This window comes from Runella salmonicolor (assembly GCF_024158025.1).
In the GTDB taxonomy this organism is placed as follows: domain Bacteria; phylum Bacteroidota; class Bacteroidia; order Cytophagales; family Spirosomataceae; genus Runella; species Runella salmonicolor.
Genome location: NZ_JAMZEL010000026.1, coordinates 1 through 41,113, shown reverse-complemented (window position 1 = coordinate 41,113; position 41,113 = coordinate 1). Strand labels below are relative to the sequence as shown.

At 43.3% G+C, this 41,113-nt stretch carries 32 protein-coding genes; 7 read left to right on the top strand and 25 right to left on the bottom strand.

Translation table 11 applies throughout. From position 1 onward, the window contains the following. From NCI00_RS28980 to NCI00_RS28970, 3 genes are all read right to left on the bottom strand, one after another. The coding region (locus NCI00_RS28980; protein WP_253533413.1) for a multicopper oxidase family protein at positions 1–1,251 on the bottom strand (1,251 nt) is incomplete at its 3' end. Positions 1,252–1,286: 35 nt separating this feature from the next. Then, positions 1,287–1,850, bottom strand: a complete 564-nt coding sequence (locus NCI00_RS28975; protein ID WP_253533411.1) for a helix-turn-helix domain-containing protein — start codon at positions 1,848–1,850, stop codon at positions 1,287–1,289. 120 nt (positions 1,851–1,970) lie between these two features. Continuing rightward, on the bottom strand, positions 1,971–2,411 hold the full coding sequence (locus tag NCI00_RS28970) for an HYC_CC_PP family protein (RefSeq protein WP_253533409.1): 441 nt from the start codon (positions 2,409–2,411) through the stop codon (positions 1,971–1,973). A 958-nt stretch (positions 2,412–3,369) separates the two neighbouring features. Here NCI00_RS28970 and NCI00_RS28965 point away from each other — a divergent pair. Both NCI00_RS28965 and NCI00_RS28960 read left to right on the top strand, forming a co-directional pair. Beyond that, positions 3,370–4,311 (top strand): hypothetical protein, encoded by a 942-nt coding sequence (locus tag NCI00_RS28965; RefSeq protein ID WP_253533407.1) that lies wholly within the window; start codon positions 3,370–3,372, stop codon positions 4,309–4,311. Between the two features lie 92 nt (positions 4,312–4,403). Then, positions 4,404–7,172, top strand: coding sequence for a CHAT domain-containing protein (locus NCI00_RS28960; protein WP_253533405.1), 2,769 nt, complete (start codon positions 4,404–4,406; stop codon positions 7,170–7,172). Positions 7,173–7,175: 3 nt separating this feature from the next. Here the strand turns inward: NCI00_RS28960 and NCI00_RS28955 are convergent, their stop codons facing one another. The 12 genes from NCI00_RS28955 to NCI00_RS28900 form a co-directional block, all read right to left on the bottom strand. After that, positions 7,176–8,105 carry an HTTM domain-containing protein gene (locus NCI00_RS28955; protein ID WP_253533403.1) on the bottom strand — a complete coding sequence of 310 codons (930 nt, stop codon included), beginning with the start codon at positions 8,103–8,105 and terminating at the stop codon, positions 7,176–7,178. 21 nt (positions 8,106–8,126) lie between these two features. Then, positions 8,127–8,588: a hypothetical protein gene (locus NCI00_RS28950; RefSeq protein WP_253533401.1), complete on the bottom strand. Its 462-nt coding sequence runs from the start codon at positions 8,586–8,588 to the stop codon at positions 8,127–8,129. Positions 8,589–8,621: 33 nt separating this feature from the next. Beyond that, positions 8,622–10,055 (bottom strand): phytoene desaturase family protein, encoded by a 1,434-nt coding sequence (locus tag NCI00_RS28945; RefSeq protein WP_253533399.1) that lies wholly within the window; start codon positions 10,053–10,055, stop codon positions 8,622–8,624. Continuing rightward, on the bottom strand, positions 10,036–11,712 hold the full coding sequence (locus NCI00_RS28940) for an ABC transporter transmembrane domain-containing protein (RefSeq protein ID WP_253533397.1): 1,677 nt from the start codon (positions 11,710–11,712) through the stop codon (positions 10,036–10,038). The genes NCI00_RS28945 and NCI00_RS28940 overlap by 20 nt, the downstream gene beginning before the upstream one ends. A gap of 1 nt (position 11,713) precedes the next feature. Beyond that, a complete protein-coding gene (locus NCI00_RS28935; protein WP_253533395.1) occupies positions 11,714–12,805 on the bottom strand; it encodes a hypothetical protein in 1,092 nt (363 codons plus the stop codon). 210 nt (positions 12,806–13,015) lie between these two features. After that, complete coding sequence (locus NCI00_RS28930; RefSeq protein ID WP_253533393.1) at positions 13,016–13,789, bottom strand: tetratricopeptide repeat protein; 774 nt, start codon at positions 13,787–13,789, stop codon at positions 13,016–13,018. A 1-nt stretch (position 13,790) separates the two neighbouring features. Further along, entirely contained in the window at positions 13,791–14,402 is a 612-nt protein-coding gene (locus NCI00_RS28925) for an RNA polymerase sigma factor (RefSeq protein ID WP_253533391.1), read from the bottom strand. 81 nt (positions 14,403–14,483) lie between these two features. Beyond that, the gene (locus NCI00_RS28920) at positions 14,484–16,556 is read right to left on the bottom strand and encodes a DUF5916 domain-containing protein (RefSeq protein ID WP_253533389.1); all 2,073 of its coding nucleotides are present in this window, start codon (positions 16,554–16,556) and stop codon (positions 14,484–14,486) included. A gap of 487 nt (positions 16,557–17,043) precedes the next feature. Next, positions 17,044–19,482, bottom strand: coding sequence for a bifunctional YncE family protein/alkaline phosphatase family protein (locus NCI00_RS28915; protein WP_253533387.1), 2,439 nt, complete (start codon positions 19,480–19,482; stop codon positions 17,044–17,046). 25 nt (positions 19,483–19,507) lie between these two features. Continuing rightward, on the bottom strand, positions 19,508–20,992 hold the full coding sequence (locus tag NCI00_RS28910; protein WP_253533385.1) for a SusD/RagB family nutrient-binding outer membrane lipoprotein: 1,485 nt from the start codon (positions 20,990–20,992) through the stop codon (positions 19,508–19,510). A gap of 91 nt (positions 20,993–21,083) precedes the next feature. Then, positions 21,084–24,239, bottom strand: a complete 3,156-nt coding sequence (locus NCI00_RS28905; protein WP_253533383.1) for a SusC/RagA family TonB-linked outer membrane protein — start codon at positions 24,237–24,239, stop codon at positions 21,084–21,086. 309 nt (positions 24,240–24,548) lie between these two features. Next, positions 24,549–25,481 carry an ATP-grasp domain-containing protein gene (locus NCI00_RS28900; protein WP_253533381.1) on the bottom strand — a complete coding sequence of 311 codons (933 nt, stop codon included), beginning with the start codon at positions 25,479–25,481 and terminating at the stop codon, positions 24,549–24,551. A 342-nt stretch (positions 25,482–25,823) separates the two neighbouring features. Between NCI00_RS28900 and NCI00_RS28895 the strand changes: the two genes are divergently transcribed. After that, positions 25,824–26,114, top strand: a complete 291-nt coding sequence (locus NCI00_RS28895) for a hypothetical protein (RefSeq protein WP_253533379.1) — start codon at positions 25,824–25,826, stop codon at positions 26,112–26,114. Between the two features lie 95 nt (positions 26,115–26,209). Here NCI00_RS28895 and NCI00_RS28890 read toward each other — a convergent pair whose 3' ends face one another. The 6 genes from NCI00_RS28890 to NCI00_RS28865 all read right to left on the bottom strand — a co-directional run bounded on the left by NCI00_RS28890 (position 26,210) and on the right by NCI00_RS28865 (position 35,429). Further along, positions 26,210–27,742, bottom strand: a complete 1,533-nt coding sequence (locus NCI00_RS28890; protein ID WP_253533377.1) for a RagB/SusD family nutrient uptake outer membrane protein — start codon at positions 27,740–27,742, stop codon at positions 26,210–26,212. 28 nt (positions 27,743–27,770) lie between these two features. After that, entirely contained in the window at positions 27,771–31,079 is a 3,309-nt protein-coding gene (locus NCI00_RS28885) for a SusC/RagA family TonB-linked outer membrane protein (protein WP_253533375.1), read from the bottom strand. Between the two features lie 61 nt (positions 31,080–31,140). After that, on the bottom strand, positions 31,141–32,004 hold the full coding sequence (locus NCI00_RS28880) for a hypothetical protein (protein ID WP_253533373.1): 864 nt from the start codon (positions 32,002–32,004) through the stop codon (positions 31,141–31,143). Positions 32,005–32,499: 495 nt separating this feature from the next. Continuing rightward, the gene (locus tag NCI00_RS28875; protein ID WP_253533371.1) at positions 32,500–33,864 is read right to left on the bottom strand and encodes a replication initiation protein; all 1,365 of its coding nucleotides are present in this window, start codon (positions 33,862–33,864) and stop codon (positions 32,500–32,502) included. A gap of 629 nt (positions 33,865–34,493) precedes the next feature. After that, a complete protein-coding gene (locus NCI00_RS28870) occupies positions 34,494–34,775 on the bottom strand; it encodes a hypothetical protein (RefSeq protein ID WP_253533369.1) in 282 nt (93 codons plus the stop codon). A 54-nt stretch (positions 34,776–34,829) separates the two neighbouring features. Continuing rightward, positions 34,830–35,429 carry an AAA family ATPase gene (locus NCI00_RS28865; RefSeq protein ID WP_253533367.1) on the bottom strand — a complete coding sequence of 200 codons (600 nt, stop codon included), beginning with the start codon at positions 35,427–35,429 and terminating at the stop codon, positions 34,830–34,832. Positions 35,430–36,044: 615 nt separating this feature from the next. Between NCI00_RS28865 and NCI00_RS28860 the strand changes: the two genes are divergently transcribed. The 4 genes from NCI00_RS28860 (at position 36,045) to NCI00_RS29620 (ending at position 37,887) form a co-directional block, all read left to right on the top strand. After that, positions 36,045–37,226: an ATP-binding protein gene (locus NCI00_RS28860; RefSeq protein WP_253533365.1), complete on the top strand. Its 1,182-nt coding sequence runs from the start codon at positions 36,045–36,047 to the stop codon at positions 37,224–37,226. A 34-nt stretch (positions 37,227–37,260) separates the two neighbouring features. Next, positions 37,261–37,392, top strand: a complete 132-nt coding sequence (locus NCI00_RS28855; RefSeq protein WP_253533363.1) for an N-6 DNA methylase — start codon at positions 37,261–37,263, stop codon at positions 37,390–37,392. 113 nt (positions 37,393–37,505) lie between these two features. Continuing rightward, positions 37,506–37,670, top strand: coding sequence for a hypothetical protein (locus NCI00_RS28850; protein ID WP_253533361.1), 165 nt, complete (start codon positions 37,506–37,508; stop codon positions 37,668–37,670). A gap of 28 nt (positions 37,671–37,698) precedes the next feature. Beyond that, positions 37,699–37,887 (top strand): hypothetical protein, encoded by a 189-nt coding sequence (locus NCI00_RS29620; protein ID WP_374758880.1) that lies wholly within the window; start codon positions 37,699–37,701, stop codon positions 37,885–37,887. A gap of 318 nt (positions 37,888–38,205) precedes the next feature. Here the strand turns inward: NCI00_RS29620 and NCI00_RS28845 are convergent, their stop codons facing one another. The 4 genes from NCI00_RS28845 to NCI00_RS28830 form a co-directional block, all read right to left on the bottom strand. Further along, a complete protein-coding gene (locus tag NCI00_RS28845) occupies positions 38,206–39,426 on the bottom strand; it encodes a glycosyltransferase family 61 protein (RefSeq protein ID WP_253533359.1) in 1,221 nt (406 codons plus the stop codon). A 109-nt stretch (positions 39,427–39,535) separates the two neighbouring features. Continuing rightward, positions 39,536–40,303, bottom strand: coding sequence for a hypothetical protein (locus tag NCI00_RS28840; protein WP_253533357.1), 768 nt, complete (start codon positions 40,301–40,303; stop codon positions 39,536–39,538). Further along, positions 40,303–40,776 (bottom strand): DUF3347 domain-containing protein, encoded by a 474-nt coding sequence (locus NCI00_RS28835; protein WP_253533355.1) that lies wholly within the window; start codon positions 40,774–40,776, stop codon positions 40,303–40,305. The genes NCI00_RS28840 and NCI00_RS28835 overlap by 1 nt, the downstream gene beginning before the upstream one ends. A gap of 84 nt (positions 40,777–40,860) precedes the next feature. Beyond that, positions 40,861–41,113, bottom strand: a 253-nt coding sequence (locus NCI00_RS28830) for a permuted SH3 domain-containing protein (protein ID WP_510186812.1), incomplete at its 5' end; no start/stop codon positions are given.

Below are 41,113 nucleotides of genomic sequence, written 5' to 3'. Positions count from 1 at the left end.
AGCGCTGTTGTTAAATTCCCAAATTTCGGTGCTATTGAGGGGTACAGATTCATCAATTCGCTCACCGCTGTATACTTTTCCGTTGATGGTGTGCATTCCTTTCATCGCCATTGAACCACCATGACCGCCCGACGTGCCCATACCTACCCCAATATCAAAGGTTCGGATTTTGGTGGTTGCAGATGAAGAAATCGGAGCAATCGCCGGGAGCGAAGTCGGTAGTTTGAAACTATCCGTTTCTGCTTTATTGACGACAAATTTTACAATTTTGAAGGCTTGACGACCCTGAGAATTTACCCCCGAAAAAACGTTGCTTAGTAAATATACCTCGCTGTTGAGGGTTGATTTGCTGAAATCGACCAATAAATCAACCCGCTCGCCAGGCGCTAACAAAAGGTCTGTGACGGTTTCAGGGGCAGGGAGTAACCCGCCATCGGAGCCTATGACCGTAAAGGCATTTCCGTTGCTCAAGGCTAAATTGTAAATACGTCCATTAGAACCGTTCAGAACGCGCAAACGGTACGTACGAGTGGCCACATTGTGAAAAGGCGACTGAACTCCGTTGACGATAATCGTTTCGCCCATGTAGCCAATCATTACCTCATCCATGGTAGGACTATAATCAATTTCCCCGCTCGTATTCAAGCGTTTATCCTGAATCACCAGCGGCAGTTCGTAAGCTCCTGTGGGTAGATTAAGGGCTTTTTCCTCGGCAGATTCAATAATAAATAAACCCGCCAAACCCATAAAAACCTGCTTTCCCGTTTTTTCGTGCGGGTGCGGGTGGTACCACGATAGGCCCGCCCGTTGGTCAATTTTAAAGGAATAATTAAACGTTTTTCCCGGCATTACCATTTGGTCGGGGTGACCATCCATGGCCGCTGGGACCAACAGGCCGTGCCAGTGAATATTGGTTTCTTCGGTCAATCCATTGGTAAACGGAATCGAAACAGTGCTTCCACTTTGGATACGGAAAGTAGGCCCTAGAATGCCGTTTTTATATCCCCATGCCTGTGTATTTTTTCCCGTAATAGTAGTGATGTTTTGGCTGCCAGCATTCAGGGCAGTACCCGTCAGAGAAGTTTCAGGAAACGGTAAAGAAGTCGTAAAATTCCCTTCCAACACATCGGGAGCTACGGCAGGGGTCATGGTTGCCATGTCGTGGTTCATGCAACTGGATAAAATAGCTCCCCCAGCTAGCGCGCTGACCGTTCCGAAACCAAGTGTTTTCAAAAATGTGTCTCTTTTCATCTTAATTTTGATTTATCCGTGTGAGGAATGCTACACTATAAATTATCCAGCGACTTTCGCTGTTTATCCCGCAACTGTTTAAATTGACTCGGCGTCATGCCAGTCACGGACTTAAATTGGGTTGACAAATAGGCCAAACTGCTGTAATTGAGCAAGTCCGCAATTTGGGAAAGCGATAGCTCATCGTACACCAGCAACTCCTTCACGCGTTCGGTTTTTTGGTTGATAATAAACTGTTCAATCGTTATGCCCTCAACTTCTGTGAAAAGCGTGCTGAGGTAGCGGTAATCCCGGTTGACTTTTTCGGCGAGGTAGTCGGAGTGTTTTTGTCGACGCAGCCCATCGTTTTGCTGATGCACCAATTCGACAATGGCCGTTTTGACCAGTTCGATAAGTTGCTGTTTTTTATTGCTCAGCAACTCAAAATCGTGCGTAAGCAAACGTTCGGAGATGCTTTCGAGTTGCGCCTCCGTGGCTGGTTTTTTGAGGGTCACTTCCCCCAATTCAACCGTGAGGACTTCGTGCCCGAGGGCTTCAAGTTCTTGGCGGACCACTGTTTTACAGCGACTGCACACCATGTTTTTAATGTACAGTTTCATCCCAACTAAGTGATAAGAATAGTGATAACATTGTGAATCAGGTAAAATTGGTGGAAAGAAGAAAACACCAACAGGCAACGCAGGTGGTTGCCATTAGCCCGCAACGGGGCTGTTACCTAATCAAATCAGAAAAGATTGAATAAAAACGAGCATACTACGCCCGTGAAGCGGAGGCGCCGCACTGTAATAATGCGGAAGACGAAACGAAACCGATGGACTGAACCAGGATGTGGATGAAAAAAAAGCGGGTAATGAAGCCAAAATAGCCCCTACATATTGACCCACCAAATCCACTGAATGGCCATGGGCCGAAGGGGTTTGTATCTTTTGAAGTGACACCTTTTCGGCACAACATTTACTGCGTTGGATGGAATCAGTGCATTCTTTTGAATGAGGCTTTAAGATTTCATTATGCCGAATGGAGCAGGTTTCTTTATGAACGAGAGAGACCGTTTTGGAGCCTCTCATCAGGCACCAATGTTCATACATCGCAAATCCAGTACTGGCCAGCAGTACCTGAAATGCCATGTAAAAACATAAAATACGCTTGAAGAGAGTCATTTGCGGTTTCGTATTATATACTGCAAATATACAACACTGCAAGCTTTGTCTTCATTACATGTTTGCCTGAATCATTTACAGAATTTTCAGATTATGACTATAACTGATAAAAATCAGGCCTACTTTATAAGAATGACGGTTGAGGCTGAGTTTGTGAGACATTTTTGGCGGTCAAGTTCTTTGTGGCATTTTACGAATGGTTGTTTTTGAACGGCCACAGATACTCCGAGTACTATGATTTTTTTTAGGTAACCTATCGGCAGGTAACCTACATTAACATACCTTTTTTCTAACCTCTGCCAACTGTTTTTAAGGAGTCGACATTACGTTACCCTACTTACGTATCCTTGCGGTATCATTACGTTTCCTTACAGTATCATTACATTGGGAATTACCTGCTGAAACAGGAATGCTTTCGGCCCTTTCCAGATTTTTTAGGACAACTCACTTTGCGAAGTTGAGAAATCATCTTTTCCAATTCAGGACGGCTGGCTTTGTTACCAGAAGCTTTTTCCTAAAAAATCATTTCGCAGCCTGCTTTGGTGAGGGCACCCCATTGCAATTCCAAATTTTAGTCTTTTATGGTCGGTCGTTGACACTCTGGGGTAGCCAACCAACATTTGTATAGGTTTATTCATCGATTTTTAAAAATAATTATACGTAGATTGCTATACAAGTTTATCTTACAAAATGATCTTAAAAACGCTTGATTATGGGTACTTGAATGTTTGCTAGAATCCTTGCTCAGTTTGTACAATTAGACCCGCGTTTGTTTGTACAGGACAAGTCAAGTAGGATTATGCGGTTTTTTGATTGTCCGTCCGAACACAACCATTCCAGTTTGCTTTGAGCTGAATGAGGGCAGTGTTTATCAATAACAAAACTGTTTTGTATTTTTTTGGTTACATTTTTTATGGTTGCTTCGACATTGATAGGCAAAACCAAAAATCTAATTATAATGAACAAATTGATTCGTTATTTTACCCTAGCCGCTCTTGTCATTGTGGTATGTGTCAGTTGCAAAGAAGCTGGGAACGAAGCTGTTCATCCGTACAAAGACAAATCATTACGGACGAGCAATGACTTTTGCGAAGATTTCCGATATGCCGACACCCTCTTTTTTTATAAAGAGCAGACATCTCCCTACCTAGAATCACCAGCAACGGCGCAGTCAGGCACTTATGGTGCTTATCCCGAAGGACTTTCAATCAATGCCAGCACGGGAGAAATTGACGTGAATGCCAGTGAGTCGGGTTTGAAATACAGGGTATTTTTTAAGCCAACCGAGTCGGCTGATACTTGCTTTCGGTATGTCATTATTTCGGGGGTAAACTATGCCAGTAAATTGCATTATATCAATCAGAATGATACGCTGGCGACGCCGTTTTACAATGCCCAACGCCAGCTAGCAGCTCCTTGTAGTGACGACGATGATGACGACGATGATGATGACGACGATGATGACGACGACGATGATGACTGCGAGTTTGATGACGGCAATGATGATGATGATGGGGATGGAACTGACGATGAACCTGCTTCAAACCAAGAGATTATACCACAAGGCTACAGCATTGATAAAAAAACAGGGGTATTTGATTTGAAAAAAATTGTAGCCAATGGCGTATTTGGTACAACGCCCGTAAGTGGTACAACCAAAACTGTAAAACTTTATTACCGCCTCAACGATGCCAGCAACAAAGCCCTTAACTACATTGAACTTACGTTTAGGTATTACCAAAAGTTAAGTCAAGTACCACAGTCGTTAAAAGATGAAATTGCTGATAAAAATAAAGCCACACTTCGGGTAGCAGCCTCAGGCCACAACAACGCCCGTGTGGCCTATTACGGACGTCCGCGTCCACCTGAAATTATTATTGTAGGTCGCTCTGACGAATAGGAGTTCCGATAAAACGACAAAGGCCAACGAAGCAAAACTCGTTGGCCTTTTTTACGGCAAAAATTCTATTTTTGGAATGAAAAAAACAAATCATGCAAAAACGTTCTTTTCTTGGGGTAGTATTTTTGTTGATTTTGAGTGTTTTAATTTTTGCGCAAGATACGCAATACGATGCCGCCGCACGGCTACTTTACAAAGAAGCTCTTCGCCTCTTCAATTTACCAAATGCAACGGATCAAACCGATAGCTTGGCCACCATTTATTTTGAACAGGCAGCGCATTTGTGGCGCAATAGCCCTCAATACCACGAACGCATCGACTCCCACGAGAAGGCAGGGACGCTTTATCAGACCGTTGGTAAACAAAACGCCGCGCTTCAGCAATACCAAATGGCCCTCTCGACGGGAAAGCAATACCAAGTATCAGATTCATTGCTTTACAAATCATACCTGTACAGCGGGTCTGCTCATTATTATTTGGGGACTTTGGACTCGGCTACGTATTATTTAGAGGAAGCCGAACGGATTTTTAACCGTTTTCCTCAACTTGATGAAGCCAATCGGCTCTTTAATACGTTTGGGGTACTTTATTATGAAGCTGGGAATTATCGCCAGAGCATCAATTATTTTCAGCGAGCATTGCAAGTCGAACGGGTAGACAATGACATGACCTACGCCTACAAAAGTAACATTGCTTCGGCCTTGCGCAATTTGGGCGAATATGACTCGGCCATTGTTGTCTATCAGTCAATAAGAAAGCTGAAAGCCAACCCTTACGAAGTCAATATCAATTTAGGGGCCACTTTTATCGAAAAAAATATACCTGAAGCGGCGTTACAGTATCTTTGGAAAGCAGGTGAGCAACGAGGCTACTACGGTATTGTACAGCAAAATGCATTCGGGAAGGCCAATTTGCTCCAAAAACGGTGGCTTGAAGCCGACTATCATTTTCGAGAAGCCCTCAAGATTAGCGAGCGGGATTTTGGTAAAGATAGTCGAAATATCAACCTAGCTAATACCTATAAACTCATGGGCGATTTAGCGCTTCAACGCAGTCAACTAGACATGACGCTTGCCCATTATCAACAGTCTATGAAGTTGTTGGTCAACGGGTTTGATCCAAAAACCCTTTGGCAAAACCCTTCAAATTTTTCCAAAAGCTACAATAGTTATCAACTTTTTGAAACCCTCTGCGGGAAAGCCAACGCGCTGCGGCTACTCTACGAAAAAAATCCTACTGCACAGTACCAAAACGCCGCTATTGACGCCTACAATACCGTTTTTCAGCTGGCAAGCTATGTGCAAAAAACCTTTGACAATGAAGAAGCCCGTCTCTACGTAGTAAAAAAAGGGTATCCTTTTTATGAACAAGCCGTACAATTGATGATGAAAATTTACGGACGCACCAAACAACCCGCACATCTTCAAAAAGCATTTGCGTGGGCTGAGCAAAGCAAAGCCACTGTGTTGCAGATTAGTTTGAAAGAAAACCAAATCAAAACTCAATCCGATATTCCAGACTCATTATTGAGGCAAGAACGCAATTTACAATATCGACGTTCGGGATTACTTCTTCGGCTACGTAACGCCTCTGATAGTACCCAACTAGCCTCATTTTCTAAGCAACTCCTTGACAATGAACTAGAATTATCTCGACTCATTGATCACTTACATGACTTTCCAACGTACTACCAACAAAAATTTCGCTCCGATAGCATCGACTTGACGACGATTCAGCAGCGTATTTTAGATAAAAAGACCGCCTTATTAAGTTATTTCCAAACCGCCGATACAGTTCTCTGTTTTGCCATTACCCAGCAACAGATTACGCATTTCTCAGTACCCCGAACAGCCCTGTTTGATAAATCGGTACAAAATTTATTGCAAAACTTACAACAAGTAGAGGCAGGAAGGCCGTACAATGGAAGAGTCTATGCGCAGTATTTATACAACTGCTTGGTGCAACCCGCCGAGCAACAATGGGTTAAAATAGAATCTGTAGTGGTGCTCCCTCATGCAAATTTATCGCTCCTGCCCTTTGAAGCACTAGAAGACCAAAAAAGTCGATACTTGCTAGAAAAATATACCTTTTCCTACCAATACGCCGCTGCGTTTTTAAAAACTTCGCCCCCTACGAAAATAGAGTTTTCTGAAATGTTGTCAGTGGCGCCTTTCAACGAAAAAACAGCAAAAACTTATGCTTCCCTCACGGCCTCGCTTGACGAAATCAAGCCGCTCAAGGGTGTAAAGCTCATTGGAAAACAAGCTACTAAACAATATTTTCTAAAATATGCCTCCGAGAGTTCAGCCATTCATTTAGCCACTCATGCTGTAGTCAACAACACAAATCCATTGGAATCTTTTGTGGTTTTTTCTCCTACCAACGCCGACCATCGTCTCTACGCCCACGAACTGAGCAGCATCAATTTAGGCAAAGCGCAGCTTATTTTTTTGAGTGCCTGTGAAACCGCCAGCGGAAAAATTGAGCAAGGGGAAGGAGTATTGAGTTTGGCAAGGGCATTTGCGGCGGCGGGTTGTCATCATCTTATTACCTCGCTTTGGAAAGCCGAAGACCACGCCACGGCTTTTGTGACCCAACAATTTTACACCTATCTTCACGAAGGCTACGACTTTGCCGAAGCACTTCGTAAAGCTAAGTTGGATTTACTTAAAGATAGTCGCTATGCCCAATTTCATTCGCCCCAGTATTGGTCACACTTGATTTATATCAGCACTCCTCCACGCCAAACCCAATGGCCAGTGTGGCTGTATATTGTGCCTATAATTTTGATAATAAGTTTGATAGGCGGCTGGATGGCCAAAAAAAAACGCAACCCTCAACCCACACCACACCCACGATAATTGTCAAGACACAAGTTGTTTACCTCTTCGTTTAAACAGGTTTGAGAGAAAACCTATTGGGTATTCGAGTGGAAAAAAACAGGCAAACATCGCACCCGTAAGCTGATAACGGAAGGTGATATTCATCACCAGCAAGATGCCGATGTGCATCAGAATAGCCATTACGGCCCAAGTCATGGCTATTTTAGGTTTTATCAAAGCAAAAGGAGCACCTAACTCTACAATCATTGTCATCAGGGCAAATCCAGAAAATAACCAAGGCAGATTGTAAAGCCCAAAAATCATGTCCGACGAACTTGTTCCGAGTACAATTTTGCGGAGCGTATCGGTTGCCACTTGGTCACGCATGATTTCGCCCGTCATCCAATCCAATCCTGCGGGGCCAGCCAATTTGGCAATCCCCGACAATAAATAAGGCGTAGTCGCAATCGCCATAAGCAGTTTGAGCGTCCACCCATATTGCCATCTTGCACTGCTTCCGAGCAGTAAGCTACCTACGCGCCCTCGGCGATGGGCATCAAGCGAATACGCATCAGCAGCAGGCGTAAAACCCACCACCAAAGCGTGCCAGACGAGTACGTTGTCGTTATGAAAAATCATGGACCATGAATTGCGATAGCAGAGCAAAGCCAACAAAAAAACACCAAACGCAGGACCTGTTTGTCGAAAATGCCACCCTAGCAGAAAAGCAATATTAGCGGCCAATGTCAAAAATAAAAGTGCATCAAACATCCCCGCATTCATGGGAGTAGAAAAGCCTCCAAAAACACCCACAGGCTCAAACAAATCAGCCCCTTGACGAGCAATTTGACGATACATCCCGATACGAGGAAGTATATATCCCAACGAAAACAATCCCAAACCAATCCGAAACGCTGCCAGACGTTCGGCGGGAGCGGTATCAAACCAAAAATTGAGCAATCGCTTTTTCATGAAAATGAGGCTTAAAGTTGTTTATTCTGATGGATGATTCACATTACACGTACAGAGTACTTCGTTTTTTTGGGGGATAGTATCACCGTTGAAAAAAGTGTCAAAAATAAAACTACTTTTTAGGATTTTTACTTTTTCAACACCACGATACTCAGACTTACGAGCCACCTGTGCCGCCACTTGCTGGCAGAGTTTTTCAGGGTTTTTATCCGCCCGTTTTCTGATGAGCTTTCGCACTTGATTCATCCCACCTGTACCTGCCAATTGATACGACAAATACACGCGCCGTTGGTCTTGTTGTACCCCCACCAAGTACGTCATGGTCACTTTTCCCTCGCGCATTTGCGAAAACATCGGGTAATGAGTGAGGGGAAAATTATCTTTGGGAGATTTTTGCCAGTTGAGCCGCACAGGCCACAAGATGACGAGCAATAGCCCTACGGTACAGGCAACCGCTATCAATTTCGCGCCAACCTTATTCATAGTAGATTGATTTTAAATGGATTGTAAACAATTTTAGAGAAAAATATCTTGGAGTACTTGCCGTGCGGCATGATAGCCACAGTAGCCATGTACACCTCCTCCAGGGGGAGTCGAAGCCGAACAAAGATACAATCCACGTGCGGAGGTGCGGTAGGGAGACTGCCTCAAAGCAGGTCGCGTAAACAACTGTGTGATGTCTTGTCTGCCTCCGTTGATCTCACCCCCTAAGTAGTTGAGATTATACCGAGCAAACGCCTCGGTGTTCATTACGTGTTTTTCGATGATGGTATCTTTAAATCCAGGCGCAAATCGCTCTATTTGGTTTTCTATGGGAGTGGTCATATCGACAGTAGAGCCATTGGGTACGTGGCAATAAGCCCAAGCCGTATGCTTCCCCGCAGGGGCGCGTGTGTTGTCAAACCTACTCTGCTGCGCCAGCAATACAAAAGGCTTTTCGGGGTGCTTGTTTTGGGCTACTTGTTGTTCAGCGGCGGCAATCTCGGCCATGGTTCCACCCAAGTGTACCGTTCCTGCTTCTGCACAGCCAGGTGCCACAAAAGGAACCGCCTGATGCAATGCATAATCAATTTTATAAACTCCCCAGCCCGACACAAATCGCTCCAATTGCCACCGATACACCGCTGACAGTCGGTGGCCAGCAATCTGCAAAAGTTGATGGGGAGCTACATCAAATAAAATGGCTTTGGCCGAAGGCAATTCATTGAGCGCAGTTACGGGAAAGTTCGTCTGAATCTCACCTCCTAACGACTCAAAATAACCCGCCAACGCATTGGCGATGCGCTGCGAACCACCCATTGGCATAGGCCAGCCATTAAGATGGCCTAATACACTCAAAACCAACCCAATAGCAGATGAAGTTAACCCCGAGAAAGGGAGCATTGAATGTGCCGACATACCCGCAAACAGCCCTTTCGCTGCTTGATTTTGGAAATAAATTTTGGCAAACAAGCTGGCGGGCAACGCCGCATTAAAGCCGAATCGGGACAATTGAAGCATCTGAGGACGATAGCGTAGCGGACCCAGAAACGAAGCTTCAATGGCAGGCCAAAGTGGCACAAATGCCTCCATCAATTTTTGGTAAGCGGCGGCATCTTTTCCCAACGTTGCGGCAGTTTCAACAATTGATTTTTTTAGCAGCGCAGCACTTCCATCATCAAACGGGTGGGCCGCTGCCACGGGCGGCGTAATAAACGACAACCCAAAACGCTCTAAGGGCATCGCCTTAAACACCGACGACTGTACTCCTAAAGGGTGAATGGCCGAACATACATCGTGATAAAAATGAGGAAGCGTCAACTCTGCGGTACGCATTCCTCCTCCCACGGTCGTACTTGCTTCCAAAAGCAGTACCGAAAGCCCTGCCTGCTGCAACGTAATAGCTGCCGACAGGCCATTGGGACCCGCTCCTACCACAATGGCGTCGTACTCAGTACGGATGTTCTTCATTTGAATAATTTGTTTTGAGCGTGGCAATAGACTGATGGGTTGCTAAAATAACTGTTTTATGAAATGCTTGTTTTTCAAGCCATTGACAAAGTTGTTCAACTCCTTTGCTACTTAATCCCTCAAAAGGCTCATCAAACAATAAAATAGGCTTATGGGTGAGCAATGCCCGTACCCAACAAAGTACAGTTCGTTGACCTTTAGAAAGTAACTGGCCGTTTTCGCCGATACGGTCGTCGAGGCACAAGGGATAATCGAGTTGGGCAAGCGTTTGAATCTGGGTTAGCAACAGAGCCGCTTTGGGGCGTTTTTCTGATTTACGGCTGTAAGACACCGCCTCAAAGACCGTACGCCCCAACAAGGGAAGTTCGGTCGAAACCAAAGCAACGCGCTTTCTAACAACTTTACCAGAAAGAGAAGTAATTGACTGATTATCAATCAGTATTTCACCATCTTGTGGATTGTATTGTTTGGTAATCAATCGAAAAACAGTTGTTTTGGCTTTGCCTTCAATCCAACAAATTTGTCCTAATTCACACCTAAGATTCATTTGCTCTATTACGGGGCGCTGCGGGTCGTAGCCAAAGGTTACATTCCGAAATTCTACTGTACCCTTGATTATCTTTAAACGCCCCTGTTGAGTGTTTGCCATCGGAATTTCGTTGGTGTTTTTTTCGGTTGAGTGGGCAAAAAACGCGTCCAATTTATCCAACGACATACGTCCTGCTTTCCAAACGGTATCTACCCGCAGCAACCTGCGCAACGTAGGACGCACACTTAATACGGCTAAAATATAAGTAATGACATTGCCACCGCTGACTGCTGACTGTTTGTGTTGCCACTGCATCCCAACCAATGCGATTGCGACCAATCCATACAGGGCTACGGGGAGCAACCCTTCGAGTAAGCTACGCCACTTGAGCAACAAAAAATTGGCGCATGTTTGTTCGTTTGAGCGACTAGCAAATCGTTCATTTTCAACAACCTCACGATTAAACAACTGAATGGTTTCAAATCCTGATAAAGCCATTTGTACATAAGACAAATTAGCCGAACGTTGGTCGCGGCGCTGTTGGGTGGCGCGTTTCAACCGCTGATTGATTTGAACAAAAATCAGTAAGAAAGGCAATAACCCTACGAGCAAAAGACCCGTAATAGGGGCATTGAGCAGTAGGAGAAGGGCTAGGGCCAAACCTACAAAAATAACGTCGCGTAAAAAACCGATGATACCTATACGTAAGTAGCGACGTACACTCTGGAAATCGCTGGCGTAGCGCAGCAAGTATTTGCCAACATTTTTTTGTCGGTGAGTTGATATGCTCACCGACAACTGTTGCTCAAAAACCCGTTCGCGTAGGTATTGGGCCAATTGTTCGCTTAAATTGCCCGTCAATCGAAATTCAAAGTACGTGAATAGGCCACGGCAAAGAATTAAGCCCACGAATAACGTCCAAAACCACGGCCAACTTACACTATTTCCCAATCCGAGTATTTCGAGTACGCGAGCGCGGTTGGAGGTTTTTCCGAGTAGTAATTCATAATACTGACCCATGGTAAGGGGCAGTAAAAGAGTCACTACACTATTGAGAATTCCTATACCTACCGTTGCGTAAATCAGCAAACGCTGTTGGCGTAGATACGGTACAAGGCTGAGAGCCATTTTAGGCAACATGGCCGTATTTGTTGGGGGTGTTGAAAATCCAAATGGTATTATCCCAGGTCAAATCGGCCGCTTTTTGGACTAAATACTCGGTGGCTTCTGTATAAAGTGTGTTGAGTGAATAAACGGGGACTTGGCAATTGTCCTTTACTTCCTTGATTAGCAGTGGACTGGTCGTGAACATACCACAGAGACCAAAAGGTACAATGTCCCATTTTTTGAGGGTTTCTACTCCACACACTGCCGATAGGCTATCGCAAGCTGAAAAAATAACATCATGAATGGTCGCCATAAATCGCTGATTGCGTAGCAGCATTTGGGTTTCGCGTTGGTAAAGCCCGTCGGCAATTTCCATGATGACGTAGTCTGGGTCAGCATCGAGGGCATGAGCCACCAGCGACTCGTACAAATTTAGCAACTCTTCTTCTTCACATAAATAGGTAGAAGGAAAGCCATACTCACTGAAATCCAACACATTAATGGCCCCCAAGTCGTACGACAAATCGCGGTCTTTGGTATAAACTGTACCTGTCAGTTTAACAAAAACTACCTTTTTACCCTGACGTGCTAAACCGTGTACCAAGTGGGCGGCAGTGGTGGTTTTTCCACTGTCCATGCTCGAACCAATCGATAAAATGACCTTAGTTGCCGCCGCCGCTCGCCCCGTAAAAGCCAACATTCGCTCCGCTTCGAGGGCTTTGGTGTTGATTATTTCATTTCTACAATTGGTCACATAGCCTACAATTTGCAACTTGGTAGGACCACCACTAAACTTTGCGTGGACACTTTCGACAATTCCTACCGTACCTCCTGCGCCCAAAATGTGAAAATCACGACGACACTCCTTGGGTACATATCCTTCAAACTGCTCGGTTGCATAACGGTGTCCAAAAGCAGCCATGATATAATCGCCGGGCATAATTTTAGTCAATTTTTCTCTCGCATCCTGAATCGTCTGATGTTTCCCAATACTCATTACTTCAAAAACAGCCACATCTCCAACTTGAGGCAGGTGATTTTCAGTCAATGTAGTATCAATGAGATAATCTTCCACGTTACGGCAAATGAAGGTTTTTTTGATGCGTGCTTCCATGATTTTTGAAATGTTTTTGGAGTTAAAAAATGGATTGTTATTTCCTTATTTCTGCATCAATGTCGAAGCCAAAAGGGTATATGTAACCAAGAATTTTAGAAAAAAAAATAAATTTAAGTATCTGACAATCAATAAAATAAAAAAATCCCCTGTCATAAATTCAACAGAGGATTACTAACTTTACTTTACCCTTTTCTTGATTGCCATTTGTCACCAGCTCAACATTCTCAATTGCCACAAGTCCCACTGCGAAACATTGGCGTGAAAAAGGTGGGTGGGGTCATCATAAATCTTTTCAAAAATGTCCAATGCTTCTTCGTAGCGTTTCTCTCCTACCAGCGCAAGGGCTTCGTAGTAATCAGCTTCGGCTTCAAAGTATTTTACACCGCGTTGTGCGTTGGCTGTCTTAAGGGCTTCAAACTGTACCAGCGCTTGGGTGAATTGCTTTTGGTTGAGATGTGCCATTGCCAGCAAAAATAAATCTTGCGGTTGCTTGATTTTTTTTGATTGTATTTGGGTAATTACTGCCGCAAAGTTTCCGGTAGCGTACAGGGAGTCTAAAGCGCTCTCCTTCACGTTTTGGCTTCGCATGGTTGGTAGTTTGTAAGGCAAAAACTTGTCTTGATACAGCGTTTCGCCGTTGAGAGAAGCGTATTGATAGCCCCCCACAAACACCAGTATTGCCACGACGGCCGCGGCCACGCTAATTCCCCTGTACATCCTGCCCCTTTGTGGATAGAGCGGCCTAATTTTCGCTTCTTGTTCCAATACTTTTTCAGGTTCGTAGTCTTTTATAAACGCTTCGTGTACCTGTTTTACTTGCGCCCGTAATGCGGTTGTTTGTACAGCTTTTTTAATCATACGCACCGTGTCTAGTTCACGCTGCAAAACAGCGTTCTGGTTTAATTCAAGTTCAAAGTTTTCTCTTTCTGTCGCCGACATTTCTTGGTTGAGATATCGATCAATATTTTGTGTCGTTTCCATGTTATTTAAGGCGTTCTAATGCGGATTTTACATGTTCAAAAGTTGTGGAGTTTCGATGAACCAAGTCAGTCATTTCTTTCAGGCATTTATATTTTCTATTTCGCAATACCTGTTCATTTTCGTAATGGGTCTGTACCAAAATCTCCTTCATGCTCAAGTCTTCGTAGTAGAAGAGTGTCAGTATTTTACGGCATTTTTCACCTAGTTTTTCAAACAATGCCGTGATGGTTTTTTGGGCTTCTTTGTAGGAGATAAAAGCGTTGATATCGTCGTCCCATTGTTCACGGTTGGTTTCGTAAATTTCGTTTCGTTTGGCCTCCGCACCGCGTTTGCGAAGCTCCGTTATCCAAAGGTTGCGTGTAAGAGTATACAAAAAGGACTTTACGCTTGCTTCGCCTCGGTATTTTCCCTCTCGCACCATTTCAACAAACGATACCATCACTTCCTGAATCAAGTCCTGTGCGTCGGTACTGTTTCCGCTGTTGTTTAAAATGTAACGTTCAAGAAGTCGGTAGTGGCTTTTGTATAAATAAGTCACCGCCTGATTAACACCGCGTGGATGTTGTACGTCGGCTAGGAGTTGCTGGTCTGTATAATCACTGTTAACGGTCATGTTGTTGTTTGTTAGTAAGTCGAATCTACAAGCCAAAAAGTAACCCAATTGTTGTTGAAAGTTGTTCAAAAATTAAATTCTTTATATCCAATAGCTTAACTTAAAAATAAGCCCCCGACTTTTGATGTTGAGTCGTTCGGTGTAATTATCGGTATAGACCACATAAAAATCTGACACTGGCCGAAAGCGCCATTGAAAACGAATGTTGGTATTGAGGTTATTGATTTGCGTGTTGTATTGCACAACTGTTTTCAAAAAGATGCTTTGGTTGAAAGCCCAGTCAAAACTTGGCCCTACCAGCAATAAAGTACGGCTCGCGTATGGTTCAGGAAGACGTATAAAACTTACCCCATAGTCTAATCCTACAAATCCGTGCGGCTGCATACGATATTTTACCTCTCCCGACACTGCGGTAATGCGCCCGTTGAAGTATTGTCCTATTTTTAAATAAGCCTGTGTGCTCCACGTATTTCTTGGATTCGATTCGTACTTTATTTTGTATTGATTGTAATTATATTGACCCACTGGCAATTTTTTTGATTTGGTATTGGTAGGGTCAAAAGGTTCAAAAAGATAGATAGAATTAAAAGCATAGTAAAACCGCAGATAAGCTGTACTCTGAAATTTCAGGTACAAAGCCAAGTCAGTTTCACGGTCAAATACGCGACGTTCGCCGTTGTCATACACAATATTAGTAGCGGCCTTGATGCCAACACGATTGATGAGAGCGTTGTTTTTGGGGAAGAAATTGTATAACGCTTCGGGAGATATGCGTGTATACCCCTGCCGTTGTACAAACCCCAAATCGGGCTGGTAGTTTTCTCCTACCATTTCGTGGTGCCAGTTTGCTTCCAGTCTTTTGGTATTGTAAGCCAAAGCACCTCCGTGCGCCCATTGGCCATTGGTGCGGGTAGGGGTAAAAAGACGGTGTAAAAATAGTTTGCCTTTCCAGCGGTCTTTGTCGGTAAAAAGATTAAAATCTACCCCTAATACCCGTGCAAAACGCGCCAATGTAGTTCGGGTTGGGAGTTCGGTGATGTTATCTTGACCAAACTGTTGTCGATTGGCCATGATGAATGCCACATTTGAGCGTTTGAGTACGCGGTGCTGTACTGCCGCTACGGTGTAGTTTTGAGAGGCAAGTCCGATGGTTTTGTCTTGAGCGGTCTGAACGCTCATCAAACCAATGCGTAAATCATTGTTGTATTTACCACTTAACCGTGCTCCTGCCCAGATTGGATTTTGGCGAAACTGTTGCGTGTTAGGGTCTTGCCCCACGCCAATGCGCCGCGTAAAAAACGGATTGACCGACCCAAAGCCAAAGCTGCCAAACAAATCGCTGTTTTCAATAAAAAATTGACGTCGTTCGGGAAATTGTAGTTCAAAACGGCTTAGGTTAGTCACCTGCCTATCTACTTCTACTTGAGAAAAATCAGGATTTACGGTCAAATCCAAATTCATGGACGAAGCGACGGCGAGCTTGGCATCTATCCCAGCATTTAAAATTTTTTGAGCATCGGGTTGGCGGGCATAGTCACGTGTTACTCCACCCGTCACGTAAGGAATAATATTATAGGTTGTTCCTTTGACTCCGAGGTAGTTGTCCCAAATCAGCGGTTGAGTAAACGCTAAATTGTGGATTTTTTGGTTGCGAGACATGGGAACCCACGACGAGGTTTCATTGCGTTTATAGTCGTATCGTCCAAAATTAATCCGCCATTTGTCAGACCAGTTTTGAAACCGAAGGGAGGACAAAGGAATTGCCATTTCGACCACCCAACGTTTTTCTTTTTTTTCGATACGTACTGCCGAGTGCCAAGGTGCATCCCACGAAAGATCTTTATGGGTACCTTCCGAAATGCTTCCTTCACGTTCTACCCCCAACGGTGTTACCCCAAAGTTATAACCCGTAGTGCCCTCTCCGTAAGGGTCAATATATATTTCAAAAAGGTCAGAATTTCCGCCAAAATCGCGTTTAAGTGATGACGCCACAAAATCACCTCGTTTGGTATCGTGGCAGATAGCAGCTACGTATATATAATCTTGGTCGTAGCAAATGCGTACTTCGGTAGGGCTTTGAGCGGGCTTTGTATCTTCAGGAAAAACTTGCGTGAAGTGTGAAACGGGTTTGCTACGTTGCCAGATAGGTTCCAATAATCGCCCGTCGAGTTTGACTTTTTCGTTTTTGAGAGCTTTAACGGCTATTATTTGCGAAAAACACAGAACATACTTACCAAGTAACACTATTAAAATCAAAGGGAAACGCATAGTAAGTCAAAAATTGAGTTACTACAAAGTCGAAGTCACCTCCCTGTTTGTAATCTTTGATGGTGGTCTTTTTCAAAGGCTATCCCAATTTGAGAATTAGCGGTGGGAAATTTCAATAGCAGTATTTCTATCATTATGCACTATTAACATTGAAATCTGTAAATTACAATTTTCAATGTTAATAGTTTTTTAGTGATTATTCCGATGAAATTGAATCAGAACCTACTTAAATCGCGTACTCTTTCTTCATTTCATTCGGCATCGTTACCATTGCTGAGTGGGCTTGAGGCTTCTGAAGCCAAGCCCATAGTTAACTTCACAAGTTTTGTGTCTGTCAAATAAGACTCACTCAAATCACTATTTTCAATGCGCTTTAATCATCATCATCCTTTTTTACAACCTTAACAAACGCACTGCGACGGGGAGCGGGTAAAGTAAAATTATCACCTTTTAGCCCTTTCCAAAGCACTTCATTAAACAGATTATCGTCGTTTTTATCAACTTCTGTAAAATCAAACCCTTCCGAAATAGTAGACCAACGCGAAGCAACTTTATTGGTTTCGTCCAGATTTACGCCCGAAGGAAGGGCTTGGTAAGAGGTAAAATCTGGAACTGAGGTAAAACTACGAAACATCGGTGTGGCAGCGGCATCGTACTGACTCATGGGCGGGAGGCCAAGAATCAGTTCTATGGTTCGTAACATACCTGATGTAGAATACATGGTGTGGTCCACAAACTTGCGTTTGGCATAAGGGCTCACAACGAGCGCAATGGAGCGGTGCGCGTCTACGTGGTCGGGGCCATTTTGGGCGTCATCTTCCAAAATGAATACGGCTGATTGACTCCAAATCGGACTTTTGCTCAAATGCTCAACGAACATCCCAACGGCCAAATCGTTATCAGCAACGCAGGCATAAGGAGTAGGTCGGCCTACGGCCATGCCTTGGGTGTGGTCAGAGCCAAGCCGAATAGAGTTGAATGCAGGTACCGCTTTGGCCACTACTAACGAGTCAAAATCACGTTTCCACTGTCCTACACGGGTTGTATCTTTAACTTTTTGATTGTAATAACCCGTAAAATAGGAGCAAACATGGTCTTTGTCCAACACAGGAATATTTCCTTTTTTATCATCGGCAAAAACACCATAGGTACGGTAGCTCACGCCTTTTCTTTTGCAAAAATCCCAGATAAATCCGTCCTTGTCATTGGCAATTTCGCGCCGCCCCATTCCTTCGGTTACGCCTCCGCGTCGTCCGTAGCCGGTAGGCCAAGTTTTTTCCAAATAATCATTGGCGTGAGCGCCTAGGCTCCAATTATGCCCATCGGCGCTTACTTCAGCATCTACGTAAAAATTGTCGAGCAAAACGTATTCTCGTGCAAGTTTGTGTTGGTTAGGTGTGTATTTTTCACCAAATAGGCAGAGCGTTGTGTCACCATTGCCTTCTTTAATATCTCCAAAAACCTGATCGTAAGTACGGTTTTCCTTCAAAATATAAAACACGTGTTTGATGGGCGACTCCCCTCCGTGCGACGGTTCGACCACTTTCATCGGAATCGGATTGCCCACTTCGCCGTCCGTAGCGAGTTCTTTTTCCTTTTTGTAAGGCGTATTTTTGTACACTTTTTGAGAATACAAGGCTAGAGCGGCTTCGTTGGGACTATCAATGATACTGAGTGTGCCTTTCATTAGATTTCCAATGTACTGCCCACGGGTATCTTCCCCTAAATGTGATTCGGAACGAACAGCCTTACTAACTGGTTGGGGGCCTTTGGGATTGGCAAAAGAGGTAAAGCCTTTGCCGTTGGCTACGAAAATTTTATTGCCAATCACCCGTACATTGGTCGGGTACCAGCCTACGGGAATAAACCCTTTTGACACACTCCGCCCTTTGGTGCTTACGTCAAAAACAGCCAAACAATTATTATCCGCATTGGCAATGAAAAGCGTTTTTTCGTCTTTCGACAACGCCACGCCGTTGGTCACCGAGCCTACTGGTGAATTGGGATACAATGCCGCGTCCAGCACTTCAATGACTTTTTGCTGCTTGGTATCAATCACCGACACGCTGTTGTCGCCCGCATTTGCCACATACATTAGTGTGCCTTTCTTATTCAAAATCAACTCATTAGGATTGTAAGAAACGGCAATTGTACTCGTGATTTTTCGGGTTTGGGTATCAAAAAACGCAATTTTGCGCCCACCCCAAAGGGAAATGTACAAGGTATTGCGGTCGGGCGAAAGAACGCAGGTATAGCCTTCGTGGCCCATATTTTGCTCATAAACAATGGCTTTGGTGTTCAAATCCAGAATGTATAGGGAGTTGTTTTCTTTCGTAACAACGTACAGCAATTGGCGCTCATCGTCTATTTCAATACCCACGGGAGAAATTTTATTTGGCCATTTTTTGCCCAAAATCAAACTGTCCTTGACCACGAGTTTGTTGTCAATAATGGCGTATTTCATGATCCAATTGTCGTTGCCTCCCGAAGCATAGAGCGATTTTTCGTCACGACTGAATTTTAGCCCATAAAACGACTTGGGAATTTCAACGTTGTCCAAGATTTTTTCGGTCTTGGTATCAATCAATTGAATCGTCTGTTTTCCCTGTCCGTTGTTGGTGACGGCCATGCGTTTTTGAGAAGAAGAAACCGCGATGTTTAACGGCAAATCGCCCACTTCCAGCGACCGCCCCGCCGGGGTCAGCGACCAACCATTAGGCAGCATGACCCGGCGACTTTCGAGTTCGCGATCTGATTGAGCAAACGTCGTCAGCGAAAACAGGAGTAAGAAAAGGTTTAGGAATAGTTTCATTTTGGATGTGTGTTTATTTCAACGGTTATTTCTCCCACCAAACTTTCGTGTTGCTGTCGTCAGCGCCAACCGATGCTACTGCCGCGGCCAGACCTTCAGGGTTAAGCGATTGTAAATAAGTAGGATAAGGAACACGACTTGGAAATTTATTCTCGGCGGGTATACCGGTGCCGCGCGGCAAAACGGGATAACCTGTACGGCGCTTCTCAAACCAAGCTTGGTAGTCCACGAAAAAATAAGCGTAATATTTTTGCAACATGATTTGTTCCAATTGCTTATCAGAAGTTGCCGTGGCATCATAAGCTACTCCTTTTTGGGTCAAAAATGTAGCTGGCATCGTGGCTCCCCACTGCACCATCGAAGAAGTAATCCCTGCTTCGTAGTGTGCTTTGGGCGTTTTACCTGTTGTATATCCTTTGAGGGCGAGTTCGGCTTTGATAAATTCTACCTCAGCATAGGTCATCATAACCCCCAATTGCGGCAATGTTTTGAGCGCATCGGTATAGCTTGAATTTTGTCCTACCACGTATTCAAGGGTAGTAGGGTAGCCGCTCTGAATACCTCTAAAGGTGGGGACACCCGCTACCGTAACTGGAATGGCCCATATCGCTCGGCGCGGGTCTTGAGTGGCGTTCATAGATTCAAGGAAAAATTCAGTAAAATAGGTCCCATCGCGCCAGTCTAGCGTACGAGCGTTATAATAGGGGTTGAAATAAGGAAATGTACCGGGATAACGAAAAATTGCGTCATCGGCCGTGGCTGAGAAAGTAGGGTATTTTGTTACATCGGCCAGCATAGCAGTAATTTGCTCCTTGATGTTCAATTCGCCATCCCGCTTCAATAATCGCAGCAATAGTCTTAATTTAAGCGAATTAGCAAATTTTTTCCAACGCTGAATTCCCACATTCTTTGTTCCAGTCAATACGTTAGCGTTGTAGACCAAATCGCCGCCAAAGGTTAAAATCTTGGTATCGTCAAACAAACCGTTTGCCGTTTCTAAGTCTTTCAAAATCTGCGTATAAATGTCTTTTTGCTTATCAAAAGAAGGCTTAAAATTACTTTCAGTAGCTTTGATAGCCTGCGAATACGGCACATCTCCGTATAAATCGGTCAAAATTGAATACGCCCAACATTTGTACACCAGCGCAATCGCCTTATAGTTATTTTCTTTCAATTCGTCGGCTACTTTATAAATATCCTCAATATCGGTGAGGTTTTGGTAAAAACCAGACCAAACTCCCGCTCCTGGACTGACTGCGTATCGGTGTACTCCCTGTCCGCTTGTGCTGGCGCGGGGCGCGTGCACTTGCATAAGTTCATGCGTAAAATTTCGCGCTGCCGAAATGGAGCTATTCACAATTCGGTACTGCATCTGACCCAAAATCACACCGGGATTTACTTTTTCAGGACGATTGGGGTCGGTGTTAATTTCTTCAAAATTGGATGTACAGGCACTGACAAACAGTGCCATCAACAACGCGAGAATATATGGTTTTTGAGCGATTTTCATTATTCTGTATTTTTGAGTTTACTACGATTCGTGTAGACTTAATCACGAATACTTTTGCCCCTCTCCCTGCCGGAGAGGGGCTGAGGAAAAGTTAAAACTTAAAGGTCAAATTCACGCCCATACTCCGTGCCGACGGAAATTGTGTAAGTTCTACACCTGGGGTAAGCGTACCGCCGTTGAGATTTCCGCCTTCGGGATCGAATCCAGGAAACTTAGTAAAGTTAAACAACTCCCGTCCAAACAAGGCCACACTCGTTTGGCGAACACCCACTCTGTCGAGCAATTTTGGCGGCAAATTAAACTCAAAACGAACTTCTCGGATTTTCAAAAACGAAGCATCAAAAATGTTGACTTCAGCATTGCTGATTTGATAATAATTGTCGTAATAAGCACTCGCCGCAACTTTGACAGTGTTGGGTTTAAACGAGCCGTCTGCCTGTAAAACCACCCCTTCGCCCACCAAACCACCATCGCGGCCCGGCAGCGTCACGCGGGTTTTGCCAAGGGTATTATTTTTGTGGCTGGTTTGCGAATACATACTTCCACCCATTTGACCATCCAGCAATACGCTTAATTTCAGGCCTTTATACGTAAATTCGTTCATAAAACTGCCTTTCCAGTCGGCAAAAGCATTGCCCCACTTTTTGGCAATTGGGTCAAGTTGGGCGGGTAAACCATTGGACGAATAAATGATTTGCCCATCGGGGGACCGCTGAAAACCACGTCCGTACATATCGCCCATCAAGCCACCCACGCGGGCTTCGATGGTGACGTTACCGCTGTGGCTATAAATGGTTTGGTTGGTAATACCTGCGGCCAGTTCGCGCACATGACTACGGTTGCGTGACCAAATGACGGTGGAGTTCCACGTAAAATTGGGATTAACCACCGGTTTTCCCGTCAGTTTGACCTCAATGCCTTGGCTATTGATGAGTCCCGCGTTGATAAGGGCATTTGAGAAGCCCGAAGTGGGGTCAAGCGGCACGGCCAAAATCTGGTTGCGGCTATTGTTGTTGTAATAGGCCAAGTCAAAGCCAAGACGATTTTTGAACAATCGCACATCCAAACCTAACTCGTAGCTTGAGGTAATTTCAGGTTTGAGGTTGGCATTGAACAGCGTACTTGGATTGGTAAAACTGTTTCCATAGATACGGTCATAATAGCGCGTCGTTTGGTAAGGGCGGGTGTCATTCCCTACCTGCGCCCAGGAAGCTCTAAATTTAGCAAACGACACATTATCAGGTAGTTGAAACAATTCATTCAACAAAAAACTACTACTCACCGAAGGATAGAAGAACGAGTTATTGGCAAAAGGCAATGTACTCGACCAGTCATTACGTCCTGTAACATCCAAAAAAACTTTCTCATCGTAGGCAAACTGCGCAGCTCCGTAGATACTATTGATGGCCTTTTTGGTCTTCAACGGGTCTGCCACGGCTGGGTCTAAACTGTTAGAAATCTGATAAATACCAGGCTGAGCCAACTGGTCAGCGTACATTCCTGCAAAATCGTAGGTTTGGCGCATGGCATTCCCACCTACCGAAGCCGTGACGCTGATTTTGTTGGTAAAATTATCTTTGTACGTCAGCAAAAAGTCAGTGTTCGATTCATAACTGAAAACGTTTTGCTCTCTAAACATTCCTCGCGGGTACTTGGTCATGCTGAAGGGGCGTTGCTGAGATCGGTATTCAAACGACATATCTACACCCGTTCTCACCATCAAATCTAATTTTTTTGAAAGCTCATAATTGGCTGAAATTGTACCGATTAGCCCGTGTTTATTCAATTTGTTCAACATCTCGTACATATCCAAATAAGGATTGTCGGGACCGGGATTGAACGGATTGCGTTGTTGTATTCCTTCCAAACCTGGCTGCCAGTAGGGTTTGTACCATTCGGGTTTAACATTAGGCGCGGGGCCAATAATCACAAAATACATCAACGATTGATTGTTGTAGCCCGCCGCCGGCAGGTTATCACTGCGCTTATTGGTGTAGTTGGCTTTCCCCATAATTTTGAGCTTGCTCGACAACTGCTGATTGACCGACAAGGCTGCGTTGATGCGCTCAAAACCCGTATTGGGAACAATCCACTCGTTTTTGAGGTGCGTAAACGAAAAACGCGCCGAGCCTTTATCGGTACCGCCTTCGAGTGATAGGCTGTTTGAGAAAGTACGGCCCGTTTGGAAATACCCCGAAATATAGTCTTTGTGTGGCACCCAGGGTGTTCGTTCGGTAGGTCTGCCATCGGGCGCGTCGGGATTATATTGAAAGTAAGATTGCCCGTTAAATTTAGGCCCCCACGCCCGACCTGCCGCCGCTGTGGTGCTTGTGTTGATACCATCCGCACTGTTTAAATAAGAATAATACACATCGGTGCGTCCTTCTCCGTATTCAAATTGATAATCTGGCCAGCGGTTGACCTGCTCAATGTTAAAATTGGTATTGAACGTCACCCCAATTCCCCGGTCTTTTCGTGCGCCTGTTTTGGTGGTAATGATGAGCGCACCACCCGCCGCCCGGCTTCCGTAAAGTGCCGTAGCACCCGGGCCTTTCAACACCGTTACTTTTTCAATATCATCGGGATTTAAGTCAGAAACGGTAGAACCGTAGTCAATTGGGCTATCTGCCGAAAGGTGAGAATTAAAGCCTGTGCTCGTGATTTTGCTGCTGATGGGTACGCCATCCACGACGATGAGGGCTTGGTTGTTTTCCAAATTGAGCGACGATTCTCCGCGCAGCGTAATCCTCGACGAACCCATTGGTCCACCGCCCACCCCCTGAATATTGAGGCCCGCTACTTTTCCCGAAAGTGTATTTACCCAGTTGTTGGATTTGGCATCTACCACGGCGTTGGCATTGATGGTTTGTGCCGCAAATCCCAGCGATTTTTCTTCACGTTTGATGCCCAAGGCCGTAACGACCACCTCACTGAGCATTTTTGTGTCTTCCTCCAACACAATATCAATGGTGCTGCGGTTGCCAACTTTTATTTCTTGCAATACAAAACCAATGGCTGAGACGGTAAGTAGCGAAGTGTTGGTAACGGAATTGATTTTGTAAACACCATTTGCATCCGTAGTAGTACCCGTATTTGTCCCTTTCACGAGGACGTTTACACCTGGAATAGCTTCTCCGACTACGGAAGTAATTTTACCAGTAACCATGTTGGACTGAGCTAATGTACTCAGTGTAATAAACCAACCCAACAGAAGAAGTAATCCACTTTGAAGTAGATTTTTTTTCATAATTTAACAACGTTTTTAGTGACTTGAAAGAAAGCTGAAGACAACTCACGTCGTAGCCGTTCCAGCGGCTGCGACTTTTTTATAGGGGATAACCCATTTGCAAAACTACATTGAAGTTGTAGGCTGTATATTATCAGGGTTTTAAGCGTTTGTTATGTTTTTGAAACCTCGGTTTAATAACTTAAAATTTTGATAATGAATAACTTGACAGTTTTCATATCCTATTTATGAGGAAACTTCGGTTATTTTCCAAAACCCTGTTCAGGAAGTACCCAAAAACTACATTGGTGAGCATTTTGGATAATGTACTCAATCGGGCTGCTGCACCAACTGCCGCTCGTACCAAATCAATGCGCTTTTTATGGTTCGTTCAATCAACTCCTTCAATTGTATTCCGTGATGATTGGCGAGGGCTGGTAAGTAACTACGTTGAGGGTCTAAGTTTGGCATTGTATTAATATCAAGTATGTAAACCTCGTCATTGGCTACGCGGACATCTGTTCGCGACATTCCTTTGATTTCCAAAAGTTTATGCAGTTCCAACACTCCTTCTGTCATCATGTCATGAAGATGTTCATCCAATTGGGGCTCAAAATCTTTGTAGGTAGGTCCATAGTTTTGACCTGCCACATAGATAGCTCTACCATCGTTGGGGATAATTTCTAATGGCGGGAGGCATTGAGGGTTTAGTCCATTTTTATCAGGAATTACCGCCACTGTAAACTCACGGCCTTCGATATAAGGCTGAATAATGTAGGATTCTAAGCTGTTTAATTGCTGACTAGGAATGTTATCTTTTTTAAAAAATAGCATGTTACGGTGTAGGCTACCGTAGCGATGCTTGGCAATAAAGGTCGTAGTTGGAGAAAAATCAAGCAATTCGTTTGGCAATAAAATACGAGGAGTATTCAATCCTACTTGCATACACATGTCTGGCAAAAGGGCCTTATCCATGGCCAAAAGTTGGGTCGAATAAGAGCTTGCGGTGTGTTTAATCCCATGCCAGTCAAGCCAACGAACCACTTCGACTTGGTCAGCTACACCATACCCATAACATACGTTGAAAATAAGGTCAAACTGACGTAAAAAATCAGCAAACTCGGCGGTGAAACCCACAAAATGTGTTACAAAAGCTTGGACATTCTCAGGGGTTGCCTGAATGAGGGAAGCAATGGTCGCAGCATTGATATTTTCGCGCCACGGGGTAAAGTCTGAGTCAGAATACAGATAAAGTAGTTTCATCGCAGAAGGGTGGTTTAATTCTGCGAATGTAGCGTTTTGACCTCCTATATTATGTTAAGGTAAAGTCAATAAATCATTATGTTTTTTATGGATAAATTTAATAGAAAGTAATTGATTATCAATAGTATAAATAACGTTAAGTTGCCAACATAACAGCTTTGAGTCGATGGTTTTAAATAACGAAAAGGCGTAGGTTCTTACAGTCTTTTGTTCAGGTTTTCGGGGCCCTTTCTGATGAAAAACTTAACATAAATACAACATTGGACCATTGTTTTACAAGAAAAATACCTATCTATTTGTAAATTTTTTTATTTGTACGTTTTTCTAATTATTCAACCCAAAATGAAATCAAAAATAAAGGCTCAAGCGAGCGAAATTGCAAAAAAAATTGCCGATGTAATGGTAGAGGAGGCAACTTCCAAAAAAATAAAAAAAGCGGTCAATAAAACCTCTGAAAAGTTGGCGAAGAGGATTGTAAAAATTAAACAGAAAGAAGCCAAAGAGAAAGAAAAGGTAGAAAAGAAAGCCGAAAAAAAGGTGTTAAAGGCAGCCAAGAAAGTGGCCAAAGAAAAAAAAGTCAAGAAAGTAGCTAAAGTTTCGAAAAAGAAAGAAGAAACTACCCCTATAGCTTAGATAACTTCCATCTGTATCTATACACAAACGGCAACCATTCTGTAAATGGTTGCCGTTTGTGTATAAACGCTCATTGATGCTGTAAGACTGATTCCCTAGTACCCTTCGTTTTGGTACATTTTTACGGGATCAAGCTTGAATTCATCAAATGGAATGGGATAATAATAATCTTTGAGACCAAAATTTGAAATCTTGGCTGCTCCAAAATCCGCCTGCAACTTGGTACCCATATAAGTTACCAACTCAGCAGGTTTAAAAAAGCGCAGCAAATCAAACCAACGGTGGTTTTCAAACGCCAGTTCGATGCGGCGCTCGTGCAAAATAGCCATTTTGAGCGAAGGAAACTTAGCTTTGTAAGCGGCGGTCTCTTTCACTACTTCATACAAAGGCATCTTCGCCCGTTCGCGCACCTGATTCAGAAAGCTGATGGCGGCCGCATCATTGCCCAAATACAGATTCACTTCGGCCAACATTAAAATTACGTCGGCATAACGCATTAAAATCCAGTCATTTCCGCCGTATCCATTGGCTCCTGCCGCAGCGCTTACATCACGGTATTTGGTGATAAAGTAATCTTTTACGTTGGCCGCATTAGCGTATTTAATGGAAAAATCTTTCCGCAAATCACCCTCTTCATATTCTTTTACTAAATCAGGGGTTACATTACCGCCCGTTCCAGTGGTGGTACGCAACGAATTGATATTTTCTCCCTGCGCCTGAGTGCTCACGGCAATGTTGGATGCATAATTAATGTCTCCCTGCTTATACACGATTTGAAAGATAATTTCAGGATTCGTTGATTTTTTGGCAACATCAAACACATCCGTATAAGAAATTTCTTTCAACAGGCCGAAAGTACGCTTATCATACGCACCAGTCAGGTAGGTCTTTGCCTGGTTGAGGTTAGTTGTACGGTTGGCGGCATCCAAAGTGGTGGCCATGGTCAGGTATACCTGCCCCAAAAGCGCCATCCCAGCAACTTTAGAAACTCGTCCTTTATTGGCAACAGGCTGGTGGTCAGGCAATGAGCTATTGACCACGTCGGTCAGGTCAGCTACAATCTGCGCGTACACTTTATCTTTTTTCTCCCGTGCTGTGTTGGCTTTTACCTCGTCACTGGAACTCAACGGCTTGGTAACCAGCGGTACATCGCCCCATTTACGTACCAAATGGAAGTAGACCAATGCCCGAATAAACTTGGCTTCTGCCTGATATTGGGCTTTGGTGGTGGCATTTGAAAACGTTACTTTCTCAATCCCGTCCAACACTAAGTTGGTCCGCGTGATGATTTGGTACAACGCCAACCAGTGGGTTTTTAGGTAGGTATTGCTGGGCAGCAACGCGAAATCGTTGAACTGAAACGGCTCACCAGCATTGGATTGATTGTCGTTTCTGCCCGTATTGTCGGAGCGCTCTTCTGAATACAACATGCTGCCTTCGGCAAGGCCGCTGTTGTTGCGCAGGGCTTGATACGCGCCGTTAACCGCTAATAAAACGTCATTTTCATTTTTAAAATAATTAGAGGTAGCTACCGAATTGGGGTCAGTTTCTACCAAAAAGTTGTCATTGCACGACATTGCTCCGAGCGTTAGGCAAAGACAAAGGATACTGTTACGTATAGTTTTCATAATTAATTTCGGTTGAATCAAACGTGTGCTAGAAAGTCAATTTTGCGCCGATGTTGTAGGCACGGGCCAATGGATACATACCATAATCTACCCCGGGCGTGAGGTTGGCTCCACCATTGTAATCCACTTCAGGATTGTAGCCCTTGTACTTCGTCACGGTAAAAGCATTGTTGACGTTGGCATACACGCGCAGGCCTTCCACTTTCCATTTACCGAGCCATTTTGTCGGCAAATTATAACCCAACGAAAGGTTGGTACAACGGAAGAAGGAGCCGCTTTGCAAATAGAATGTTGACAGACGAGTGCTGTTGCTTTGGGTACCTCCACGCGCCGCGCGGTATACAAGTCCGTTGCCTGGTTCGGCTTCTGAGCGATAACGATTGATTACATCAACATATTGATTACCTGAGGCTTCCATGTTATAGACGTAGTAATCCTGTCCGTCCAATACCTGATTGCCGTAGACACCGTTGAACGCTGCCCCCAAATCAAAGTCGCGGTAACTTGCATTGAGCGAAAAGCCGTAGGTAAACTTAGGATAAGGAGTACCAATGACCTGTTTGTCGGCATCATTCACGACCCCATCTTTGTTTACATCTTCAAAAATCAAATCACCTGGACGAAGCGGGTTGCTTGAAGCTGTCGAACGTGCTGGGCCTTTCAACACATAACCCGTTGGGAATGACTGCTTGGAAGCGTTGTAGTTGGCATTATCAACCGCAATATTTTCCATGTCTTTTTCACGCACCATGCCAATCACTTTAAATCCGTAGAACATTCCGATGGGCTGCCCTTCTTGGGTAATGTGGGTCAGGTAAGAGCGCTCGGCACCGTTGGTTATGATGGTATTGGCGCCTCCCATGTTGAGGACTTTATTGCGGTTGAATGAAATATTCCCGCTTAGATTCAACTTAAAATCTTTGGTCGAAACCAAACGGCTGTCTATCTGCAACTCAACGCCTTTGTTTTGCACTTTTGAATCGCGCAGGTTGGTTAAGATTGTAGACGTTCCCGAAATGGCCGACACGGGTTGATTGAACAACAAATTGTATGAATTACTCAAATAGGCATTGAAAATGAAAGAAAGACGGTTGCGCAATAATCCAACATCAAGTCCTACATTGTATTGTGAAGTCGATTCCCAACCCAAACGTTGATCTTTGATGGGGCCTGCCCAAACGGCTGTGTTGATGGTTCCGTTGCCAAAAACGGTCCCGCTTGGGTTAGCCATGGTTTGCAGATAATTGTAATTTCCGATGTTATAATTACCCGTCAAACCCCAGCTTGCCCGCAGTTTGAGCGTTGAAGCTTCTCCTAACATGTTGTTATAGAACGATTCTTCGGAAATATTCCACCCTGCCGACACGGACGGAAAAGCGCCCCAACGGTTCAACGGTCCAAAACGAGAAGACCCGTCACGACGAAAAGCCGCCGTGATGTAATAGCGACTCGCGTAACGGTATTCGGCCCTTGCCAAGTACGACAGCAGCGTTTCTTCTACTTTTCCAGTTGCGCCATTCAGGAAAAAATTGGCTGGGTCAGCGCCTTTGGCCGTAATTTCTTGAATCAAATCATTCTGAAATCCTTGCGCCGACACACTGATTAAGTCACTGTTGTATTTTTGGGCGGTATAGCCCGCTAATAAATTAATGCCATGTTCGCCGAATTGCTTGGTGTAGTTGGCCGTAAACTCTCCCAAAAGGTTGGTAGTTGCCAATGTTTGGGCGGTGGCTCGGGCCGCAGCGTAAGATTGAGTAGAATACGGCGGATTGTTGCCACTGCTTAGGCTCGTGGGCAAATAGTACTCGTATTTCTCGTTGTACGTTTGCAAACCAATGTTAGCTTTGGCCGACAATCCTGGCAAGAGTTCATAGGTAAGATTTCCGTTGTAATTAGCCCGCAATCCGCGACGCTTGATGTTGGTTTCCAACGCCAAAGCCACGGGATTTTCTACGGTCTGATACCCAAACGTTGGCTGTTGGGCGGCTACCTGATTTTTCAATAACACGCCGTTGTCGTCGTATGCTCGGAAGGTGGGCGGATAAATCAACGCACCTAATACTACCCCTTGATTAAAACGACCTTCTTGTACTTCGCGCCCGTTGGTGGAAGTGACAAAAATACTCGCTCCTACTTTGAGTTTTTCGGTCAAGTCACCGTCAACATTAACCCTAAAGTTCAGCCGTTCTTGTTTGGTAGCGACAATAATTCCCTGTTGGTTTTGATAACCCAAACTTACCAAATAGCGTCCGCCTTTGTTGCCACCCGAAAACGTCAGATTGTGACGACTCACGGGTGCATTACGGTACAATTCGTTTTGCCAATCGGTATTATATTTAGGCGCAATCAACTTCTGATTGGCAAAGTCATAGATGTCGGTTGGAATGCTTACGGCGCTGGCGTTACCTACTTTGGAGACTCGCGTAGCGTTATCATCTGAAAACATAGAGTTGTTCCATGTCTTCCCTGAATTTTCGTACAAATCGCGGTAGGTGTTGTTGCGGGCATCAATCAACAATTGTGCAAACTGCTCTGAATTAAGCAATTTTACTTTCTTTGCCAATTGATGTACCCCATATTGATAGTCATATTCCATTTTACCCTTACCCTCTTTGCCGCGTTTGGTGGTGATAATGACGACCCCACCCGAAGCGCGTGAACCATAAATAGCCGCCGAAGCCGCATCTTTCAGAATGTCAATGCTTTCAATGTCGTTGGGGTTGATGAAAACATCATTTCCTGCGGGAAAACCGTCAATGACGTACAACGGGTCTGAGCTGGCATTGATGGAGCCAATCCCGCGCACCCTGATTTTGGTACTTACATAAGGCGCACCGCTTACCTGCGACACTTGCACCCCAGCTAGTTTTCCTACCAATGCTTGCCCGAGCGTTGGGGCGGCGAGGTTCAATTCGCGGGCTTTTACGTTTGAGATAGCCCCCGTTACGTCGCTTTTACGCAGGGTTTGGTAACCTACCGCTACCACCTCATTGAGCATATTTATGTCTTCTTTGAGTTTAATAGTCAAGGATATTTGACCATTAATAACCACTTCCTGCGGCACAAATCCGACCGACGAAATGACAAGCACAGCATCCGTTGATACTTCAAGGGAAAACTTTCCTTGCCCGTCAGATACCGTTCCTTTGCGGGTTTGTTTTTCCACAATACTTACGCCTGGCAACGGTTGATTTGCCTCATCGGTAATGGTTCCTGTTACTTTGATTGCCTGTTGGAGCTTGTTGGCTGATGCAGGGGATTGATGCAGGAAGGTCAATCCCAAAAACAAAATGCAAAAGCACATCCAACTTTTGGTTGGTGTTTTGTAGATGTTCATCACTAATAAATTAGGTGTTTAATTGGTTTGCCGAAAAGGGCGCCGACAAATACGCCTTTTGTTATTTTACAGTTACAAAATGTACATTTTGATGGCGCGAAGAAGTAACGGCCATCCCCGTTGAATAGCCATCGAGCAGCGTAAAACCTTCCAACTCGTCGGATTTATCAATATCCACTACGTTCAATACCTGTTGTTGCCCCGATGCAATGGATTTGTTCAAATCCACAAACGTAAATCGCCATTTACGACCCTCTATTTGGTTCTGAATCAATACCAAAACTCCCTTTGACGGTATCCAATGCAGGTTTTGAACCCAAGCCGCGCAGCTAAACTTTTTAAACAACACGCCTGCTTCGCTTGTCTTTTTGGCATTGCGGAGGAGTTCAGGGTCATAGAGACGAACTTCGTTGGATTTTTGGCCATAATCAGCCGTGGCTACGTACCATTTACCTTTGTATTGTACATACTCAGGACGCGTTCCCTGAATACATATATCGTCTTCAATCACGTTGAGTAAATTTCCGTCCAGGGTTTTGGTACGTTGCAGCCCTTCCCAATCAACGGCATAAATCACCGCTTTCCAGCGTGTTCCTTCAGGATTAAGACGAATACTGTTGCCGATAAATGTGTGTTTGGAGCCATTGTAAGCAATTCCCGTGGGATGATTAATCACATCCTGACCGTTTTGCGTGAGCTTTATTTCTTGGCCCGTATAAACTAATTGATTGGAATTGAGGGTATAAGTACGGATTATTCCCATTTCACGGTCACCGTAGAGATAAACCTTACCTTGTTGATAGCTAACTCCTTGGCAGGCCCCTAAAGAGTCAATGGTGGTTGATGCAACGATTTTTACATCCATGTCTGCCGCTCCGAAAAACAAAACAGCCATGGCGCTAACGATGGTGATTACTATTTTCACTAATTAAGTGCGGTTGTACTACGCCGCAAAAGTGGGCATTTAGTGTTATCAGAAGGTTAATGTGACTTTGTCAAATCATTAAATGTATATAACCACCGCGGGGCTACAGCTCCCAAATTAAACACTTCACAGTTCAAAATGTGTTAAGGTAAATTGACAACCTGATTAAGTGCGCCTTGTTAATCAGGGAATTAATGAAATACATTTGGGTCATTGGACTGGCTAACAATGTGTTCACAGAACCTTAACTAACCGATTTGATTTTGGTACCAGTCAAGCGTGTTTCGGTGGAAATTGTTGATAAGCCTATCACAAACCAACTTTTCATAAACTTCTTAAAACAAAATTGACGATGGACTGCTACCATGAAAATGCTGCCAAAAATTATCCAATCGTCTCCTTAAAAATCATCAGAAACCCTAATGGCTGCTTTGGGGATAGCTTATATTTAATACATATTTATGGCTTTATGTAAAGCCATAAATATGTAAAAATCTACCCCAGCCACCCTATAAGCCTTAATTTGGACTTTAATTCCGCTTCTTTTAACTCAAAGTTTTTATTGACAACAGAAAATCGCTCAGGAAATTTTTGCATGGCTTTCATAAAAATAAGGGTTTGAACATGCTCTCTGTTCAGATTTTCTGCATCATCTTTTTTTCTATCCCAATCTCGACTGTACTTTAACCCCTCAATGATTTGTTGGCGTGTTTCAGGTGTTTGCTCAAAAATCTCCGCAACTATCAACTTTTGCTTTTCGTAGTGGTCAATTCTTAGATTTTCCAGCTCGTATTCCAGTGCCACTCTTTCATTTGCCTTTTGTTGTTGTTGCGCTGCTATTTTAGTTCGGTTTTGCCGCTTTACTTCAATGGGGTCTATGATTCCTTTTGTCGAAATCATCTTTGCCATGTATGCGGGTATATTCTTAATTTTCTCGCCTGCTTTTATTCTATTAAGTGTATAGACAATTCCCGTTTTTACGTCATTGTACGCATATTTCGACAACCACTGTTGTAACGTTTGTTCAGGAATTAAATCGGCGGTTAAAACTAAAAGTTCGTTCAGGGCCGTACCTTCTTCGGTCGAAAACAATGGCAGCTCTGGGAGTTGTTTCCTTTCTGGCAGATGTGTCAGTATATTGAACTTTATCCTTACAACCTTCCTCCCCTGCTTTATTTCTTCAAATGAAAATTTAATGTCGGTGTCTCGGTTTGCATTCAAATCTTCCTGTGCTTTTAGAATTACTTTGTCTTTGAAGTGACCATATAAAGCGTATTCATCGGCGGCAATCCCTAAGATCAATTTCAGTTCATCAATATCAAAGGTACGACTGCCTATTTTTTCGTACTGCTTCAACAACTCATAAATCCGTATCGAGTGAACGCTTTTTATGGAGAGTATACTCCTAATATCGTATATCAGGTATCTGGCTTTGAGCTCTAATAAAAAAGGTTTTAGTCGCGGTTCAAATGTCACCCAAATGCTTTTCTCTGTATCTTTTTTAGCTCTTTCGTCAATCACTCTTTCAATACCAGTGAATAGTGGAATAGTAAGCTCGGTTTTAAAACCATCTCTTTCGCTTTGTATGGCAATGATTTTCTTTTGAAGTCCAAGGGCTGCTTCTCTTAAAAATTGATAAATCTCCCCTCCCTTACTCAATCCAAATTCATCAATTACTTGTCCTACATTGATTTTATACTCTTTGAAATCGGCATCGGAAGGATGTATCATTGATAAAGTAATGGCAAAGATTCGGGTCTCCCAAATATCAAACTTGTATCTTGCCTCTACTAATTCATTGGCTTTTTTAATAAATCTAACGTCTTCTTTGACATACTCTTTCCTGATTTTTTTTGACATAACATATTATTTATTAATGTATAACGATGCAAATTAAGAATAACTATCACCAATATAAAATCAAGTGATAGTTATTCTGTGATATTTTATGGTTAGTGATTTTTTTCGTAGTAATGGTGATAGTTCGCTTACAATCATTGACCTGAAAAGTTATCCACATTCCAATTTTGTGGATAACTTTATTTTCGTAGTAATGGTGATAATATTTCGTAGTAATGGTGATAGTTAACGTAGTAATGGTGATAATAGATTTTGATATTTCGTAGTAATGGTGATAGTTAACGTAGTAATGGTGATAATAGATTCCACATAACTCTGTAAATCAGTGGGTTATGAGGGCCGAAAGTATTACATATTGTTATTTATACATTATTTAAAACAACACAGAAGCTGTTGTTTTTTTATTTTAAAAAAAAGGAAGGAAAAAAGGTTTTCTAAATGAGATTTACATTTGTTTTTAAAATTTCCGCAAAATCCAGTTTCGTAGTAATGGTGATAGTTCGCTACCAAAAATCGTAGTAATGGTGATAATAACGCCTGTTGTTAATTTTGAATAAAAATTGATGTAATACCAGATTTATGTATTTATGGTATTATGTATTTACATAATTACGGGCACGATTGAATAATTATTCACTTAGCTTGTGCTTTTGGGCGTATTCTTGCAAGGCTTCAACAAAAAGTGCCTTTATCTTTTTCTTTTGCTTAAAGCCCAACTCTTTTATGGTGTCCATTAATTCCGTAGGGATATGAACCGTAAATTTAGTCTCTTCAACTTTGGGAGTCTTGTCAGCTTCAGATTTGCTTCGGTTCTGTATTGGCGTTATCTCCTGCAAAGGAGTAGTGTCTTCTTTGTCTTTTAGTTTACCCCCCAATGTGGCCAACTGATTTTTGAAATTGTCCTTTTTCATACTTGTGTATTTATGGTATTACATATTTATGTAATTATGGCTTTATGTAAAATATTAAAGATACTCCAAAATTTCTTTTGTTAGGTTAAATATCTCCTGTTGGGCTTTATCATCTTCCGTTTCAAAAACGCCGCCAGTAATCGGTGAACGGGCGTAGCTGACTCTCTGCGAAATCATCGTGTCTAAAATGGGCATTTCGTACTGTTCGAGAAGCTGTTTAATGTCATCGGTTAGGCTGGTGCGGTGTTGAATCATATTTAGCACAATAGCGGCCTTTAGGTTGGGACGTTTTGCCTGAGACTGTTTAAGTAAAGCAATCGTAGCTTTGATCGCCATGACATCCAATACCCCCGCTTTAGTAGGAACCAAAACGAAATCGGAGAGTTGAAAAAACTCCGGCAACTTACTGCTCAAATAGGGGGGGGTATCAATTATGGCAACATCGTAGTTTTTGCCCGCTTTCGCAATCTCATCAATCGGTAAAAGGTCAATCCCTTTTAATCCGACCAACTCACCTAATCCTGCTATGCTTCCTTGCGGGTCGCTGTCTAGTATGGCTACCCGAACGGAATTCTGTAAACAATATCCGAGGTTAAGGGCGATGGTAGTTTTGCCTACGCCTCCTTTTTGGTGGGCTATGGTAATGATTTTCATGTATTAATTATTGTATTGTGCTTTCAAACATAATACATAATTATGTAAAACCATATTAATGTAATTATGGGAATATGTAATAATTAAAAAAAGAAGTCTAATTATCTTTTTTAAGATAATTGTGATTTTATAACGAAATAATTCCGTTATTGTTGTAGTTTTTATTTACAAATCATTTATATAAATAATAATGCCATTGATAACACCTAGAATAAACCATTTAATATGTAAGATTTCGAGTCATTAATTTATAGAAATTTAAATTACTATGCTATTCTGTATAAACGAAAGGGAGTAGTTTCAACAAAATCTCTGGACAGGCATTGGTTGAAATATAGGAATTTAAAGTTTTGAACAAAGAAGCAGTCCTTTTAAAACAATCAATACCTATAATAGTCTCCCAAATCTGTTGCGCTTTTAGTAGTGAGTTGGGTTTAAGAAATTCATAAACTCAAGTGTATGGATTGGAATCAGGTAAAATAAAATAACGTACATTTTTGGTGAACTTTGAGAGAAAATATTGATATATACCTTCTAAAGATGAAGAATATTGCAGAAGCTATTGTTTAAATAGTAATACTTTTTGCATTATATTTGTGCATATAGTTAATTTTTATGATACAAAGAGCATTATTCAGCGAGTTGGAAGCACACCTAGCCAAACCACAGGCTACGGTCATTACGGGAATGAGAAGGGTGGGGAAAACTACCGCCCTAAAATTTTTACTAGCTAAAACCGCCCACACCAACAAGCTGTATTTAGACTTTGAGAAGATAGAAAACCGTATTTTGTTTAGCCAAAACAGCTACCAAGCCATCGAAGCAGGTTTGGAGGCGTTGGGGTTGGCCCTCCATCAACCCGCAGTGCTAGCCCTCGATGAGATTCAGTTGGTGCCTAACTCACCAAGTATCATTAAGTACCTTTACGATACCTACGCCATTAAGTTTATTCTGACTGGTTCGAGTTCTTACTATCTTAAAAATCACTTTACGGAAAGTCTGGCTGGTCGCAAACGTATCTTTGAGATGTTCCCCCTTGGGTTTGATGAGTTTTTACAATTTCGGGGTTTTGCCCGTTCGCAGTTTGAGCATACCGCCCAAAAACCATTTTCAGAACCCATTTATCAAATTTTCCGACAAGAATACGAAACCTATTTGAGGTTTGGAGGCTTTCCCGAAGTCGTTTTGGCCGAAACGGTCGACGATAAAACCGCTTTTCTCAAAGACATCATCAATGCTTACATTGAACTCGACATAAAACTATTATCTGATTTTCGGGTGAGCAATGATTTGTACAAACTTTGTCAGCTGCTGGCCTCCCGCACGGGCAGCCGCTTGGATGTCAGTAAGTTGAGCAGTATTTCGGGGATAAATCGTAACAAACTGACCGAATACATGGCTTTGTTTGAATACACCTACTTTATTCACCTGATTCCGTCCTTTACCAAAAACAAAGACAAGGAAATTGCAGCCCAACGCAAGGTGTACATTGCCGATACGGGTATGTTGCAAATACTGGCTCAAGTAAGCAGCGGGCAAGTTTTTGAAAATGCCATAGCCTTACAATTACTGCGGCTGGGTGAAGTAGCATACTACCAAAAAAAATCAGGACAGGAAATCGATTTTATTTTGAACAAAGATACGGCCATTGAAGTCAAAGAAACACCTTCTTATCCCGACCTCAAAACATTGAACTATCGTTCCGAAGACCTCGAACTGCCCCATAGCCGCCTAGTGGGCAGACACTTCACCAATTCCGATTTTCAGGAATGGTATTGGGGAGGAGGCATTTTTTAATGCCTTTTTGTAGTATAAAACAACATTAAATCCTATGCTCACTGGCGAAAAACGAAGCCCAATAAACCGCATCAGGAATGCTTTCTGGACGGGCGGACTTTCTAACCAGCTCACGGTCATCGAACAAGTCACGTACCTAGTCATTATCAAGCGATTGGACGACTAATCCCCCCCCGCGAAAAAATCCGTGCTCCTGCACAAACCCATCGAAAACCCTATTATTCCAATGAGCAGTAACATCTGCGTTAGGGTCACATTGAAGACCGCGAGACCGAAGATTTGTACCTCCTCTTTACCCAACAAGTCGTTGTATTTGACTTCTTGAAAACACTGGGCGGAGAAGCAGGCAATTACATTCAGTTCATAAAACGAGCCACTTTTACGAATCCAACGCAGCGCCTGTTGGCGCAGGTAGGGAACATGATCAATAACTTCCAAATCTAGCGTAGTACCATGGTAAAAAATTCAATATTTGCTTAAAGACGTGGGAAAGTGTAATCGCGAGGTCAATTGTGTGTATCATTTTACGCCCAAACACTATTTTGCCGATCATTTCGCCCTCCCGGAGCGGCCTCCCAATACCATTTTACCGCTTCCTCGAAAACCGCCCGCACAAACGTTTACAGTTGTACGCTCATTTTGCAGACAGTCAATCGCCTAAGAGAATATGCCTATATGCACCAAAAAGCCGCTTTTTCCTCACGTTTTGGCGCTTTTTTGTTGGGTTGAAGCCTTTGAAAACGCTCCAAAATTTATGTGTGTACAGGATGTGTGTACGCAGTGTGTGTTACATTCGTCCATTTATAACAAAAACCTCAGAATCTTGAATTATTCACGTCCTGACAAAAACATTGTTCTTGCTTTCATGCCACTCATTCAGGTAATCGGGTATTCTTTAAATAAAACGCTTAGACTGATTGATACCTTTTATGCGGGCAATTGCTCCAAAGGTCATGCCCTCACAATACATACTAAAGAACTAAAGTTGTTTCAACACGCTCCTCAGAATTTGTTCAATTTCATCAATTTTCACTGTAAAATCATCTTCTAGTCCATCTGACCAATATTTAGGATGAACATCCTGGTCATAATAATACGCAGTGTATTTAAGCCCCAACAATTCTGCCAAATACCGAAAATAATCGGGGGTGTAGGTTTTGGAAAATAACTCAAAAAGATGTGTGCCAGATTGGCACCAGATGATGTTAGAAAATGAAGCGCCGTGCGGCCCAATGATAAATTTGGCATTGCGGTAAAGAGCTATTTGCTCGAAAACCGTCCGTGGTCGGTCTTCAATAATCTGGAAATCGTACTTCTTTAAGAGGGTAATCAATTCATTTTCGTTCTTAATTTGACGACGACCGCTACGACTTATATAAATCCGCGCTTCTTTGTGTATTTCATTTGAGTCGACAAACTTAGGCAGAATGTATTTACGAAGGGCTTGTATATCCGCCGCATTTGGATAAAACCAATGCCCATTGTTTCCAAGAATACACTCTTTAGGCGTAATTCGATAGCTTCTACTGTCTTTTACGCGGTGCGAATCAATTCCTAACAATTCAAAATACTCGCGCTCATAAGAAGTATTAAAAAGGGGGTAGGAGATGATTGCCTTGTTGAAGGTTGATGGTGGTAATACCTCTTTCATTCGACAAAGTTTCCCAACCACCAGCAGTAAAAAATCATAATATCCTCCCCATACAAATCCGTCGATATAGTGGCTCCACGGTACAATCAGTACCTCAGCGTCAAGATGGATTCGTTTTTTTCGATGCAATGTGTTACGGTAAAAGTCCGCATTATTGGTATCGGTACATACTACTTTATTGCTTAGGTGGACTACGCCATAAGGAAGTAAAGTAATTTTGCCCTTCTGAGCTGAAAACTTCCAGACCATGACACGGTCGGTTTTAGCCAATGTTGGTAAAAAATAACGCTTTTTCGTATTTATTACATCAACTACTTCTGGCATGTGAAGTAGGTTTTCGGGGTGCTCAACCAATTGAAAAGGCGCTAAAAAATCGTCCGTTTCATGCTTATTTAATAGTCTTACCCCAAAAATCCCGTAAATCCAGGATAAACCTTTTGTCAACATCATGTGACGAAACAAATGATACGCTCCCCTGACTTTTTCTTTCGTGTGGGAGCGACCTAATATCAAGCGCCATTTTTTACCCTTGCTGGAGGTTAGAATCATATTTATAAAATGAGGTGTATATTTTCTTTAAAACGCTACCAAAAACGAAGCATTTGCGCATTAACGGCCGTTTCATAGTTCATAAATAGCATTTGTCAAACGTAGATAATTAACTCATTTTCAGGCCTTTTCTTTGAACTGTGGTTTTTTGGCTCACCCAAAACAAGGTAAATCCTGAGGCAACGGTCAGTAACCCAAAAAGAGAAAAGGCACGTAACAGTCCATTGGATAAATTATCCCGGCTTTCATAATCCATCAGGTGCAACATCCACAAAAAATCAAAAATCCGCCATTTGGTATTACGGTATTTCTGGACGGTGCCCAGCTCCGCAGCGATATAAACCGTGGTACTTACAGGGTTTTCAAAAGTAACGGCATAGGCCGGCAGAGGAAGGTTACGGTATTCATGGTGCCCATTTGTTTGGGTCAAAAATTCTACTTTCTCCACCTTGGGGTCGCCGACAAACCGATTTTGAGCAAGCTCTACCGCCTCGGCCTGACTAAGCGCGGGGCGAAGATTACCAGTTTCGGCATTGGCTAAGCAAACGTGGCTCCCCGAATGAGGGTGCGCCTTTGATACGGTATAGTGAATTTGATAAAATGGCTTCCCAAATAACTCAATGCTTTCTAAACCAATAATGGAGTCAACGGGCGCATGGCCCCGCAAGGAATCAATAATAATGGAGGGAGAGACCCACGCTTGATTGACCTTAAACAACGGGACAGCACGTTTTTGAGGGTCGCCGTGGACATCATCCATGTTGGACCAACTGAAATACAGCCCGCTGATGGTCCAAAACAAAAATTGGACTCCAAGAGCCACCCCTAAATAGCGGTGGCTCTTGCGAATCTTACGGTGGAAATCACTTTTTTTCATTAAAGTGTTTCTTTCACTTTTCCGCATTTAAGCATGGCATCCCCAAAATAGGGATTGGCGATTTCTTTCTTTTCGCTCAACCAGTAGCCGCCCGTGTTATTATTGGCCATCGGACAGAAATCATAATACACCGTACTCCCAGGCTTCATGGCCTTAGCGGCGGCATAAACTGCCGTTGTCAAGGTGCCAAGTTGGGCGCGTTGGGTATCAATATCTGAGCTTTTTGCCATGGCATCGGCGGCTTTGGCGGCATCGGCCCCTATCATTTTACCCGCTTTTTTCACTGCCGCCGACAATACCTTGGCTTCAGCCGCAGTGGCTTTGGCATCAGACGCGACCAGTGCATTTTTGACTTTAAAGTATGCCGTCAAAACGGGGTCAATACCCATTTTGGTCATGTTGTGTCCCTCGTGTTGGGCAAACGATACTGCGGAAATCAAAAGTGCAAAGGCGAAAATGATTGTTTTTTTCATTGGTTTGAATTGTTTAAGTGAATTGATTATTTGTGTGTATTTGATTGTAAATCAGTAGAATAATATTGCTTTGATGCATTAAGGTTACATTTTATGCCCTTCCATCGGGTTGCTGCCTTTTTTAAAAATGTATTCGCTGTTGAGCAGATAGGCCCCCGAAATCACCACTTTTTCACCTGCTTTTAGGCCATCGGTGATTTCTGTATAATCTTTGTTGGTCATGCCTACGCTTACCATGCGGCTTTCAAAAGCGCCCTCGGCATTTTCTAGCCACACCGTCACGCCGTTTGTGTCCTGAATAAGCGCGTTTGTCGGTACCGCTATCGTATTTTTTACC

Coding starts and splice junctions, on each gene's coding strand:
- NCI00_RS28975 (WP_253533411.1), bottom strand. CDS start 1,850: ATGAAACTGTACATTAAAAACATGGTGTGCAGTCGCTGTAAAACAGTG.
- NCI00_RS28970 (WP_253533409.1), bottom strand. CDS start 2,411: ATGACTCTCTTCAAGCGTATTTTATGTTTTTACATGGCATTTCAGGTA.
- NCI00_RS28965 (WP_253533407.1), top strand. CDS start 3,370: ATGAACAAATTGATTCGTTATTTTACCCTAGCCGCTCTTGTCATTGTG.
- NCI00_RS28960 (WP_253533405.1), top strand. CDS start 4,404: ATGCAAAAACGTTCTTTTCTTGGGGTAGTATTTTTGTTGATTTTGAGT.
- NCI00_RS28955 (WP_253533403.1), bottom strand. CDS start 8,105: ATGAAAAAGCGATTGCTCAATTTTTGGTTTGATACCGCTCCCGCCGAA.
- NCI00_RS28950 (WP_253533401.1), bottom strand. CDS start 8,588: ATGAATAAGGTTGGCGCGAAATTGATAGCGGTTGCCTGTACCGTAGGG.
- NCI00_RS28945 (WP_253533399.1), bottom strand. CDS start 10,055: ATGAAGAACATCCGTACTGAGTACGACGCCATTGTGGTAGGAGCGGGT.
- NCI00_RS28940 (WP_253533397.1), bottom strand. CDS start 11,712: ATGGCTCTCAGCCTTGTACCGTATCTACGCCAACAGCGTTTGCTGATT.
- NCI00_RS28935 (WP_253533395.1), bottom strand. CDS start 12,805: ATGGAAGCACGCATCAAAAAAACCTTCATTTGCCGTAACGTGGAAGAT.
- NCI00_RS28930 (WP_253533393.1), bottom strand. CDS start 13,789: ATGGAAACGACACAAAATATTGATCGATATCTCAACCAAGAAATGTCG.
- NCI00_RS28925 (WP_253533391.1), bottom strand. CDS start 14,402: ATGACCGTTAACAGTGATTATACAGACCAGCAACTCCTAGCCGACGTA.
- NCI00_RS28915 (WP_253533387.1), bottom strand. CDS start 19,482: ATGAAACTATTCCTAAACCTTTTCTTACTCCTGTTTTCGCTGACGACG.
- NCI00_RS28910 (WP_253533385.1), bottom strand. CDS start 20,992: ATGAAAATCGCTCAAAAACCATATATTCTCGCGTTGTTGATGGCACTG.
- NCI00_RS28905 (WP_253533383.1), bottom strand. CDS start 24,239: ATGAAAAAAAATCTACTTCAAAGTGGATTACTTCTTCTGTTGGGTTGG.
- NCI00_RS28900 (WP_253533381.1), bottom strand. CDS start 25,481: ATGAAACTACTTTATCTGTATTCTGACTCAGACTTTACCCCGTGGCGC.
- NCI00_RS28895 (WP_253533379.1), top strand. CDS start 25,824: ATGAAATCAAAAATAAAGGCTCAAGCGAGCGAAATTGCAAAAAAAATT.
- NCI00_RS28890 (WP_253533377.1), bottom strand. CDS start 27,742: ATGAAAACTATACGTAACAGTATCCTTTGTCTTTGCCTAACGCTCGGA.
- NCI00_RS28885 (WP_253533375.1), bottom strand. CDS start 31,079: ATGAACATCTACAAAACACCAACCAAAAGTTGGATGTGCTTTTGCATT.
- NCI00_RS28875 (WP_253533371.1), bottom strand. CDS start 33,864: ATGTCAAAAAAAATCAGGAAAGAGTATGTCAAAGAAGACGTTAGATTT.
- NCI00_RS28870 (WP_253533369.1), bottom strand. CDS start 34,775: ATGAAAAAGGACAATTTCAAAAATCAGTTGGCCACATTGGGGGGTAAA.
- NCI00_RS28865 (WP_253533367.1), bottom strand. CDS start 35,429: ATGAAAATCATTACCATAGCCCACCAAAAAGGAGGCGTAGGCAAAACT.
- NCI00_RS28860 (WP_253533365.1), top strand. CDS start 36,045: ATGATACAAAGAGCATTATTCAGCGAGTTGGAAGCACACCTAGCCAAA.
- NCI00_RS28855 (WP_253533363.1), top strand. CDS start 37,261: ATGCTCACTGGCGAAAAACGAAGCCCAATAAACCGCATCAGGAATGCT.
- NCI00_RS28845 (WP_253533359.1), bottom strand. CDS start 39,426: ATGATTCTAACCTCCAGCAAGGGTAAAAAATGGCGCTTGATATTAGGT.
- NCI00_RS28840 (WP_253533357.1), bottom strand. CDS start 40,303: ATGAAAAAAAGTGATTTCCACCGTAAGATTCGCAAGAGCCACCGCTAT.
- NCI00_RS28835 (WP_253533355.1), bottom strand. CDS start 40,776: ATGAAAAAAACAATCATTTTCGCCTTTGCACTTTTGATTTCCGCAGTA.